The organism is Actinoallomurus vinaceus (assembly GCF_039542055.1).
Lineage (GTDB): Bacteria > Actinomycetota > Actinomycetes > Streptosporangiales > Streptosporangiaceae > Actinoallomurus > Actinoallomurus vinaceus.
Window position 1 is genome coordinate 229,612 of sequence record NZ_BAABHK010000009.1, and the last position, 55,121, is coordinate 284,732.

Sequence of the window (55,121 nt, forward strand, 5' to 3'; positions counted from 1 at the left end):
CGGCCTGGGCGCGCCGGTAGTCCGCGGGGCCCGTCGCGGCACCGGTCAGGGTGTATCCGCGCACCGCGCCGACCTCCGCCGAGATGGACGTGCTGAGCCGGCCGGACTGCAGCACGGCCGGGTCGGCGTGCCGGAGCAGCGCGGAGCGGGCCGAGGCGCCGTCCCGGACCGCCAGCCCGATGACGGTGCCGACGGCGACGACCGCGAGCAGCAGGATGACGATGCCGAGGCCGTACCAGTGGCCGACGCCGAACCTCGGCACGCCCTCCGCGTCGACCTTGAGCGTCGGCTGGCGCGGGCGGCGTATCGAGGGAGTGGTCACCGGGGGGCCTTTCCGGACAGCATGACCACGGCGAGGTCGTCGGTGAGCGCCTCGCCGTTGAGCGCCTCCACCTCGGTGACGAGATGGTCGATGAGCAGGTCGCCGGTGAGCCCCTGGGCGCGCGCGCCGGACGCCAGCTCGACCAGGCCCTCGGTGCCGAGGCGGTCGGGCCCGCCGCCGATGCGGCCCTCGATCAGCCCGTCGGTGTACAGCATGAGCGACCAGCGGCCGGTGAGCTCGACCTCCGCGGCCGGCCATTCGGAGCCGGGGAACAGCCCGAGGGCCGGGCCGTACGCGTCGTCGGGCAGTGGCGCGGCCGTGTCCTCGCCGAACAGCAGCGGTGCGGGATGGCCGGCCATGCGGAACCGCGCGCTCTGCCGGTCCGGCGCGATCGTGACCATGCTGAGCGTCGTGAAGATCTCCTCCGACCAGCGTTCGTGGCACAGGACCGTGTCGAGCGTGGTCAGCAGGTCCATGCCGGTGTGGCCGGCCAGCACGAGGGTGCGCCAGGCCATCCGCAGCCGGACGCCGAGGGAGGCCTCGTCCGGGCCGTGTCCGCAGACGTCGCCGATGACGAGGTGGACGGTGCCGTCGGCGGTCTGCACCGTGTCGTAGAAGTCGCCGCCGAGGAGGGCGCGCTCGCGGCCGGGGCGGTACCGCGTGTGGTGCTGCAGCTCCGGGTCGTCGATCAGCGGGACCGGCAGCAGCCCCAGCTCGATCCGGGCGTTCTCCTCGCTGCGCAGCTCGGCCTCCATGAGCTGCCGCTCGGAGTCCTCGGCGCGCTTGCGCTCCAGGGCGTACCGGATCGCGCGGGCCAGCAGCGGCCCGTCGACCTCATGCTTGATCAGGTAGTCCTCGGCGCCGGCGGCCACGGCGGCGACGCCCACCGCCGCGTCGCTGCGGCCGGTGAGGACGAGGACGGCCGAGCGCGGCGCCATGTCGAGCACCTCGCGCAGCAGGTCGAGCCCCTCGGCGTCGGGCAGCGACAGGTCGACCACGGCGCAGTGGACGCCCGCGTGCAGCCGCTCCCGGGCCTCGCGAAGCGTGCGCGCCTGGACGATGTGGGCGTCGGGCAGCTCCTCGCCGAGGAGCTCCTCGAAGAGGAAGGCGTCGCCCGCGTCGTCCTCGATCAGCAGGATCTCCAGCTTGCCGTCGCCGGGAACGACCGAGGTCGAGTGCTCGATTATCTCGCTCACGTCTCGTCGGGGGTCGGGGTGCCTGTCGCACCGTCGGAAGAATGGTGCCCGCTGTGGGGCGTCGGAGCAACGGTCAAGCGAGTGCTTCCTTCAAGAAGCGGATCTGAAGCAGCAGAAGGTTCTCGGCGACGACCTCCTGCGGCGTCATGTGCGTGACCCCGGACAGCGGCAGCACGCTGTGCGGCCGGCCCGCAGCCAGCAGGGCCGAGGACAGGCGCAGCGTGTGGGCGGCGACGACGTTGTCGTCGGCCAGCCCGTGGATGAGCAGCAGCGGCCGGGTGACGTCGGCCGGCTCCCCTTCGGACACCGCGCGCATCAGGTCGCACTTCTCGTACGGCTCGGGGTCCTCGCCGGGGTGGCCGAGGTAGCGCTCGGTGTAATGCGTGTCGTACAGCGTCCAGTCGGTGACCGGCGCGCCGGCGATCGCCGCGTGGAAGACGTCCGGCCGGCGCAGGACCGCGAGCGCGGCGAGGTATCCGCCGAACGACCAGCCCCGGATGCCCACCCGTGACAGGTCGAGGGGGAACCGCTCGGCCGCCGCGCGCAGCGCCGCGATCTGGTCGTCCAGCACCGGGTCCGCCATGTTCTTGTGGACGGCCCGCTCCCACGCGCCGCCCCGGCCCGGCGTGCCGCGCCCGTCCGCGACCACGACCGCGAACCCCTGGTCGGCGAGCCACTGCGGCTCGGCGAAGGCGCGGCGTGCGGCCATGACGCGCTGGGCGTGCGGCCCGCCGTACGGGTCCATCAGGACCGGCAGCGGCTCGTCCCCGGTGTACCCCGTCGGGAGCAGCACCGCGGTGCGCAGCTCCCGCTCGCCGGCGCGGATCAGGGTGACGCCGACGTCGAGGGACGGCTGCTCGGCGTGCGAGGCGATCCGGGCGACCGGCCGGCCGCCGCGCAGCACCGTCGTCTCCACGCCGAACCGGTCGAGCCGGCTGCCGGTGACGACGGTGGTGCCGCCGCGCCGCCGGGCGCCGAAGATGCCCGCGCCGTCGCTCACGCGGCTGAGACCGCCGGGGCCGTACGCCCAGACGTGGATCTCGGTCGGCTCCTCGGAGGCGGTGAACAGGACGGTGTCGCCGTCCACGTCGAGCACCGAGCGCACGTGCAGGTCGTCGGGGGTCACGCGTTCGCCGCCGACGATGAGGCCGCGCGCGTCGTGTCCGTCCTCGGCGGCCCACACCAGGTCGCCGTTCCCCGTACGGGCGGGCACGCCCGGCACGATGTCCAGCCAGACCGGGTCGGTGTCCTCGCGGACGAGCGTGGTCCGGCCGGTCGAGGGGTCCGCCTCGAGGATCCGCATCGTCTTCTGGTCGCGGGTCTGGACGACGAGCAGGACGCCGCGGGAGTCCCAGCGGGCGGTGACGAGGTACGGGAACGCCTCCCGGTCCCACTCGACCGCCTGCCGCCCGCCGTCGAGCCCGAGGACGGCGAGGGAGACGTCGGCGTTCGGCGTGCCGGCGGCCGGGTAGGCGACCTCGCGGGGCGCCGCCTCAGGGTGGGCGGGATCGGCGATGTGCCATCGCTGTACCGGCGACTCGTCGACGCGAGCGGTCAGGATGGCGGTGCCGTCGGGCGCCCACCAGTACCCGCGCATGCGCTGCATCTCCTCGGCGGCGATGAACTCCGCCAGGCCGTACGAGACGTGCTCGTCCTCCGGCTCGGCCAGCGCGCGGTCGGCGCCGGTGGCCACCTCGATCACACGCAGGGCGCGCCCGGAGACGTACGCGACGCGGGTCCCGCTCGGGTCGGGGCGCGGGTCGAAGACCGGGACGGCGGCGTCCAGGGGCCGGACGTCCGCGTCGAGGTCGGTGACGAACAGCCGTCCGGACAGCGCGAACGCGGCGAGCGAGAGCCGCTCGTCGGTGGCGTACGCGACCACGCCGCCCGCCTGCTCACGGGCGCGCTCGCGGCGGGCCCGCTCCTCGGCCGGCAGGTCCTCCTCGCCGGGCAGGTCGAGGACGCGCGGGTCGACGATGAGGCGCTCCTTCGCCTCCGCGCCGTCGCCGGGGACGTCGAGCGCCCACAGGCACGTGACCGGGTCGGTGCCCCCTCGTGAGCGGAGGAACACCACCCGTGAACCGTCGGGAGAGACCTGGAAACCGCGCGGGGCTCCGAGCGTGAACCGCCGTGTACGCGCACTCTGCCGGGGAAAGCTCGTCGTCATGCCTCGATCCTGCCAGGAGCGTGTGAATGCTCCGTGCAAGCCCGCCGGTCATGCGGAAGACTGTTCATGTTCCATGAACCGTTCCCCCAGGAGTGTTGATGCCCGACGCCCTTCCCCTGCAGCCCGGCGACCCTGACCGGTTGGGGTCGTTCGAGATCACGGGTCGCCTGGGTGAGGGCGGCCAGGGCACCGTCTACCTCGGCCGCTCCGCGTCCGGGGACCCGGTGGCCATCAAGCTGCTCCGCGGCGACCTCGCCCAGGACGACACCGCGCGCGGCCGGTTCCTGCGGGAGCTGGCCGCGGTCAAGCGCGTCGCCCGGTTCTGCACCGCGCAGGTGCTGGAGGCCGACGTCGACGGCGACCGGCCCTACATCGTCAGCGAGTACGTCCCCGGGCCCTCGCTGCATCAGCTCGTCACCCGTGAGTCCCCGCGCTCCGAGGCCGAGCTCGAGCGGCTGGCCATCGGCACGGTCACCGCGCTCGTGGCGATCCACCAGGCGGGGATCGTCCACCGTGATTTCAAGCCCCAGAACGTGCTGATCGGCCCCGACGGCCCCCGCGTCATCGACTTCGGCATCGCCAAGGCCCTCGACAACGCCGCGACGATGACCAACTCCACCATCGGCACCCCCGCCTACATGGCGCCCGAGCAGCTCGCCGGCCGGGAGATCACCCCGGCGGCGGACATCTTCGCCTGGGGTTCGACGATGGTGTACGCCGCCACCGGCACCGCGGCGTTCGGGCAGGACACCGTGATGGCGGTGATCAACCGCATCCTGAGCGAGCCGCCGGACCTCGGCGGCATGCAGGAGCCGCTGCGCGGCATCGTCGCCGGCTGCCTCGCCAAGGACCCGGCCGCGCGCCCGACCGCCCAGCAATTGCTGATGCGGCTGCTCGGCGAAGAGGGCGTCACACCGGCCGCTCCGATGGCCGGCGGCGGCCCGCAGACGGCGATCCTGGACCAGGGCGCCGCGTTCGCCGAGACGAGGATGGCCGGGGCGGCGCCGACCGCGCCGGTCACCCCGGCGGCCCCCACGGTCGCGGGGGCCGGTGCCTTCGGGGCGATGGGCGCCGCCGGCGGCCCGCCGACCACGCCGCACTACCCCGGGATGACGCATCCGGGCGGCGCGGAGCGCCGCGGGATGTCGCCGCGGGTGGTCCTGGCGGCGGTGGCCGGTCTGGTGCTGGCGGTGGGGATCGCCGCCATGATCGTCTGGGCGGCCGGGCACCGCGCCGACACCACCGGCGACCATGGACCGGGGCAGACCGTCGAGAGCTCCAGCGGGCCGTCGGAGGACACCGGTCAACCGGAACAGCCTGCGCCGACCACCACGCGGCACGAGCCGTCGCACACCCAGCGGCCGACGTCCCACCGGCCCACCGCCACCCATACGGTGACGAGCTCGCCCCCGGACGAGCCGAGCGGCGGCACGTCCCCGAGCGACAAGCCGACGGGCGGCTCGAAGCCCACCGGAGGCAGCACCGGAGGCGCCGGCGACGGCACGGGCGGGAAGGGGCCGACCGGTCAGGCGACCAACCCCGCCGGATAGCGTGTCCGGTCATGGCCGACCTGCGCATCCTGTTCGTGCACGCCCATCCGGACGACGAGTCGATCGAGACCGGGGCGACCATGGCGAAGTACGCCGCCGAGGGCGCCCACGTCTGCCTCGTCACGTGCACGCGCGGGGAGGAGGGCGAGGTCATCCCCGAGGAGCTGCGTCACCTGGAGGGCGACGCGCTCGGGGAGTACCGCGTCGGCGAGCTCGCGCGGGCGTGCGCCGCCCTCGGCGTGACGGACCACCGGTTCCTCGGCGGTCCGGGGCGCTGGCGCGACTCCGGGATGATGGGCGTGGCGTCCAACGACCACCCCCGGTGCTTCTGGCGGGCGGACGTCGACGAGGCCGCCGCCGAGCTCGTCGCGATCGTACGGGAGGTGCGCCCGCAGGTCGTCGTGACCTACGACGCCGACGGCTTCTACGGCCATCCGGACCACATCCAGGCGCATCGGGTCGCGTGGCGGGCGTTCGAGCGGGCCGGGGACCCGTCCTTCGGCGCCGGCGCGCCGTGGCGGCCCTCGCGGTTCTACGCCACCGCGGTGCCCCTGTCGGTGCTCGAGGACGGGGTGGGCCGGGGGCCGTTCACACGCGTCGAGTCCGTGTCCGACTACGGCTTCGGCGTGCCCGACGAGCAGGTGACCACGCGCGTCGACGCCCGTGACCACCTGCCGGCGAAGGTGGCCGCGATGCGGGCGCACCGTACGCAGCTCACCGTCGATCCGCCGTACTTCGCGCTGTCCAACGACATCGGGCAGCCGCTCCAGGGCGTCGAGTACTACACGCTGCTGGCCGGGGAACCGGGGCCGCCGGGCGAGGACGGCCGTGAGTCCGGTCTCGGCCAGCCGGTAGCCTGACCCGCTGTGGACGGATGGACGGGCCCTCACGCCCCTCAGGAGACGGGTGTCCCTGCCCTTCAGGGGCCGCCGCGCGAGCCGGGGCTGGTGACCGGCGTCGCGTACGGCGTGCTCGCCGTGCTGGGACTGCTCCTCGGCCTGGTGGGATCGTTCGAGTTCTCCTGGACCGCCGGGAGCGTTCCGGTGGCAGCCATCCTGCTGTCCCTCATCGAGTTCGGGGCCTTCCGCCTCGCGGGGTGGGGCATGGAGGGCAGGCTCGGCGTGGCCGCGATGGCCGTGCCGTGGCTGATCGTCGTCGTCATGCTGTCGAGCCGGCGCCCGGAGGGCGACCTCATCGTCACCGGCACCACCGGCGGGTACGTCTTCATCTTCGGCGGGGCGATCGCCGCCGTCGCCGCCGCGGTGGCCACCCGGCCGTCGCGGCCGTGGCTCCTGCACGGCGTGCCGCCGGCCCCCCAGCCGAGAAACTGACCGGACCGTGTACGCGCCTGCGCGGGCGCGTACACGGCCCTAGGGTCAGCCGGTGGTCGCCTCGACCGTCTCGGGAGAGCGCTCCGCGGTGTTGCCGCGGTGCCCGCGCATCACGAGGCAGGCGAGGGATCCGGCGAACACCAGGAGGATCGGCAGGGTCATCGTCGGCTTCATCGCGTCCACGAACCCGTGCGCGAATACGCTCTGGGCGGCGTGCGTGATCTGGTCGACGACCTGCTGGGGGAGGTTCCGCGGCAGGTGCTGGGCCGCGCCGGTCTGTCCCGCGCCCACCTCGAGACCGCTCTTGGCGGCCTTCTTGAACCCGTCGACGAACGGGCCCTGCGCCTGGCCGGGCAGCGCGCCCTTCCGCTTCTCGGCCTCCTCGCGGAGGTGGGAGGCGAGCTGGTTCTGCAGGATGGCGCCCGCCGCGGCGCTGCCGACCACGGAACCGACCTGCCGGATGGTGTTGTTGACGCCGGAGGCCGCGCCGGCCATCCGGGGGTCGACGCCGCGCATGGCCTCGGTGGCCATCGGCGCGAACACGCCGCCGATGCCGACACCGGCGACGATGAACCCGGGCAGGAAGGCCGTCCAGTGGGTGCCGGCGCCGGCGATCAGCACGATCCAGCCCATGCCGATCCCGTACAGCGCGAGGCCGGCCATGAGGATGAACTTGCCGCCGATCTTGTCGGACAGCCGTCCGGCGACCGGCGCGAGGAACATCGACACGACCGAGGACGGCGCCATCACCAGGCCCGCCTTGAGCGCGCTGAAGCCGAGCACCGACTGCATGTAGATCGTCAGCGGCAGGAACATGCCGATCATCCCGACCGACACGATGGCGCCGACGAAGTTCATGACCGTGAAGTTCCGGTCCCGGAACAGGACGAACGGGACCAGCGGCTCACGGTCCTGACGGCCGCGCTGCTGCACGATGAAGGCGACGAAGACGACGGCCGCCGCGGCGAACAGGGCCCAGATGACGCCGTTCCAGTCGTACCGCTGCCCTTCGGTGAGGGCGAAGACGAGGCAGAACAGCGCGACCGTGGCGATCAGCACGCCGGTGAGGTCGAGCCGGTGGGTGCGCTCGACGCGGACGCCGGGGATCACGGTGAACGCCAGGAACAGCACGATCACGCCGATGGGCAGGTTGACGAAGAAGATCCACCGCCAGTCGAAGGCGGTGACCAGGAGCCCGCCGAGGGTCGGTCCGGCGATGGTCGCGACGCCCGCGACGGCTCCCCAGATGCCCAGCGCGGCGCCCCGGCGTTCGGCCGGGAAGGTGGCGATGATGATCGCCATCGTCTGCGGCATGAGCATGGCCGCGCCCAGGCCCTGGACGGCGCGGGCGGCGATCAGCTCGGCGGGGTTCTGGGAGATTCCGCAGAGCAGGCTGGCGATGGTGAAGAGGGCCACCCCGCCGATGAACAGCGTCCGCTGGCCGCGCAGGTCGCCCAGTCGGCCCGAGGTGATGAGCAGGACCGCGAGGACGAGGACGTAGGCGTTGACCACCCACAGGACCTCGTCCAGCGACGCGTGCAGCTTGTCGATCATGCTGGGCATCGCGATGTTCACGATCGTGAGGTCCAGCAGTGTCATGAAGAACCCGAGACTGAGCGTCACGAGGATCGCCCAGGGGTTACCGTGCCATTTCTTCATTTGTCGTTGTTCTCCCCGTTTCGGCGGCCGGGGGCCGCCACGTCATCCGGCCGTTCTTGATGTCATCGCTCAGCGCACGGACGAACTCGAGCTCGGAGCGCATCCGGGCGTTGCAGAACTCGAGTTCGATCAGCTGCACGCGTTCGAGGCCCTGCTTCGTCAGGTTGGCGAGGACCGTGTCGTGCGCCGCCAGCTGCGCCTCGAGCCGGACGGCCCGGCGGTCGAGCAGCTGGGCGGCCTCCTCCGGCGGCAGCATCCCGAGGAACGACAGCGCCATGTCGAAGATCGGGTACTCCTGCGCGGGGTGGCGCAGGAACTCCCGGAGGCGGGAATAGGCCTCGTCGCGGCCCTGTTCAGTGATCGCGTAGACGGTCCGCTCCGGACGGCGGCCCTCCCGCGTGGTCTCGACGGGCTCGATCAGGCCCTGGCCGGCCAGCCGCTCCACCGTGTGATACAGCGACCCGTGCGCGACCTTGACCACCTGATCGATGGAGTAGTCCCGGATGCGCTGCTGCATCTCGTACGGGTGCATCGGCTCCTTGCCGAGCAGGCTGAGCACCGCGAGTGCGAGAGGCGTGAGCGGTCGTGACATAGGCCCTGTTTCTCATCCGTTCTGAATAATCCAGTTGGACTATAAGGCCGGGGTCTGACGGCTGCAATCCGATTTAGGGCTACAAAGGGGTAAAAGCTGAGGCCCGGACCCTGAGGGTCCGGGCCTCAGCGGACGGTCGGCCGGAAGGACCGTCACACCTCGGTGAGCACGGCCTCCAGCTGGTCGAGGGCCCAGTCGAGGTCCTCCTGGCTCACCACGAGCGGCGGCGCCAGCCGGAGCGTCGTCTCGTGCGTCTCCTTCGCCAGCACGCCGCGCTCCATGAGCTTCTCGCTGACCGGGCGGGCCTTGCCGTTCAGCTCGACGCCCGCCCACAGGCCGCGCCCGCGCACCTCGCGGACGTGGTCGGACGGCAGCTTGCCGAGGCGTGCGTGCAGGTGCGCCCCGAGCGTGCGGGACCGCTCCTGGAACTCCCCGGTCCTGAGCATGGCGATGACCTCGCGCGCCACCGCGCAGGCGAGCGGGTTGCCGCCGAACGTCGACCCGTGCTGGCCGGGCTTGAAGACGCCCAGGACGTCACGGTCCGCGACGACGGCCGAGACCGGCAGGATGCCGCCGCCCAGCGCCTTGCCGAGGATGTAGACGTCCGGCACGACGTTCTCGTGCTCGACGGCGAAGGTCGTGCCGGTGCGGCCCAGCCCCGACTGGATCTCATCGGCGATCATCAGCGAGCCCCGCGCCGTGCAGATCTCGCGCACCGCCGTCAGGAACCCGCTCGGCGGGACGTTCACGCCGGCCTCGCCCTGGATCGGCTCGATGAGCACGCCGACCGTGTTCTCGTCGACGGCGGCGCGCAGCGCCTCGGCGTCGCCGTACGGCACGGTGCGGAAGCCCGGAGTGAAGGGGCCGTAGGAGTTCCGGGCGTCCGGGTCGGTGGAGAAGCTGACGATCGTCGTCGTCCGGCCGTGGAAGTTGCCCTCGAACGTGACGATGTTCGCCTGGTCGGCGGGCACGCCCTTGATCTCGTAGCCCCACTTGCGGGCGGTCTTCAGCGCCGTCTCGACGGCCTCCGCGCCGCTGTTCATCGGCAGGACCATGTCCTTGCCGGCCAGCTCGGCCAGCTCGGCGACGAACGGCCCGAACTGGTCGTGGTCGAACGCCCGGCTGACCAGCGTGACGCGGTCGAGCTGCCGCCGCACGGCCTCGACCAGCCGCGGGTGGCGGTGCCCGAAGTTGACCGCGGAGTACGCCGAGAGCATGTCGAGATACCGCTTGCCCTCGACGTCCGTCACCCAGGCGCCCTCGGCCTCGGCGATGACGATCGGCAACGGATGGTAGTTGTGCGCGCTGTGCTCCTCCGACAGCGCCCGCAGCTCCTGCGTGTTCACCGGTGCTCCTTCTCGGACCCGCGGGGTCTCCCGAGTCCCATTGTTCCTGCTACGGGCGGAGTTCGAGGGTGCAGCACTTCGGGCCGCCCCCCGCCTTGCGCAGCTCGGTCATCTCGATCGGGATGACGTGGTAGCCGCGCTCCGTGAGCCGGGCGATCAGCGTGGTGGCGTCGTCCGGGACGATCACGTGACGTCCGTCGCTGACCGCGTTGAGGCCGAACGCGAGGGCGTCCTCTTCGGTGGCCTCGATCAGCTCGGGGAACAACGTCTTGAGCTTGATCAGGCCGTCCTCGTCGAAGGCGCCCGGGTAGTAGGCCGCCGTGAACGGGTCGATCACGCACAGCGCCGTGTCGAGGTGGTAGAAGCGCGGGTCGACGAGTCGCACGCTGACGACCGGCAGCCCGAAGGCGTCGTGCAGTTCGTTGTGCGCGACCGGGTCCGTACGGAAGCCGTGCCCCGCCACGATCGCGCGGTAGGCGAAGGCATAGTCGCCCTCGCCCTCGTTGACGTGCTCGGCCGCCCGGATGCGGCGGTAGCCGTGCTCCTCGAACCACGCACGGTGCGCGTCGGCCTCGGCGGCGCGCTCGGGGTGGCGGAACCTCGCGCCCAGCACCATGCCGCCCACGACGGTCGCGCCGTTCGCGGCGAACACCATGTCCGGCAGGCCCGGGACGGCCGGTAGCACGTGCACGGTGTGACCGAGTGAGACGTACGTCGCCCGCAGGCGCTCCCACTCGTGGCGGGCCCGGTCACGGTCGACCGGGGTTTTCGGGTCCATCCACGCGTTGATCGCGTACTGGACGTCGAAGTAGGTCGGCGGGCACATCAGGTAGGTCCGTGCCGGCTGCCCCGCCGAGATGCCCGCGCCGTCGCGGGCAAGGGTCTGCATCGTCATCGATGTGGTTCTCCTGGCAATGCGGGCCCGATAACGCGCCCAGTGGTTGGTGAGGCACCACCCGAAGCGTAAGGTCGGTATGTCTGCAACACCAATAACGGATATGCGCGTTGAAGGGTCTGATCATTGCGTCTTGACGACCTAGATCGGCAGATCGTTGCGTGTCTGCTGGAGAACGCCCGGGCGTCCTTCGCCCAGATCGGCGACCAGATCGGGCTGTCGGCGCCCGCGGTGAAGCGCCGGGTCGACCGGCTCCGGCACGACGGGGTGATCACGGGCTACGCCGCGGTCGTCGACCCCTCCGCGCTCGGCTGGACCACCGAGGCGTTCGTGGAGCTGTTCTGCGCTGGGCGGACGTCTCCCGACGAGATCTCCGCGAGCGTCCGCCGGCACCCCGAGGTGGTCGCCGCGTACACGATCACGGGGGAGGCCAACGCGCTGATCCACCTGCGGGCCCGCGACATCCAGGCCCTCGAGGAGGCCCTGGAGCGGCTGCGCAACGAACCGAACATCGTGCAGACCAAGACGTCCATCGTCCTGTCCCGCCTGATCGGCCGCCCGACCGACGGGCCGGACACCTGATTACCATTCGGTGGATGGGCTTCACGACGGCTGATCTGTTCGACGAGTACGGTCCGGAGCTGGCGAGCTGCGAGACGCAGTTCCGCTCGTACGGGGCGCGGGAGCGGTTCGCGGGGCCGCTGGCGACCGTCCGCTGCCTTGAGGACAACGCGCTGCTCAAGAAGGTCCTCGCCACCCCCGGGGAGGGCCGCGTGCTCGTCATCGACGGTGGCGGCTCGCTGCGCACCGCGCTGATGGGCGACATGATCGCCGGGTCGGCGGTCGCGAACGGATGGGCCGGCGTGGTGATCAACGGCGCGGTCCGCGATGTCGTCGCGCTCCGCGAGCTCGACCTCGGGATCAGGGCGCTGGGCTCGAACCCGCGCAAGAGCGCCAAGGACGGCACGGGCGAGGCCGACGTGCCGGTCGCCTTCGGCGGGGTGGAGTTCCGGCCCGGATCATGGCTGTACGCCGACGAGGACGGCATCGCCGTGGCGGCCCGCCGCCTGGGCTAGGGGTGGATCTTCGTCCGGCTGCTACGAACAAGATCCACCGCGCTAGGGAAGCCTCCCGAGCTGCTTCGTCAGCAACGCCGTCGCCTTCTTGGCGATCGGGTCCCCGGAGTCCTTCGGGCCGACGCGCTCCCAGTACATCGACACCAGGACGACGTTGCCGCGGCTCACGTAGTCGTACACGCGGTAGATCACGTTGATCACGCTGGACGACGGTGAGAACAGCGACTTCTCGACGCCGCGGACGTGCGACCAGCCGGGCGTCGTCTCGTCCGAGGCGCGCCAGGTGTCGTCGTGCGCGAGGGCGACGCGGTCCCCTGAGAGCGTCTTCTGCGGGACATGCTTCTTGGCCGGGCACTTGGTGACCTTGGCGTGGACGGTCGCGAACATGGCCGACGCGGCGGCCGCGTCCGGGTAGGTCAGCGCGATCTGCCCGAAGTTCGCACCGCCGTACCGGCTCGTGTTGAACTCCCGGGCCTTGACCTCCGGGCCTCCCGACGGCTTGATCGCCGAGAGCGAGCAGGACGGGACGGCGTGCTCCTTCAGGGCCGGTGTGCTCAGCGGCTGCTCGGCGACGTGCGGGTCGACGTCGCGGGTCGACAGGAGAGCCGCCGCCACGCGGCCCGGCGCGTAGCTCGGCGCCGGAGACGGGCTCGCCGGCGTCGTACGGGCGGACGGCCCGGCGGACTTCGCCGTCTTGTGGCCGCCTCCGCCGCACCCGGCGAGGAGGACGCCTGCGGCCAGCAGGGCTAGGGGTGTCCGGAGATCCACCGGACACCCCCTAGGACACACGGGCGTGGTCGGAACACCGGTCGCTCCTCCTCCGGGGCGGCGTGGATCAGCCGGGCTGGGACTTGGTCTGGACCTCGCCGACCGCGAGGGCGAGGTTTCCGGCGGGTCCGTTCATCCGCCCGAACACCCCGCCGGCGGTGTCGCACTCGGCGCCTTGGCAGGCCCAGGTGACGTAGTAGCTGATGGTCGCGGTGACCGTGTACTTGCCGCCCGGCTGACTCGCCGACGACTTGTCGTAGGTGTAGCCGCAGTCGGTGCCGCCGGGCGTGCCCGCAGTCGCCCCGTCGCAGGTCGCGCTCTTCCCGTCGCCCATGCTCCAGGTCACGATCGGCTGGGAGGCGGTGACCGTCACCTGCTGGCCCGGCACCGTGGCCTGTGCCGTCTTGTTCCCCACGTCGTCCACCCACAGGCCGGTCGTCATCCGGATGTACGTGCGCGGGCTCGGCGCCGTGCCGATCTTCGGGACGGGCAGCTGGAGGTTGTCGCGGGCGTCGTAGGCGACGTCGATCGTGGGGACGTGCGGTGCGGCCTGGGGCGCGGCGCCGCCCGGGGCGCAGACCACCTGGCCGCCCACGGTCGGGCAGCCGAGGCCGGGGCCGGTGTCGCCGCCCCCACCCCCGCCACCGCCGCCTCCGCCCCCGCCACCGGTGCCGCCTCCACCGCCGGGGACGGTGCCGCCGCTGTGGGCGCAGGCGTTGGGGAGGCACAGCGGTGCCGCGGACGCCGTCCCGGCCGCCAGGCCGACGACGCCGCCCGCGAGGAGGATCGGCAGAACGGCGATGGAGGATCGTCTGGTCAGCATTTCCTGCCCTCCGTCGCGTCGGAGATCTTGTAGGTGCCGTCGGTGTAGCGCATGATCGCCTGATAGAGGTGGCTGCCGTCGTGCCAGGCCGCGAGTCGCTTTCCGGTCTTGGCGGAGAAGCGGTACGACCCGAGGGTCCGCACACAGTCGAGGATCACGACGATCGAGTCGTCGCTGGAACTGCCCTGAACACGCGGATTCAGCACATTGTGAAATCGCCAGAAGACACCCTGTCGCCGGACCTTCGCGACGTCCTTGTCGATGATCGACAGAAGGGGGTCCATGGCGACCGCGTCGAGCCGGCTCGTGTCGTTCGCCTCGTACGCCTGCTCGTACATCAGCTGGTACTCGCGGTAGGCGGTGAGGGCGGACTGCGGGGTCCTGGGGAGCGGGCCGCCACCGGCCGCCGGAGAGCCCGCCGGACCCGCCGTGCCCGCCGTGCCGTCGGACTGCGGCGCGGAGCCGGGGGATGAGGACGTAGTGGGTGAATCCGCCTGGACCTGCCCGCTGGGATGGAAGCCGCCGGCCGCACGGCCTCCACAGGCTGTGAGCAGGCCCACCAGGGTCAGTGTGCCGACGCACAAGCGGAATCGCATCGTCAATTCCCGGGCATCGGGGCAAATTACCTCATGAGCTTACTGAGGCGGTAGGGGCAAGAAAAGAGGTTCCCAAGAACCGGTGGATCGGTCCGGGACTTATCCCGGATTAGAGACGACCGACCAGCCGGACCAGATCGAGCCCCAGAATCATGTCGAGCGCGACCGCGGTCTCGAATTTCGCCCCCGGTGGTACCGATTCGTCCGTGGCGAGCCGGGACAGCGTCGACAGTGCGGCGGGAGTGTCCAGGTCGTCGTCGAGGCGCGCGACCGCCTCGGCCACGTACGAACGGTCGAGCGGCCGTCCCGGCGACTCGGCCCAGCCGGCGACGCCGCGCCGCCACGTGGTGAGCGAGGCGTCGGCCCGGGTCAGGTCCGCCCGTGAGTGGGCGACGTCCGCCCGGTAGTGGGTCTCCAGCAGCGCCAGGCGTACGGCGAGCGGGTCCAGGCCGTCCCAGGGCGCCGGGTCCCAGCGTCCAACGGTCTCGCCGACGTGCACGTCGGCCGGTCCCGAGGGCAGCTGGGCGGGGCGGACCCCCAGGTCCGGCGCCCCGGGCACGGCGTTCCAGATCCCCACCGCGCGCACCCGGTGGTGTCCGGCGAGACGGCGGATCAGGTCGCCGACCACCTGGGCGCGCAGGTCGTCGGCGCAGGCCACCCGGAGGAGCCCGGGGCGGGCCGGGACGACCTCCGCGACGCGGCCGGTTCCGGAGTCGTACAGGCGCAGCATGCGGACGACAGTACCCATCTCCCGGCGACCCGACCGTCCCTCCAGAGTCGCCAGAGGGGATGTTCGGCTCTCCGGGGGGGTGCGCCTGCGGGCCGGAGGGCCGGAGACGCTCACCCTTCCGGGGAAACGCTCCGCCATGCGGAGCGCCGGCGCCTGTAGGGCGGAGGTGGAGACGCTTCCCCTTCCGAGGAGGCGCTCGGCTGTGCGGCACGGGTTGCGCCTGCGGAGCGGAGGCCCGGAGGCGCTCAGCCTTCCGGGGAGACGCTCAGGTGCGGCGCCGATGGTGCCTGCGTGGCGGGGTGCCCGTGCGGGGCCGGCGGCGGCTGCGGGGCGGGTGGCGGCTGAGGAGCGGGCGGTGCCTGCGGGGCCGGCGGCTGGACGAGTTCGTCCCCGCCGGGCTTGCGTACGGCGGCGAACCGGAGCCGTACGTAGTCGGCCATCCAGCCGGACTCGCGGCGCAGGGCGGGCGCGGCGAGCTCGTTCACCCGGTCGAGAAGCGGGCCCGCGAGCTCCGGGGGGACCTCGGCGATCAACTCCGGCGCGAAGAGCCGGACCCAGTCGGCGGCGCCGTCCGGGCACTCGGCCAGGCGGGTGGGCCGGTCGGAGTACTCCATGAGCCGGATCACGAAGCCGCCCTCCTCGAGCCGGGCGGCGTACTCGGCCGGGGTGGGGAAGTACCAGGGCAGCTCGGGCTCGGGCAGGCCGAAGACGCGCCACGCCGTCTGCACGGCGGCGATCAGCTCGGCGCAGTTGCCCGCCCCGCCCATCTCGGCGACGAACCGCCCGCCCGGCCGGAGGGCGGCGTGCACGCTGGAGATGACCGCCGAGGGGGCACGGGACATCCAGTGCAGCGCCGAGTTGGAGAAGACCGCGTCGTACCGCTCACTGATCGTGAAGTCGTGCGCGTCGCCCACGGCGAACGACAGGTGAGGGTGCTCGGATCGCGCCGCGTTGACCATCTCGACCGATTCGTCGATGCCGAGGACCTCCGCGCCGCGCGCGGCGATCTCGACGGTCATCGTGCCGGTCCCGCAGCCCAGGTCGATGATGCGCTCGTCGGGCTGAGGATCGAGCAGGTCGAGCAGCGGCGCGCCGTGCGCGGAGACGTACCCGAACGCGGTGTCGTACGTCGCCACGGCCCATTGCATGAGCCGAAACATATAGGACAAAGCTCGCAGGTGCCGTAACGTCTCGAATCCTGGATCGTTAGTAGTGACTCGTGTCACGTCCGGGTCAGGATCCTTCTCCTCGGGAAGTGGGTTATCCACAGACCGGGGCGGAGGGCTTACGGCGCCCGAGCGCGCCGGGTCAGGCTTGCCGGGAGACCGATTCCCGGAGGCTTTCGTGATCGACCTGACGATTCCCGAGTCCGTGACGGCCCCCTTCGTGGTCGCCACCGCGCATCCGCTCGACGACCCGGCGGCCGCCGCGCGCGGCCGGGTGCGACTGCCGTTAGCGGCCGAGCTGCTCGGCTCGTCGCTCCTGCGGTTCCGCAGCCGCCCCGCGGCCGAGTCCGGCTACGCCGACCTGCTCGGAAGCGCCGCCTGGGCGCGTCCGGAGCAGGCGCACCTCCTCGACAAGGCCCGGCATCACATCGTCATCACCGGGCACGCCCCGCCCGTCTCCCAGCCCGAGCACGCGCAGGCGGCCCGCGAGGTCGCCCGGGTCGTCGCCGAGGCCTGCGACGGCGTCGTCTACGACGCCTGGTCCCACCAGGTGCTGCCGCACGCCTTCCGGTTCGGTGCCGAGCATCCCGAGTTCTGCCTGGCCGACGACTGGCTCGCGACCTTCATCACCGGCGAGGAGGACGGCGACGGGGGCGGCGGAGAGGGCGGCGACGGGGGCGGCGATCTGCGCCTCGTGACCGCCGGGCTGCACCGCTTCGGCCTTCCCGAGCTGGAGGCCGCCGGCGTCCCCGGCGGCAATCTGTTCGCGGCCGTCACGCTGCTGCGCTGCCTGGCCGTGGGGCTCCTCGACGAGCACTGGGCGTGGCTGGCCTGCAACCCCGGCGCGCGGTGCCGCCGCATCCCCGCCGAGACGCGGGTGGACGGTGCCGACGTGTGGCGCTACTGGGCGGCCGAGCCGGCCGGCGCCGCCGGTGCGCCCGTGCGCGTCCGACTGCGGCCCGCCCCGCCCGAGGGCGCCGACGCCCTGCCCTATCTCGTCGCCGGGCCGCCCGCCGGTTTCGACGCCCCCGCCGCCCTGTGGTGGAACGACGTCGTCGACCTGGCCATGCCGTACGTCCCCGAGGCGCCACGCCGCACCGCCGCCTGAGCCGCGGAGCGCGCGCCCGTCCACCACGAACACCAGGAGGCGGTCATGTCCCCCTTCGTGCTGTCCGTTCCCGAGGTCGTCACCTCGCACTATGTGATCGCGACCAGCGAGCCGCCGGCCGACCCCTACGCGGTCGTCCCGTGGCGCGTGCCCGAGCCGTTCCGCAAACCGGCCATCGAGGCGCTCAAGACCCCGCGCCTCGGCATCTTCACCATCGACGCCGGCGAGGCGACCTGGCGTCTCGACGACGTCCTGGCCTGCGAGGAGGATCGGCGGCGCATCCGCGAGTCCTCCCACCAGATCCTGCTCGTGCACCAGGCGCTGACCGTGGAGCAGCCGCACCGCGAGCAGGTCGCGCGCGCCGTGGCGCGGGCCCTCGCCGACGCCACGGGCGGCGTCCTCATCGACCCGCAGGCCCGGCAGGTCCTCCTCCGCGACGGCCTGGCCCGCGCCGAGCGCGGCTGGTTCCGCATGGGCGACCAGTGGTTCGGCACCCGCTACGACGTCGACGAGGCGGCGCGCCGCCTGCATCCGCCCGGCGGTGACCCCACCGCCTGCGGGTGCCTGCGCATCACCCTCCTCGGACTGCGGCGGTTCGGGCTGCCGGACCTCGCGATCGACAAGGTCGCCTGCGCCCAGGACCTGCCCGCGCTCAACCTCCTGCGCGCGGTCGCGTCCCGGCTGCTGACCGACCAGTGGCGGTGGTGCCGGGAGCGCCCGGCACGGCCCACGCGCCGGCTCGACGACCATCCGAAGATCGAGCCCGACGACTTCTGGGCCTTCTGGGGCGCCACGCCCTACCTGGACGGCCGCCCGGTCATCACGCGACTCGTGACGAGCTCGGCCACGACGCTGGAGGTGGCCCCGCCCGACGGCTACGCCGGCACCGTGGCCGACTGGAGCCGGGAGGTCCTCGCTCCGGCGATGCCACCCGTGGTCGGCTGCCCCGCCGACGAGGACTCGGCCCACGCCCGCTCCGCCGGCGGCGGCGCATGACGGCCGGCGGGGTGGACCGCCCAGCGGGGCGGACCGCTCGCCGACGAGGACTCGGTCCGCCACGCGCTCCGCCGGGGCGGCGGGTGACGCCGGCGGGTGGACCGGTCCGCCGGGCCGAGCGTTCTAGAATCCGATTCTGTATTCGTTCGCGGGCACGAGGAGCAGCAGTGACGTACACCGAGATCGACTACACCGTGGCCGACGGGATCGCCACCATCACGCTCGATCGGCCCGAGCGGCTCAACGCCTTCACGCTCGTGATGCGCGGCGAGCTGATCGACGCCTTCGACCGCGCCGACGCGGACGACGCCGTGCGGGCGGTCGTCGTCACCGGCCGGGGCCGGGCCTTCTGCGCCGGCGCCGACCTCGAGCGCGGCGGTTCGACCTTCGACTACAAGGCCGCCAAGGAGATGTTCGGCGGCGAGGACACCTTCGAGGACGGCGCGCCCCGCGACGGCGGAGGCACCGTCGCCCTGCGGATCGCCCGGTCCCTCAAGCCGGTCATCGGGGCGATCAACGGGCCGGCGGTGGGCGTGGGCGTCACGATGACCCTTCCGATGGACATCCGGCTCGCCGCCGACGGTGCGAGGTTCGGCTTCGTGTTCGCCCGGCGCGGCATCGTCACCGAGGCCGCGTCGAGCTGGTTCCTGCCGCGGATCGTCGGCATCTCCCAGGCCATGGAGTGGGCCGCGACGGGCCGGGTCTTCGGCGCCGAGGAGGCGCTCCGCGGGCGGCTCGTGTCCGCCGTGCATCCCGCGGACGAACTCCTGGACGCGGCCTACGCCCTGGCCGGGGAGATCGCGGCCAACACCTCGGCGGTGGCCGTCGCGGCCGTGCGGCGGCTGATGTGGTCCGGCCTGGGCCTGTCCTCACCGTGGGACGCGCACCGGGCCGACTCCCGCCTGATGTACACGCTCGGGTCCGCACCGGACGCGGCCGAGGGAGTGACGTCGTTCTTGGAGAAACGCCCGGCGGACTTCCCGATGAAGGTCAGCCAGGACCTGCCCGCGGAGGTCCCCGACTGGCCGGCCCGGTGACCGGCCACCAGCCGCTGCGAGCCCGGTCCGCCGTTCCCTGACCGGCGCGAATGAGCGCGGCTCGGGCGAGGGCCCGTGCCTGGGCTTCCGGCGGCCGGCTCACCGGTCGTTACCTGGCCGGGGCCGACTCGTCCGACGGCGTCGGCGGGTGCCGGAGTCGTCGAAGTGCTCGGTGCGCAGCCCGCAGTCCGGCAGGCGCGACGTGCCACCCGCCCCGGCGGCAGGGCCGTACGGCGTGCCTCGGATGGGCGTGCCGTTGATGGTGAAGACGATCGCCGCCGTCGGCACGTCAGTCGACAGGCTCGGCGGTCGGCGAGGTCATGCCTGCCGGACGGTCAGGGGCCCGATCGCGGTATCCCGAAACATGATCAACGTGTGGTTATAGTCACTCCACGTTGTCCGCCTTCGCGCGCTCTCCGGGAGAGTCCATGCCTGTCGCCCCGCCCGACCTGTCCGCGTATTTCACGGACGGCAGAAGCTACCGGGACACGGGCACCACGATCGTGGGCGATCCGTACGACTTCCTCCAGAAGATCACGGTCGAGTACCTGGGCGAGCTGTCGATGCCGAGCGGGCGGGTCCTCGTCTGCGATCCGATGCTCGTCGGCTCCGACCTGCCGGCCCTCGCCGAACACATCGAGCCCGGCCGCCATCCGGTCTCGGTGGCGAGGCTGACCACGGCGATGGCCGATCACCCCGAGGGCACCTGGAGCGAGATCGCCGCCATGCGGATCGTCGTCCGTGACACCCCTGCGGTCGCCTGGGAACCGGCGCTGCTGGAGGGGCAGGAGGACCCCGAGGTGCTCTACGGCTACCCGGTCGACACCGGCTTGGCCTGCTTCGTGGACATGGGTGCCAACACCGCCTTCGCGCAGCAGGACGACCCGTGGGAGAACCTGACCGAAGTGTCCCGCGGCTGGGACGTCGTACCGGCCGTCGTCACCGATCCGGCCACCGGCCACGCCATCGCGGTCACCCACTCGGGCGCGGGTGACGGCCTCTATCCGACCTGGATCGGCCGCGACGCCGACGACGAGGTCACCTGCGTCGTGACGACGTTCATGCACGACATCAAGTGAGCATCCCGCGAGCGCCGCTGATCCGCTGAACCGCGTGACCGGCGGGCGGGTCAGGTTCGGGGCGCGCGGCGCGGGGGCGGCGGGGGGACGGTCTTGCCCGCCACCAGCTCGGCCTCGGGCACCGAGACGATCGAGCCGTCCCGGCGGCGTACGGTCAGCCGGCCGTCCGCCCATCCTTGGAGCTCACCGACGACGTCGCTGTACGATCCGCTGGCAAGGCGGCGTCGGAGCGACACGCGACGTCCGATGTCGGACGGAGCGATCGAAATGACATACCGGGCGGAGAAACGCGGTCCGATGTGACGCCCCCCATGGTGAAAGCGCTGACTGACAGCAGCAATACTAGGTAATGACACCGCTGCGAGCGTGGCGATGGCCACAGACGTTGAGGAGTAGGACGTGACCTACGTCATCGCGCAGCCTTGCGTGGACGTGCTCGACAAGGCATGCATCGAGGAATGCCCCGTCGACTGCATCTACGAGGGCAAGCGCATGCTCTACATCCACCCGGACGAGTGCGTCGACTGCGGCGCCTGCGAGCCGGTGTGCCCGGTTGAGGCGATCTTCTATGAAGACGACACGCCGGATCAGTGGAAGGACTTCTACAAGGCGAACGTGGAATTCTTCGACGATCTGGGCTCGCCGGGAGGGGCGTCCAAGGTCGGCAAGATCGACAAGGACCACCCGGTCGTTGCGGCTCTGCCGCCGCAGGGCGAGGACGCCTGAGCCCACGCGCCCGGCGCCTTCCGGACGCGTGAGTTCAGCACAGGCCGAGGCGCGCCGTCTGCCCGTCAGTGGCAGGCGGCGCGCGGACGTTCGAACGAACGCGCTGCGGCGAGCGGAGCGTCCGGCCGGCCGGTGTTGTTCTGCGCGCCTCCGGCACGACGAAGGCCGGACACGGAGCGAGTGAGAAGCGTGAGCGAGCGATGGGTGGGGGACAGATGATCAAGACGCTGCCGGACTTTCCCTGGGACCTGCTGGCCCCGTACAAGGAGCAGGCGCGGCAGCACGCCGGCGGCATCGTCGACCTGTCGGTCGGCACGCCGGTCGACCCCACGCCCGAGATCGTCCGGCGGGCGCTGGTGGACGCGGCCGACGCGCCGGGTTACCCCGCGACGTACGGCACCCCCGAACTGCGCGACGCCGTTGCGGGCTGGCTGACCCGCCGGCTCGGCGTCGAGGCCGACCCGGCCGCGATCCTGCCGGTCATCGGCACCAAGGAGGCCGTCGCCTGGCTGCCCACGCTGCTCGGCGCGGGCCCCGGCGACACCGTGGCCTTCCCCGAACTCGCCTACCCGACGTACGACGTCGGCGCGCGGCTGGCCGGCGCGACGTCCCGGGCCGTCGACGGGCTCCTCTCCCTGGGCCCGGAGACGCCGAAGATCGTCTGGATCAACTCGCCGTCGAACCCCACCGGCAAGGTGCTGCCGGCCGAGCATCTGCGCAAGGTCGTGGCATGGGCGCGGACGCGCGGCGCCATCGTCATCAGCGACGAGTGCTACATCGAGCTCGGCTGGGACGCCGAGCCGGTGTCCGTCCTGCGCCCGGACGTCTGCGACGGAGACCACGGCGGCCTGCTCGCCCTGCATTCACTGTCCAAGCGTTCCAACCTCGCCGGGTACCGCGCCGGCCTCATCACCGGCGACCCCTCCTTGGTCGCCGCGCTCCTGGAGGTCCGCAAGCACGCGGGCATGATCGTGCCCGCGCCGGTCCAGGCCGCGATGACGGCCGCCTACGGCGACGACGCGCACGTCGAGGAGCAGCGCGCCCGCTACGCCCGCCGGCGCGCCGTCCTCCGTACGGCCCTGGAGTCGTACGGCTTCCGCATCGACCACTCCGAGGCGGGCCTGTACCTCTGGGCGACCCGCGACGAGCCCTGCTGGGACACCGTGAAGGCGATGGCCGAGCTGGGCGTGCTCGTCGCCCCGGGCGAGTTCTACGGCGAGGCGGGCGCTCGGCACGTGCGTGTCGCCATGACCGCCACCGACGAGCGCGTCGACGCCGCCGTCGCCCGGCTGACCGCCTGACCCACCCCGCGCGTGCCCCCGGTCGCGCCCCGCCTTCGCCGGGGAGCATCCCGTGGCGGCGGTGGCGGGCGTCGGCAGGGCGGCGCGGGAGTGTTCCGCCCGCAGGCGCGGCGCCGCGGCGAGTCCTTCCAGCCGGAAGCCGGGAGGCATCCGTACGTCCACGATCGCCACGTCGGGTGGGTCGGCCCGGACCGCGGTGAGCATGGCGGTCGCGTCGCCCACCGCGGCCGAGACGGTGATCCCGGCGTCCTCGAGCAGCCGGGTGAGACCACGCCGGAAGAGCATGCCGTCCTCGGCGAGCATCACGCGCATGGGCTGAGGTCAGACCGCCGTGATCATGCGTTGCTCTCGACGGCCGGTTCGGCGGTCTTCTCCGGTTCGGGGCGGGGTTTCGGGCGGAGCACCGAGAAGGCCAGCACGGCGGCGGCGATGCCGCCGAACACCCCGACGATGGAGGTGGCGGACATCGCGTCGACGAACGCGTCCTTCGCGGTCCGGGCCAGCGTCGCGTCGCCGCGTGCCGCCGCGATGGCGAGGGCCTCGCCGATCGAGTGCCGCGCCGGGCCCGTGACGCTCTTGGGCATGGCGGAGGTGTAGGCCGCCGTGAGAACGCTGCCCAGGATGGCCACGCTGAGCGCCTGGCCGACCTGCTGGACGGTGTCGTTGACGGCCGAGCCGACTCCGGCCCGCTCGGGAGGCAGCGCGCCCAGCAGCGTGCCGTAGGCGGCAGGTCCCGCGGTCCCGCTGCCCGCGCCGATGACCACGAGGGCGATGGAGAGCTTCAGGTAACCGTCGCCCGGAGCGATCGAGTAGAGCACCCCGAAGCCCGCAGCCAGGAAGATGAGCCCGGCGGCGAGCGCGACCCGGGCGCCGAACCGCTTGTCGACCACCACGCCGATGCCGTTGAAGGCCATCGCGGTGATGACGAGCGGGATCAGCGCGGTCCCCGCCTTCATCGGCCCGTACCCCAGCACGAACTGCAGGTACTGCGTGAGCGCCAGCAGCACGCCGCCGGCGGAGAACGACAGCAGGACGATCGACAGGCTGGCGCCGCTGAAGTTCCGGTCGCGGAACAGGGCCAGCGGCAGCATCGGCTCCGGGCAGCGCCGCTCCCACAGCGCGAAGGCGACGAGCGCCACGACGGCGACGGCGAACCCGCCGAGCGTCTGGGCGGAGGACGAGCCGTCCTTGGCCGAGTTGATGACCCCCCACACCAGGGCGGTGATGCCGACCATGGACAGGAGGGCGCCGACGAGGTCGGGGCGGACCGCGGGCCCACGGGACTCGGGGATGATCAGCAGCGCGGCGACGATGCCGAGTGCGGCGATCGGCACGTTGAGCAGGAAGACCGAGCCCCACCAGAAGTGCTGCAGCATGAAGCCGCCGAGGGTGGGGCCGCCGACCGCGCCGAGCATGAGGACCGAGCTCCAGATGGCGATGGCCTTCTTGCGCTCCGTGTCGTCGAAGACGGTGGTGAGGATGGACAGCGTGCCCGGCATCAGGAACGCGCCGCCGATTCCCATGGCGGCGCGGGCGGCGATGAGCTGACCGGGGCTGCTCGCGAAGGAGGCGACGAGGGACGCGCCTCCGAACAGGACCAGCCCGATGATCAGTCCGCGGCGCCGGCCGTGCCGGTCGGACAGGCTGCCCGCGGTGAGTAGCAGCCCGGCGAAGACCAGGATGTACGCGTCGATGATCCACTGGATGTCGGAGCTGCTCGCGTGGATGTTCCGGATCAGCGACGGGATGGCGACGTTGAGCACCGTGTTGTCGATGACGAGGACGAGCAGGCTCAGGCACAGCACGCCGAGGATCCACCAGCGGCGCGGATGAGAGGTCGACATGAGCGTCCGTTCGTACGGTGTGCGATTTTCTCGAACACCGTACCATCGGTGTCGAACGGTGTACGAGAAATCTCGCACACTGTGCGAGCGCCGGTAGGCTGGCATGGCAGGCCACTCCGGTAAAGGACGTCGAATGTCGTCGAACGCTGATCCCATGGCGAACTCCGTCTGGACGCGGCCGCCGCGCTCACGCGGCGCCCAGCCGACGCTGAGCCGCGACCAGATCGTGCGCGCCGCCATCGAGCTGCTCGACGAGAAGGGGCTCGACGGCCTGAGCATGCGCCGTCTCGGCAGCCGGCTGGCCGCCGGTGCCACCTCGCTCTACTGGTACGTCGCTACCAAGGACGAACTGCTCGAGCTGGTCGTCGACGAGATCATGGGGGAGATCGAGGTCCCGGAGGTCGAGGCGGCGGACTGGCGGACCGCGGCCGCCGCCATAGCGCATGGAATGCGGGGGATGATCCTCCGCCATCCCTGGGTCACCGGCCTGTTCGGTGTCCGCCCGAACATGGGCCCCAACGCGATGCGCATGAGCGATCGAGTCGTCGGGATGCTGACGGCCGCGGGCTTCACGGGCGTACCGGTCGCCTACGCCAGCTCGCTGCTGCTCTCCCACGCCATCGGCTCCGCCACGACGGAGGCGGCGTGGCGGAGGTCGATCGCCCCGTCGGGCAAGACCGCCGACGAGGTGATCGACGAGATGCGGCCGTACATCGACGAGGTCGCCGCCCAATACCCGAACTACGGCGCGTGGTGGCAGGAGAACAGGACGATCAACGTCAATGAGATGCAGGACGACAACTTCGCCTTCGGGGTGGAGCGGCTCCTCGACGGCCTGCAGTCCTGGCTCGATCGGCGTGACGCCGGGGATCGGCACGACGCCGGCCGGCCGTGAGCCACGGCGCGCCCCCTATCGGCCGATCGCGGCTCTCAACGGCCGGGAGTGACCGGTATGTAAGTGATAAATTACTCGAGAGCCGGTCGGTTCGAACCGAGGGAGGCCGAGAGTGCGGCGCGAGATCTTCACCGATGAGCACGAGGCCTTCCGCGACATGGTGCGGTCGTTCATCAGCAAGGAGATCGAGCCGTTCCACGCGCAGTGGGAGAAGGACGGCGTCGTCTCCCGCGACGTGTGGCTGGCCGCCGGCCGGCAGGGGCTGCTCGGCATCGACATCCCCGAGGAGTACGGCGGCGGAGGCGACCCCGACTACCGCTACTACGTCGTGTTCAACGAGGAGCTGGCCCGCGCGGGGATCCACGGCCCCGGCTTCGCGGTGCACAACGACATCAACGGCGCGTACCTCAACCGGCTGGCCACCGACGAGCAGAAGCGGCGGTGGCTCCCCGGCTACTGCTCCGGCGAGATCATCACCGCGATCGCCATGACCGAGCCGGCCGCCGGGTCCGACCTCCAGGGCATCCGCACCACCGCCGTACGCGACGGCGACCACTACGTCCTCAACGGGCAGAAGACGTTCATCTCCAACGGCGTCCTGTCCGACCTGGTCATCGTGGTCGCGCGGACCGATCCGGAGGCCGGGCACCAGGGCATCAGCCTCCTCGTCGTCGAACGCGGCATGAAGGGCTTCGAGCGCGGCCGCAACCTCGACAAGATCGGCATGCACGCCCAGGACACCGCCGAGCTGTACTTCGAGGACGTCCGCGTGCCCCGGGAGAACCTCCTCGGCGAGGAGGGACAGGGGTTCGTCCACCTCATGCAGAACCTCCCGAGGGAGCGCGTGTCGATCGGCGTGACGGCCCTGGCGGGTGCGGAGAAGGCGTTCGAGCAGACCCTGGAGTACTGCAAGACCCGGGAGGCGTTCGGCCGCCCGATCGGCCGCTTCCAGCACAACCGGTTCACCCTGGCCGAGATGAAGACCGAGCTGACGGTGGCCCGCTCCTTCACCGACCGGTGCATCACCGAGCACGTCGCCGACCGCCTCGGCACCGAGGAGGCCTCGATGCTCAAGTGGTGGAACACCGAGCTGTGCAACCGGGTCATCGACCGCTGCCTGCAGCTGCACGGCGGTTACGGCTACATGACCGAGTACCCGATCGCCAAGGCGTACCTCGACTCCCGCATCCAGACCATCTTCGGCGGCACCACCGAGATCATGAAAGAGATCATCGGCCGCGGCCTCGGCGTCTAGCTCTGACCTGCACCGCCTCTGCCCGCGGCGGACGCGCCGGCGTCCTGTTGGAGCCGGGCCAGTCCGACTCGGGACTTGATGCCGAGTTTGGTGAAGACGTGGCGGAGGTGGCTGTTGACGGTGTGGGGGGAGAGGAAGAGCTGTTCGGCGACTTCGCGGTTGGTGAGGCCTTCGGCGACGAGTCGTGCTACCGAGGCTTCGGCGGCGGTCATGGCGGCCCAGCCGTGGGTGGCGGGTTCGCGGACGACGAGGCGGCGGTGGATGCCGAGGTCGCGTAGCCGGCTGCGGACTCGGCGAGCGTCCCAGGCGGCTCCGAGGTCGGTGTAGCGGGTGAGGGCCTGGCCGAGGAGGGCCGTCCCGGTCTCGTGGTCGGCCGTGAGCCGGCTGCTGCCGAGGGCTTCGGTCGCCATGGCCCGCTCCAGCGGCCGACGGCACTGTTCGAACCCGTCCATGGCGGCGCGGAGGTCGTCCTGGTCGTCGGCGAGCAGGCCGTGGACGTAGGCCCGGGTCGCCTCGATGGCCTGTGACGGGGGGTTGATCAGCACTCGGTTTCGAGTGTTGCCGAGGGCGAGCTCGGCGAGCGTGGTGTCGCCCGTCGCGACGGCGATTCCGGCCAGCATCATCTCGTCGGTGACGTCCTGCGGGAAGCGGGGGAGCACCGGGGGACCGTCGAGGTGGGTCAGCCAGTGGCGTGCGGCCGCCATGTCGCTGTCGCCGACGGAGGTCAGCGCGAGCATCCAGGCGGCGTGGCGCTGGTTGGCCGGGGTTCCGTGTTCGAGCATCACCTTGGCGATCTCGGCGGCGCGGCGCAGCTGGCGGGTGTCGCCCATGTGCATGGCCGCCCGTGCCATGGCGCACAGGCCGGCGCCGTCCAGCGCGGCCACGGCGCGGGTGCCGTCCTCGAGTTCGAAGCGGCCTTCGAGGATGGCCGCGGCCTCGGAGATGCGCCCGAATCGCAGGCACAGCCGCGCCTGCCAGACTTCGTACATTTCGTAGGTGAAGCCCTGGCGGTCGCGCTGGGCGGCCGTCACTCCTTCCCTGGCGATGGTGAATGCCTCGTCCTCGCGGTCGAAGTGGGAGTGCATCTCGCCGCAGTACATCTGGAGCATCCGGATCAGGGTGCTGTTCTCACCCGCGGCCAGGCCTTCGCGGGCGGTGTTGGTGAACAGCTCGAACGACTCGGCGAACCGTTCCTCGGCGTAGGCGATCCCGGCCTCGGTGACGTTGAGGATGAGGGACGCGCGGGGGTCTCCGGTCACCGCGAGGGCGGCGCGCGCCTCGGGGGCGGCGAGCCGTGCCTCCTTGAGCCGTCCGGTGACCAGCAGGTTGTAGGCCAGGGACGCCAGGTGCGCGGCCCGCATCGGCGGCGAGATGCCCGGCAGGTTCAGGGCCTTGCGGATGGTGGCGACGCGGACGTCGGCGGAGATGGCGAACATGTTCGCGATGCCGAGCCGGACCTGGGCCTCCTGTTCGACGGGCAGGGTGTCGCGTAGCGCCACGTCGGTGAACTCGACGGCTTCGGTGGAGTTCCCGGCCGCGTGCAGGGCCACGGCGGTGACGCTGACGATCTCGCCGCGCAGTGGGTGCTGGCGGGGTGCGAGGTCGAGCGCTCGCCGGCCGAAGTCGGCGGCGGAGGCCGCGTCGGTGGCGACGACGGTTCTGGCGGCCTGCAACAGGGTCGAGATGGCGACTTCGTCGCCTGGTTCGGCGCTGCCGGCGAGTTGGTGCGCGACCTCGACCGGGAGGGCGCCGCGTTCCAGCAGTACCCCGGCGGCCTGGCGGTCGAGGGCGCTGCGTGCGCTGGCCGGGACGCTGCGGCGTACCGCGTCCCGGGTGATGTCGTGCCAGAAGGCGAGCTTGGTGTCGCGTTCGACGAACAGGTCGGCGTCCAGCAGTTCGCCGACCGGCGCCAGCAGGTCGGAGGTCGGGCAGTCGAGCAGCTGGGCCAGGTCGGTGAAGGAGAAGCGCCGTCCCAGGGAGGCCGCGACGATGACCGCCTCCCGCGCTGAGGGCGACAGGAGCGCGATGCGTTCTCGCATCTTGTGGGAGACGCGGCGGGGGAGCCGGGTTTCGCGGACGTCGGCGAGGCCACCGGTGATCTCGACACGCTCCTCTTCGTGCAGGCCCAGGAGGGTCTCGACGAGGAGGAAGGGGTTGCCGTCGGCCTTGTCGGCCAGGGCGCGGATGTTGTGGCCCGGCTCGGCGCCGAGGATGTCCGTGCTGATGTCGGTGACCGCCTCGGCCGGCAGTGGTTCGAGGGTGACCTTGCACAGGTCCCGGCCTTCGAGGTAGTCCAGGGTGCGGGCGATCGGGCTCGACTCGGGCGCCGGCCGGGCGGCGATGATCCAGGCGATCGGGATGTCCCGGAGCCGCAGCGGCAGCTCGCGCAGCGCCGCGGCGGTGCCGGCGTCGACCCACTGTGCGTCGTCGACGCACACGGCGAGCGGCGAGTGGAGGGCGGCCTTCTCCAGGATCGCTTCCAGATCCCGGAGCAGCCAGAACCGCTGGTCGGGCTGCGGCGGCGCGGAGGGGAGCTCGTCGCGGGACAGCAGCGGTTCGTGTCCGTCGAAGAGTGCCGACAGCAGCGTGGACATCTCGACGGCGCTGTCGTTGGGCTCGGCCGTGACGCCTCCGGCCCGGATGCCGAGCCGGTCGGCGACGGCCTGGGCCTCGGCCAGCAGCCGGGTCTTGCCGATGCCGGCTCCGCCGGTGACGACCATGGCGCTGCCGGTGCCGTCGGCCACCCGCCGAAGCTCGTGCTCGATGAGCCGGAGTTCTGGTGACCGGCCCCGGAATTCGCAGGGCCACCAGCGTTCTCTGTTCATCGGTGGCCTCCTTCCGGCGCCGCAGATCAGCGTAATAGGTGCTTACGGGTAATCACCAGCGGGTGATGGCGCCCTTAGCTATGGCTCGATCGAGTGATTCGGGCCGGCACGCCGTTGACCGAAGCTCTGAGGCGTAGGCCGACACAAGCCACGGCGGCGTGGGGAGACGGAACGATGGACAGCCCGATGAGGACCTCAGCGAGCAAGGCGTCCCCGGTTCCCGCGGCACGGCTGACCGTGCCGACCGGAGCGGCTCGGCGTGCTGGAGTCGCCACGGAGGTTCTCCGCGGCCGGGCTCAGCAGATGACGACGGTGCTGCACAGGCTCCGCGCGACCGCTCGCGGCGGGCACGGACAGGTCCTGATCGTCACCGGCGAGCCGGGCATGGGCAAGTCGGCGCTGGCCCGCGCGATCGCCGCGGAGGCTGTGACGCTGCGGTTCCGGACCGGCAGCGCCAACGCCGACAACGTGGGGCGGCTCTCCCCAGGGGCACCCCTGCTGATGGCGCTGCGTCACGGTCCTCAGCCGCTGCTCAGCGGCGACGAACTGATCGACCTGGCCGTGCAGGTCGACGAACCGCTGGTGCTCTTGGAGGCGATCAGCGACCGGCTGGAGGCCGCCGCGGCCGCCGGGCCCGTCCTGCTGACCATCGACGATCTGGAGCGGACCGACCAGCTCACCCGGTTCCTGCTGCGAACCCTGCCGTTTCGCCTGGCCGCTCTCCCGATCGTCTGGCTGCTCGTAGGGCGCGTGGCGCCGGACGGTGTCCTCGACGATCTCGGCACCCTCAGCGGCTCCCGGTCCGGTCAGATCGCGGTCGAGCGGATGGAGCTTCCGCCGCTGACGGCCGACGCGGTCCTGGACATCGGCAGGGATCGGCTTGGCGAACGGTTCGGTGACGCGGCCGAGATTCTGGCCCAGGCGGACGGCAACCCGTTCCTCGCCGTCCAGATCATCGACGCTGTGAACAGCGTGCGCGCCGGGCACCACGAGGGCCCCGAACAGTCCGTACGGCTGTCGGTGCCGCGGCGGGTCGCCCACGGGGTCCACCACACCCTCGTCCGCCTCAGCCCGCGGGCCGTCGACCTGGTCAGGGTGCTGGCCGTCCTCGGCCGGCCGGCGGCTTCTCGGGACGCGGAGGCCCTGATCGGCGCCTCCCCGGCGGAGACCGCCACGATCCTGGACGAGGCGGTCGAGGCGGGGGTGCTCGACCGCCGAGACGGCAGGATCGCCTTCCGCTATCGCCTGGTACGCGACGCCGTCTACCTCGACCTGGACGAACCCACCCGGCGCGCACTGCACCGCCACTGCGCTCGGCATCTTGCGGCCGGAGGCGCCGGGGCCGCGGTGATCGCCGCACACGCCCGGGAGGGCATCGAACCCGGCGAGACGGAGTGCGCGGCGATCATCATGCGGGCCGCCACCGATCTCGTCGCACCGACCCCGCACACCGCCGGGGAGCTGGCGGTGACCGCGCTCCGCGCGCTGCGGCCCACCGACCGGTCGTATCCGGAGTTGGGGGAGCGGTGCGTGCGCGTTCTCGGCCTGGTCCAGCGCTGTGACGACGCGATCGAGGTCGGCGACCTGGTCCTGGCCCACCTCGACGACGGGGAGTCGGTGTCGCGCGTCGAGCTCGGGCTGGCCCGCGCGTTGTGGTTGGCCGGTCGCTGGGAGGAGGCGTCGGCGCGGTGCGCTTCGGTACTGGCCAGGAGCGATCTGACCGGGCCGATGCGGATTCGGCTCAACGCGCTGCAGGCGCTGGTCGACTCCCGGCTGCGCGGTGCCGCCGTGACGCGCCCGCGGGCCGAGGCCGCCTTGGCCGAAGCTCGGCGGCTCGGCGACCACGAGGCGCGGATCACCGCACTGCACGCGCTCGCCGAGATCACCCGCAATGGGGCCGATCACGCCGCCTCCCTGGCGTACTTCCGCCAATTGCGCGCCGAGAACCAGCCGGAGTTCTTCGCCCAGGAGATCATGGCGCTGCAGCACCTGGACCGCTACCGCGACGCCGAGGCGCTGCTGAAGCAGGCCTGGAGCGAGTCGGTGGACCAGCCCGCTTCGGCCCGCCCGGCGCTGCTGTACGCCCAGATCTGGCAGGGCTTCAACCTGGGCCGCCTGGACGACGCCGAGGCGGGGGCGCGGACGCTGCTGACCCTGGCCCGAGAGCTCGGCTCCCGGATGTGCGAGCTGGAGGCCGCCTCGATCGTGAGCATGGTCGCGATCTACCGGGCCCGGCCGGAGGACGCCCGGCGCGAGCTCGCCCTCGACGGGAACGGGCCGGCCGCCGCCGACGAGGCTCACGCGCCGCCTCTGCTGCTGGCCCGGGGCTGGCTGACCGCCGCCACCGGGGAGCCGGCCGCGGCGGTCCGGCTGCTGACACCCCTGGTCCGCGCGGCCTCCGACGAGCGCGACGCCTGGCCCTGGAAACCGGGATGGCTGCCGGTGCTGACCACGATCGGCGTCGCCGCCGACGACCCGGAGTTCCTTCACGAGGTCCTGGCCCTGGCCGAGACCGGCGCGGCCCGCAACCCCGGCGTGGCGAGTTTCGAGGGCATCGCGCTCCACATCAGGGGACTCGTCGAGCGGGATCCCGCCCTGCTCCAGCGCGCGGTCGACGTCTTGGCCGCCGGCCCCCGCTCGCTCCTGGCGGCCTGGGCACGAGAGGGACTGGGCACCCACCTGCTGGCGGCGGACGGACGCACCCGCGGGATCACTCAGCTGGACCTGGCCTGGGAGGCCTACCAGCAGGCCGGTGCCCTGGCTCCGATGCTGCGCGTACAGAAGGTACTGCGGAAGGCCGGGGTCCGCCGCGCCCGCTGGGCCGTCACCGAGCCTGCCCCGACGCTCGGCTGGGCGGCGCTGACCGAGGCCGAACGCACCGTCGCCCGCCTGATGGGCAGCGGGTACTCCAACAAGCAGATCGCCGCCGAACTGCAGGTCTCCACCAACACTGTCGGCACCCACGCCCGATCAATCTTCACCAAGCTCGACGTACGCTCCCGAGCCCAGCTCAGCAACCAGTACCACGAACAGATCACCGGAGCATGAGCACGCGACCGGCATGGCGGCTCAAGGCCGCTCATCCGCGCCGGCCGCCTCGGAGCAGGTCCATGTGACCAGAGTGCAGGCGCCTCATGCCGGCGAACGTACCGAGGAGAGGTCTCACCTGTTCGGGTGAGCGATCGGACGCGGCGATCGTGTGACGGTAACGAGTGATCGGACCCGTCACGCCCCCGCTCATGACCACGACCGCGATGACCCGCGACGCCCGGAATAGCGGCGGCGGGCCCAACGAGGCCCGCTGCCACCGGACACACGATCACCTCAACGGAGCAGACCAATGGAGTACCTGAAAGCCGAGACCTCCACCGTCGAGGGCTCGAACGGAGTCACCTATGCGTACCGGCGCCTGGGCCCGCAGGGCGGCCGTCCACTCGTCCTCCTGCAGCACTTCCGCGGGAACCTCGACAACTGGGACCCGGAGCTCGTCGACGCGCTGGCCGCCTCGCGGGACGTCATCACCTTCGACAACGTGGGCGTGGCCGCGACGACGGGGTCCACCCCCGGCACCTTCGCCGAGATGGCCGACGGGGCGATCCTGTTCACCGAGGCGCTCGGCCTCGACCGGATCGACCTGCTCGGGTTCTCCATCGGCAGCTTCGTCGCCCAGGAGATCGCACTCGCCCGGCCGTCGCTGGTGGCGAAGGTGGTCCTCGCCTCCACCGCACCCCAAGGAGCGCCGGGCATGCACGGCTGGGCGCCCGACGTCATGACCGCGGTCGGCGAACCGACGACCGGACCAGAAGGGTTCCTGCGGGTCTTCTTCGCCGACTCGCCGACCAGCAGGGCCGCCGGTCGGCAGGCCATGGGCCGGATCTACGGGCGGACCGAAGGACAGGACGAGCCGACCGACTGGCGGACCCGCAACGCACAGTACGACGCGGTCCTGAAGTGGGGAACGCCGAACTTCGGGCTCCTGCAACGGCTCGCCGCGATCGAGCAACCGGTGTTCATCGCCAACGGCGACAGCGACCCGATGATCCTTCCCTGGTACTCGTACCTCACCGCGAGCCTGATCCCCGACGCGTCCGTCAAGATCTACCCGGACTCGGCCCACGGCTTCCTGTACCAGCACGCCAAGGCCTTCGCCGCCGACGTCCACGAGTTCCTGGACGCCTAGAACAGGTGAGCATCCGGGCCTCGGGGCGCTGACGGCAGGCTCCGAGGCCCGGCGAGCGACGGCAACGGCCGCCGATGTACCACTCGCCTCAGGCGGCTTTCGTGAGGGTCTCGAACTCCTCGTCCGACAGCCGTACCGAGGCGGCCGCGACGTTCTCCTCGAGGTGGGCGACCGTTGAGGTTCCGGGGATGGGGAGGATCACCGGGGATCGGCGGAGCAGCCAGGCGAGCGCGAGTTGGGAGGGCGTCGCGCCGTGGGACTTGCCGATGGCGGCCAGCGGGCCGTGGGGGTCGGCGAGGCGGCCGGTCGCGATGGGGAACCAGGGGATGAAGGCGAGGCCCGCTGCCTGGCAGTACTCCAGGACGTCCTCGGAGTCGCGGTCGGCGAGGTTGTAGCGGTTCTGGACCGACGCGATCTCCGCGAGCCGGCGGGCCTGCTCGAGTTCGGCCACTGATACCTGGGACAGGCCGATGTGCCGGATCTTTCCCTCCTGCTGAAGCAGGCTCAGCTCGCCGAGCGACTCCTCGACGGGGACCTGCGGGTCGATGCGGTGCAACTGGTACAGGTCGATGCGGTCGAGGCCGAGGTTGCGCAGGCTCTGCTCGGTCTGCCGCCGCAGGTACTCCGGCCGGCCGTTGGGGACCCACTGGCTCGGCCCGGGCCTGATGAAGCCGCCCTTGGTGGCGATGACCAGGTCGTCGGGGTAGGGGTGCAGGGCCGTCCTGATCAGTCGCTCGCTGACGTTCGGGCCGTAGGAGTCGGCGGTGTCGATGAAGGTCACCCCGAGGTCGACGAGGCGACGCAGGACCCGGATCGCTTCGCCGGGGTCGCGGGGTTCGCCCCAGACGCCGGGCCCGGTGATGCGCATCGCGCCGTAGCCGAGGCGGTGCACCGGCAGGTCACCGCCGAGGAGGAAGGCGCCGGAGGCCGCTGCGGGAGAGTGTGGGTCGGTCATTTTTTCAAAGTCCCATGTGAGGACCCGCACGCTTCCTCACCTATTCATGCGAGATACACGGCCGAGCGTGATCCGCAGAATGGGGCCCGTGAGAGCGACGAGGGCCCCTGCCCTTCGAGACCAGCGAGCCAGGAGTGTTCTGCGTCGGCGACGTACGCAGCGGTAGCGTGAAACGCGTAGCCACCGCCGTCGACGAGGGCTCCGCTGCGGTACGGCTCGTCTTCGAACGACGCCGGATCGACGAGGCCGAGATCCTCTGACGACCTCCGCGCCACTTAAATCCGCCCGCGCAGATCGCCGCCGGCGAAGACCACTAGCGACCAGAAGCCACGACGAAGGAGGAGATATGCCCGTCTCGAGAGCACACGCCACATGGAACGGTGACATCCCCAGCGGATCCGGCACCTTCACCGCAGGGGACAGCATCACCGGCGGCGTCACCTACAAGTCCCGGTTCGAGGGCGGCCCGGGATCCAATCCGGAGCAGCTCATCGGAGCCGCCCACGCCACCTGCTTCTCGATGGCCCTCGCCAACGCCCTGGCCGGGGCGGGTTTCCCGCCAGAGTCGATCGACACCGACGCCTCGGTGACCCTGCGCCCGATCGACGGCGTCCCGACCATCATGAAGATCGAGCTCGTCACGAGGGCGCGGGTTCCCGGGATCGACGAGGCCGCGTTCGGTGAACTCGCCGCATCGGCCAAGGCGAACTGCCCGGTGAGCCGGGCGCTCGTGGGCGTCCCTGAGATCAGCCTGCAGGCGACCCTCGTCGGCGAGTGAGGGCGGGCTGGACGTCACCGACCATGGCGAGCGAATATGCGCTCCGGATCCCCCTCGAACGGCACGTCATCAACACCGAGCGGCCGTTCGCCGCCGTCGTCGAGGAGATCCGCGAACACCTCGGCCGCTCCGAGCCGGGCGACGGGCATGGGTTGGTGTTGATGAGCGATGGACTCCGCGTTCGACGGGCCAACGGTACGCCGGTGCCGGCCAGGCTCGTCGGTCTTGGCGAGCTCGACGTCGGCCTCGGACCGGCTGGGCGGCCCGAGGCCGGGCGGATGCTGAGACTCCTGGTCGACATGCCCGCCGCCACGGGAGAACTGGTCCGTTTCCTGCCGGACGCCGGAGTGAGCTGTCCTGCGACGATCCTTGTGCGGGAGACAGGAGACGGTGGCGCCCGGCTCGTCTACGACTCCGTCGCCAGCTCGGTCTCGATCTACCAGGAAGAGGAGTCCCTGTCCGTCGCCCGGCGTCTCGACACGGAGGTTCTGGCCCTGCTCCGTCACGTCGCGGACCGTGAGTGACCGACGCTGTGGCCCGGTCCCGATAGCTGGACCCACCCGACACCGGCACCCGTCCGGGCCGGGGAGCCACGGGACTGTTCAGGGGAGCTAAGCGGTCAACGCGTCGACCACTTCGATGTCGGTTGAACGGCGTCAGGAAGGTTCGCTGCTCGCTGGTCTCGACGGTGACCCTGGCGTGCGTCAGCGGGTGTTCGCGCGTCTTCGTGTCCCAGACCACGCCGTCGAAGGCGACGTCGGCCGTGATGTACGCGACGCGGCGCCATCGGTCCCGGCCGCCGTGGGCCTTGAGGCTGATCTGCAGGAACCGTCGTACACCGGCCTTCTCAGCGGCGTCGGCGAGCAACACCGAGGCGCCCCGGTCGACGGTGTCCTTGCGGAGCGCGCCGCTGTTCGGACCCGCCCCCGCGGCGAAAACGGCCGCGTCCGCGCTATCAAGGGCCGCCGCCACCGCGTCGACGTCGGCCGACTCCAGGTCGAGGACCACCGCCTCGGCTCCCGCCGCTTCCACATCTGCGGCCTGCTCCGGTTCGCGGATCAGCCCCAGGACCGTGTGGCCCGCCGCTGTCAGCTCACGTTCCAGCAGCAGAGCGGTCTTTCCGTGCCCGCCCGCGACGACGATTCGCATGTGTCCGCCCCTTCCTGACGAGTCGCGTTCCCCTGTGGGGGGGGATCTGATCAGCTCGTGCATCGACGGCGACATCACGCGAACAGGTGAGGAGGGCTGCGTCGACAAGGCCGCATCACCCATCCGGGTGGTGCGCCCGCTGTAGAAGTCGTGGTCCCCTCCTCGTCGTGACAACCACCCACATGATCGTCCTCCGATGTGCCGGCCGCCCCGCGGTAGAAGCCCGGTGACGCGTCTCCCTCGCCGGAGGGCGACGCGTCACCGGGCTCCTCGCCGCGTCAGCCGACCGTGAGGACCGCGTTGCCGCGGATCCTGCGGGCGCGCAGGTCGGTGATGACGTCGGCGGTGCGGCTCCAGTCGAGCACCGTGCCGATCTCGGGGTGCAGGCGGCCGCCGGCGACCAGCCTGACGAGCGCGGCCAGGTCCCGGCCGTAGGTCGCGTCGGACACCGTGTAGTCGAAGTGCCTGATGGCACCCTGGCCGGGGCCTTTGAAGAAGTCGAAGAAGTCGAGCGTCACGGGCGTACGGCTGGCCTGGCCGAACCAGACCAGCAGACCGCCCGGGGCCAGGCGCGCGAGTGCCGCGGGCAGGCTGTCGCCTCCGACCGACTCCAGCACGACGTCGTACGGGCCCGTCGCTTCGTTCACCGAGGTCAGCAGGTCCGTCGCGCCGAGCTCCAGCAGCCGGGCGCCGCGCTCCCGGGTGGCGCTGACGACCGTGACCTCGGCGCCGGACGCGGCCGCGAGCTCGGTGACGTAATGGCCGACGCCGCCGCTGGCGCCGGTGAGGAGCACGCGCCGGCCGGCGAGCGGGCCCGCCGCACGGAGCAGCCGCAGCGCGGTGATCCCGGCCAGCGGCAGCGCCGCCGCGGTCACCGCGTCCACGCTGTCGGGCAGTTCGGCGACGCTCGACGTCGGCACGGCGACCCGCTCGGCCCAGCCGTAGGCCGGTGGATGCGCCACCACGCGGGTGCCGGCCGCGGGCCCGGTGCCGTCCGCCGCGGCGCGCACGACGGTGCCGGCGACGTCCTTGCCCGGGCGCCAGCCCGGCCAGCGGCGGTCGAGTGCGCCGTCGAGCTGGAACGTCTCGCCGCGGTTGACGGAGTACGCCTCCACGGCGACCACGAGTTCGTCGGCGGCGGGCTCAGGCTCGGTGGCCTCACCGAGGATGACCGGCTTGTCGGCGGCTGAACCGGGAAGCATCGCCTTCATCAGGAGCCTCTTTCGGGGTGTACGGGAATGGACGAACGGGCGGGCCGACAGGTCAGCCGAAAACCACGTTCTTCGCGTGCAGGGTGTCGAAGTACTCGCGGACCGCCGCGATCCTGCCGTCGCGGACGGTGAAGATCGCCAGGCAGTGCTGGTCGTAGCGCCCGCCGGACCTGCTCAGCGCACGGGTGTTCCACTCGGCCAGCACCTGGTCGCCCTCGGCGATCACACCCGTGAACTCCAGCTCCATGGATTCCGGCACCAGCCGGGACACCATCGCCGGCACGAACTCGCCGAGGATCTCGTCCGGCCCGGTCCACGTCCGGGACAACGGCAGGTCGCCCGCCAGCGTCCAGGTCGCCTCGGGGGCGAAGAAACGGCGGAGGACCGCGAAGTCGCCGTCGGTGAGGGCGTTCATGTAATCGAGGACGACGGCCTTGCTCTGCGTCGTGACGTCGTCGGCATTCAGCGTGGAGGTCATTTCCTGCGCCTTTCTCGGGGAGTCCCTTTCTGACGTCTCGAACCTAGGCGGCGCCGGTCTGCGAAGGGAAAGACCTGTTGTTTCTCGGCTTAGAACGGTGCGGCATAAGTGCAGCTCGGAACCCCGGTATGATGCCTCGCGTGCCAGATCTTCACCGCCTTCGCTGCTTTCTGGCCGTCGCGCGGGAACGCAACTTCACCCGTGCCGCCGAGCAGTTGCACATCGCCCAGCCCGCGCTGAGCCGCCACGTCCGGCAACTCGAGCAGGAATTGGGCGTGCGGCTGCTGGACCGGACCACGCAGTACGTCGAGCCCACCGAGGCCGGCCGGATGCTGATGGAGCGCGGGGCGGCCCTGTGCGAGGAGGCCGACCGGCTGTGGCGCGATGTGCGCGCCTACGCCGACGGCGAGCACGGCACCCTCACCATCGGCTACAGCGCCAGCCTCGGCTACGAGACCGCCCCCGAGCTGCTCGCGGCCCTGGCCGAACGGCACCCCGCCATCACGGTCGACACCCGGCTGCTGTCCACGGCCGACATCGTCGGCGGCGTCGCCGACGGGACCCTCGACGCGGGCCTGGTGCGCTGCCCGCCGCCCCTACCCGACCTGGTGCGCACCACCCTCAGACTCGAACCGCAGGGCGTGCTCATGCACGCCGAACACCCTTTCGCCGACCGTCGCGCGGTGGCCACCGCCGACCTCGGCGAGGAGACCCTGCTCGTGCACGCCCGGGAGGCCAACCCCGGCCACCACGACGCGATCATGGAGATCCTCCGAAGCGCCGGCGTGTCTCCACGGCTACAACCGCGCCGGCTGTCGTTCGACGCCGCGCACACCCCGGTGGCCCAGAACAAGGCCGTGTCCATCGTCGGGCAGTCCGCCGCCGGCAGCCTGCCGGCCCACCTGGTCTGGCGCCCGCTGACCCCGGCCACCACCGTCGAGATCCACCTGCTCACCCGCGGCAGCGGCACCACCCCCACCGTCGCCCGGCTGCTGCGGACGGCGTCCGCCACGGCCCGCGCCCACGGCTGGCTCCGTACGGCCGACGCGGCCGGCCTCAGCGGATGACGACCCGGCCGGCGGGCGCCTCCTTGTCCTGCGTCCAGCCATCGTGTCCCTGCTCCGCCCGCCAGTGCTTACCGGCGTAGCGCACCTCGCGGAGCCCGAACGGCTGGGCGTGCGCGACCATCCAGGTCGCCATGGTCCAGCCCGCACGGGCGTTCGCCGCGGTGATCCCGTCGCCGGTGTCCTTGCGCTTCAGCGCCTTGTCCAGGGCGTCCAGAGCCTGCCGCGGGTCGTCCTGCTTCTTGCGCTTGTTCGGGGGATACCAGCACCGCACGGCGCCGGGCACGCGCCCGGTATAGGCCGCGGCCATGATCCGCGCGTCCTCCTCGTGCCGGGCGTACGCCTTGCCGTCCGCACTGCGCTGGACCTTCTGGGCCGCCTCGTGGACGGGCAGGCCGCTGTAGTCCTTGATCTTGACGAGGGCGCTGAAGAACCGGTTCGCGGCGTACACCGGGTCCTTCAGCTGGTTGACCGTCCCCCACCCCTGCGACGGACGCTGCTGGAAGAGACCGACCGAGTCGCGGTCGCCGCTCTCGAGATTGCGCAGGTGCGACTCCTGCAGCGCCGTCGCGTACGCGATGACCACGGCGTCTTCGGGGAGCTTCTTGCGCAGTGCCACGGCGGCGATGGTCGCGGCGTTGCCGGCCTGGTCGAGGTCGAGCGGCATGACCCCCGCGTTCGTACGGGCCTCGCAGTTGGTGCCGTGGAGGTAGGGGCGGAAGTGGACGTACAGCGCGACGGCGCCGCCGACGATGACGAGCGTGGTGACCAATCCGATGATGGCCAGCCGCAGCCGCCCCGCACTCCTCCGACTCACGGCACGAAGGTACCCGCTCCGCACACCCTGCCGGACATCCGACGCCGCGGCCGCCGCTATCCTCACCGGCATGACCGACACGTTCACCAGCCCGATCTCAAGCGTCATCGATGAGCTGTGGGAGCGCCGGGCCGACCTGAGCCCTGAGGACACCGACGCCCGTTCCGCCATCGTGGCCGCCGTCGATCTGATCGACGCCGGGCAGGCACGTGTGGCGCTCGTCGACGAGGCCACCGACGAGGTGATCGTCGACGAGCGCGCGAAGCGGGCGATTCTGCTCAGCTTCAAGGTGCTGGGCATGGTCCAGGCGCAGGTGGGCGACTTCCACTACCACGACCGGATCCCGCTGAAGACCCGCCTCGACGGCGTGCGCGTCGTGCCGGGCGCGATCGCCCGCTGGGGCTCCTACCTCGCGCCGGGCGTCGTCCTGATGCCGTCCTTCACCAACATCGGCGCCTACGTCGACTCCGGCACGATGGTCGACACCTGGGCGACGGTCGGGTCCTGCGCGCAGGTCGGCAAGAACGTCCACCTGTCCGGCGGCGTCGGCATCGGCGGCGTGCTCGAGCCGCCGAACGCCAAGCCCGTCATCATCGGCGACGAGGCCATGATCGGCAGCCGCTCGATGATCGTCGAGGGCGCCCGCGTGGGCACGGGCGCGGTCGTCGGTTCCGGCACGAACCTCTCCGCCTCGATGCCGGTCATCGACGTGGAGACGGGGAAGGAGCTCGGCCGCGGCCGGATCCCCGACTGGTGTGTCGCCGTCGGAGGCACGCGCCTGAAGGAGTTCCCCGGCGGCACCTTCGGGATGCCCGCCGTCCTGGTGATCAAGCGCCTCGAGCCGGGCGTGCGGCACGACAAGTCGCAGCTCAACGACGTCCTCCGCGACCACGGCCTGAGCGCCTGACACACCCGTACGGGGGCGCCCACGGCTCTGCGCGACCGAGGCGTGAACGCCTGACGGTTCTCTGCGGGGCGCTCACCGGGCCGCGCCCGCCGTATGGCTCGGGTGCCTCGACGGGCTGACGTGAACATGCGCGGCGCCGGAGCCTTGCCCCGGCGCCGCGCCGTCATGCCGTCATGCGATCAGGTGTTGTCGGCCAGGGCCAGCAGGCGCGCGGAGTCTCCGTTGAAGGTGTCCTGGTCGCCAGGGAACGTGCCGCTGTCGGCGTACTGCCAGATGGTGTAGAAGCTCCAGCCCGCCGGCAGCGTGCCCGCGGAGCTGGAGTACTTCGCGATCCACAGCGGGCTGTTCGTGGCGAACGTGGTGTCGGTGTTACCGGTGCAGCTGGTCCACCAGCTCAGGCTGGTGTAGATGACCGCCCAGCGGCCGGTCTTGGCGTGGTACTCGTTGATGAACGCGTGGATCCAGCTGCGCATGGAAGCCTGGCTGAGGCCGTAGCAGGACGCCCCGTACGGGTTGTACTCCATGTCCACCGCGCCGGGCAGCGTTTGGTGGTCCGCCGACCAGCCGCCGCCGTGGGCGGCGAAGTAGTCGGCCTGCGCGGCGCCGCTCGAGTTGTCCGGCAGCGCGAAGTGGTAGGCGCCGCGGATGAGTCCCACGTTGTACGACCCGACGTACTGCTGGGAGAAGTAGGGGTTCTGGTACGACGTGCCCTCGGTGGCCTTGACGTAGGCGAACTTGGCGCCGTTGCTCTTGACCGTGCTCCAGGTGACGTTGCCCTGGTGGCTGGAGACGTCCAGGCCGGGCAGACCCGACACGAGCGGGGAGACGGTGCCGGACCCGCTGCCGGCGAGGCTGTACCCGGCGTGGTCCTTGTCGGGGTGGGTGATCGGGTTCGGCGACGCGCCGGCCGCGGGACCGGCGGCCAGGACGCCTCCGGCAAGGGAGAGCGCGGCGAACGCCGTGCTCAGCCGGCGGATGATGCGGTTGCGGGGGGACGGGGCCACGGTTCCTCCTGGGGTCGTGTGGCGGGACGGGAGGGTGGACGGAGTGGCCACCCCTGGGGCCGGGGCATGCCACGTGCAAGGGCACGGTGACTGTGGGCGGGCGGGGTCGGGAGGCGGCGGTGTGGCCGTGACACGGTCGGCAACGGCCCGTGAGCGGCGGGGGTCGGGTGACGGTGGTCGGCCGTGTGGGGCCGGATCACGTTGACGGTGTGTTGGCCGTCAGGGGCGGGGTTCGGTGGCGCCGACGGCGGGGCCGTGGTCGCCCAGGGTGCGCGGGCCGGGCAGGCCGGAGCGCGTGACGGAGCCGGTGCGCGCGGCGGACGCCAGGCCGAGCTTGCCCGCGACCTCCGACCGGAGCTGGGGCAGTTGGGCGTAGAGCGCGTCGCCGGGGCACTGGGTGGTGGAGTTGTAGTCGCGGTGGCCGACGATCGCGGTGGCCGGGGACAGCCCGTACAGGTCGCAGAGCCAGGCGAGGGTCTGGACGAGGGCGTTCCACAGGGCGGTGGGCGGGAGTTCGGTGGTGTACGTGCCCTCGTTCTCGATGCCGAGGGTGTGGCCGTTCTCGTTGGCGCACTGGGCGCCGAAGACGTTCTTGCGCTGCCCGATGGCCTCGAGCGTGCGGTTCCGGCCCTCCATGACGTAGCCGCCGCGGCTGATGGTCAGCTGCTGCCCGGTGTCGCTCCAGCCGTTGGTGTCCATGTGGAGGTCCTGGCAGTCGCGGGACAGCTGGAAGGCGTGCGCGAGGGAGTAGTCGGTGGAGTTGGGGAAGGCCATGTGGTGCACGATCAGGTGGTCGGGCGCCTTGATGATCGTGGCCGGCGAGGTGGGCGGACGCGCGTCCCACTCGGCGCGCGTGTAGACGCGCGGTGCGGTGACGGCCCGCGCGGGGCGGGGCCGGGCCAGGTCGGCGGCGCCGATGAGAGCGGCGCCGCCCGCGATGGCGGCCGCCCGCGTGAGCAGGTCGCGACGGCCGAGGGCACCGTGCCCGGCGGTCGCCGGTGCGAGCGGCCGGGGCTCGGTCGCACCGGGTGCGGCAGTCGCCGGTGCGAGCGGGTAGGGCGCGGTCGCGTACGCGAGTGAGTCGGGCTCGGTGGCGCCCATCGGTTGGGGCTCGGTGGCTTCGGGCGTGGCGGTCGCCGGGGTGAGCGGGTCGGGTTCGGCGGTGCCGGGCGGGTCGGGCTCGGTGGCTCCGGGCGCGGCGGTCGCAGAGGTGAGCGGGTCGGGCTCGGTGGTCCCGGGCGGGGCGGTCGCCGGTGCGGGCGGGTGGCGGTGGGGGGTGCCGGGTGTGGCGGAGGCTTGGGTGGTCGGGGTGTGACGGTCGGGGACGGGGCTGTCGGATGTGAAGGCCGCCCCTGGGGTGAGGCGGCCGGCGGGGGGTTCCGGCATGGGGGGAGCTCCTTCCGCGGGGTTGAAGGGAACGCCGCTCCCATATATGTAAATATCCAACCAAGCGGCCATCGAATAGGTGGAAAATTCCCCTAAGATCAGCCGCTTTCTTGGCAGATCGCCACATCCGTGCAGCTGACATGCCGTCGGCGCGCGCCTCCGGCGGCAGGTCGGCTGGCCGGATCCGGGCATCGCTGGCGTAGGCTCATGCGGCATGCGGCTTGATCTGACCCAGGACGTCGCCTCCCTGACCGCGGCGATCGTCGACATCGAATCGGTGAGCGGCAACGAGAAGGAGCTCGCCGACGCGGTCGAGGAGGCGCTGCGCGCCCTGCCCCACCTGTCCGTCGAACGCGACGGCGACACGGTGATCGCGCGCACGTCGCAGGGCCGGGACGAGCGGGTGGTGATCGCTGGGCACCTCGACACGGTCCCGATCAACCACAACCTCCCCTCGCGGGTCGAAGGGGAGCGCCTGTACGGCTGCGGGACCGGCGACATGAAGGCCGGCGTCGCCGTGCAGCTCAAGCTGGCCACCATCCCCGAGACGACCCGGGACGTCACCTACTTCTTCTACGAGTGCGAAGAGGTCGAGGAGGCCCGGAACGGCCTCAGGCGCATCGGGCAGACCCGCCCCGAGCTGCTGCAGGCCGACTTCGCGGTCCTCATGGAGCCGTCGGGCGGCATCGTGGAAGGCGGCTGTCAGGGCACCATCCGCGTAGAGGTCAAGGTCCCGGGCGAGCGGGCGCACAGCGCGCGGTCGTGGATGGGGTCGAACGCCATCCACCACGCCGGTGCGGTCCTCGACGTCCTGCGGGCGTACGAGCCGAGGCGTCCCGTCGTCGACGGCCTGGAGTTCCACGAGGGCCTCAACGCGGTGTTCATCCGAGGCGGCGTCGCGGGCAACGTGATCCCCGACGAGTGCGTCGTCACGATCAACTACCGGTTCGCGCCCGACAAGTCCCTGGGCGACGCGGAGAAGCACCTGCGCGAGCTGTTCGACGGCTACGAGGTGACCGTGGTCGACGGCGCTCCCGGTGCCCGGCCGGGCCTGACGCATCCGGTCGCGGCCGCGTTCGCCGCGGCGACCGGCGGCGAGGCGCGCGCCAAACTCGGCTGGACGGACGTGGCGAGGTTCTCCGAGCTGGGCATTCCGGCCGTCAACTACGGCCCCGGCGAGCCCAGCCTGTCGCACACGCGTGACGAGTACGTGGAGATTCCGCGTATCTTCGCCAGCGAGGAGCGAATGCGGGCCTGGCTCACGACGTGAGCCGTGCCCGGCCCTTGACTCGGGATCGACGCGGGAGGGCGACCTCATGACCCAGATGGCCCAGGCACTGGCCGACGGACTGACGATCGCGGAGGCGGCCGAGCAAACCGGCGTCTCCGCGCACACCCTGCGCTACTACGAGCGCATCGGCGCGTTCCGGGAGCCGCCGGAGCGCGACTCCAGCGGGCACCGCCGCTACACCGAGCGCGACCTGTCCTGGATCACGCTGCTCACCCGGCTGCGCGCGACCGGGATGCCTATCGCGACGATGCTCCGCTACGCCGAACTGGCCCGCGAGGGCAACGGAACGGCCGCCGACCGCAAGGCCCTCCTCGTCGCGCACCGCGCCGAGGTGGCCGCGCGCATCGACGAACTGCAAGAGGACCTCGAGCTCATCGACCACAAGATCAATGTCTATGAGGAGATCGAGCGCACCCGCTTCGGCCGGTGACAGGTCCGGATGACCGATGACGGAGGACCGAGACCCACGACCGGCGACCGGCGATCCGTCCGTACGGCCGGCGACCCGTCCGTATGGTCGGTGCCGAGTCCGTGCGGTCAGTGATCCGTCCGTACGACCGGCGATCGGCCCGTACGGTCGATGCCCGGTCCGTACGGTCGGCGACCCGTCCGTACGGTCGGTGGAACCGCATGGACGTCCGGCGCCCTCGCCGAGGGCGCCGGACGGCTCCGTACGGGCTTCAGGCGCCGACCTGGGTCGGCAGCGGTTCCCCCTCCGAGAACGTCCCGGTGCGCCGGATGACGTGCCAGCCCAGCCGGGCTCCCAGGATCGCCGTGACAAGCGACTGGATGACCACCAGGTACATCAGCTGCCGGTAGACGATCTGCTGGAAGGGCATCACCCACAGCGTGGTGAGGCGCTCGCCGTCGAGTCGTAGCGCGTACATCGCGGCCGCCGCCTGGGCCACCGTGAACAGCACCCACGACCCCGCGACGGTCAGCGGGTTCAGGACGAACATGCCGTAGATGGCGAAGACGTCGACCACGGGTGCGAGGCACGGCAGGGCGACCTGGAAGAGCGCGAGGTACGGCAGGCAGCGGCGGCCGAACCGGCCGGAGCGGCCGCCCTCGACCATGGCGCGTTTGTGCTTCCACATCGACTGCAGGGTGCCGTAGCACCAGCGGTACCGCTGCCTCCACAGCTGCCGCAGCGACGACGGCGCCTCCGTCCAGGCCAGAGCGGTCTCTTCGTACACGACGCGCCAGCCCGCCCGGCAGATCGCCATGGTGAGGTCGGTGTCCTCGGCGAGGGTCTCGGTGCTGAGCCCGCCGACCGACGCGAGGGCCTGCCGCCGGAAGGCGCCGATCGCGCCGGGCACGGTGGGCATGCACTCCAGCACGTCGAACATCCGCCGGTCGAGGTTGAACCCGATGACGTACTCCAGGTGCTGCCAGCGGCCGATGAGGCCCTTGCGGTTGGCCACCTTGGTGTTGCCGCTGACCGCTCCGACCCGCGGGTCGACCAGCGGCCGTACGAGGTTGTTGATCGTGTCGCGCTGGAAGACGGTGTCGCCGTCGACGAGGACGAGGATGTCGTGGCTCGCCTGCGCGATGCCCGTGTTCAGGGCGGCCGGCTTGCCGCCGTTGGGCCGGCAGATGAGCCGGACGTTCGCGAACTCCCGCTGCAGCCGGTCGCCGATGACGGGCGTGTCATCGGTGGACCCGTCGTCGACGATCAGCACCTCGATCGGCGACGGGTAGGTGGTGTTCACGAGGGAGCGCACCGTCGCCGCCAGGCCGACCTCCTCGTTGTACGCCGGAACGATCACCGACACCGGTGGCGGGGCGCCCCCGACGGTGAGCCATGGCGAGGGCCCGCGGCGGGGTCGGCGCCGGACCCGCCGGACATGGACGTGCGCGAACAGCGGGAGGGCCAGCAGCCGCAGCGTGGTCAGCGCGCCCGCGATCCCGAAGAGGATCCCGAACCAGCCGGCCCACAGGTCGGACCAGCGCTGCGCGGCGGTCAGGGCCGTTCCGGTCACCTTGTCGAAGGTCGAGGCGGGCACGTCGGCGGACGGCAGCCGCGTCGCCTGGCTCAGCGTCGTGAACCGGTACCCCTCGGCCGACAGCCGGGTCAGCAGCGCGTCCAGGGCCTGTACCGTCTGGGCCCGGTCGCCTCCCGAGTCGTGCATCATCACGACGGCGCCGGCGCCCTTCTTGGGCGTGGCGGCCTCGATGATCTTCTCCACGCCCGGCCGCCGCCAGTCCTCGGTGTCCAGGTCGGTGAGCGCCACGACGTAGCCCTGGCCCCCGGCCTCCAGGGCCGCCCGGTACTCCGGCGCGGACAGGCCGTCCGGCACGGAGGAGTACGGCATCCGGATGAGCCGGGTGTTGACGCCGGCCGCACCGGCGAGCGCCCGCTGGGTCAGATCGAGTTCGAAGCGGATGCGCCAGGGCGAGGCGCTCGCCATGTCGATATGGGTGTAGGTGTGCGAGCCGATCTCGTTGCCCTCGCGGATCGCCCGGTGGACGATGCCGGGGTGGTCGGCGACACGCGCTCCGATGACGAAGAACGTCGCGTGGGCGCCGTGGCGTCGCAGCACGTCGAGGAGCTGCGGGGTCCAGCGGGGATCGGGACCGTCGTCGAAGGTGAGCGCGATGGTGCGACGGGGCGTCCGGATGCTCTCCGGTTTGCCGCCCGACAGGTTCACGACCGGACCGCCGTTCGCCACCGCGGGCGGTGCCGAACCGCTCTTCTCGTAGTTGTGCTGCGTCGACTCCCCGACAACACCGTGCGCGTAACCGGTCAGCAGGAGCCCCGCGACGAGGGTGACGGCGCCGAGGAAGAGCAGGATCCAGTGGCCGCGCGGATCACGCCGGCGGTCCTTGCGCGGCATCAGGGCTTCTTCGGGTTGGGGCTCTTGGTCCGGCCGTAGCCGTGTCCCTTCCCGTGGGCCGTGGTGGTGGACGTCGGCGTCACCGGCGGCGTGGTCGCTCCGGTGGTCGGCGTGGTGGAGCCCGGGGTGCCCGAGTGGGTGCCCGCGGGCGCGCGGGACGCGCCGGTCGTCGGCGCCGGGCCGCTCGGCGCCGTGCCGGCGGCGGAGCTCCGGTTCGGAAGCGGGTTGCGTCCTCCGCTGCGAGGCATGAGCCCGTCCTCGGCGGGGCCGCGGCCCGACGTCGAGTGCTTCGTCTCGGGCCACGGGGTGAGCGGCACCCGCGTCCCGGTGGCCAGCCCGATCCCCACGAGCGCGAGATAGGCGGCGACGATGCACCCGAGCGCGATCCCCGCGCGGCGCGCGATCCGTGCCCGGCGCCCCGTCGCGTCGACGAAAACGGGTTCCGGCTCAAGCACGTCAGTCGCTTGGCTCACGGCCGAAGTCTAGAGCCCAACAAAACGACAAACGGTACAAATGGGTTCGTTGACCGCTAACAGTTGTGGTGTCTGATTGCTCAAAACCGCTTGCGGCGATGGCTAACGTTGGGCCATGCAACCTGACGAGACGCCGCGCCGGAGGCGGCAGGGCCCCGTAACGCTGCGGGGCAAGGCGATCCCCTCGACGACGACCGACCAGCGACTGCTCGACTCCCGCGGTCCGTCCGACTGGGTGCACACCGACCCCTGGCGGGTGCTGCGCATCCAGGCGGAGTTCGTGGAGGGCTTCGGCCTGCTGTCCGAGCTGGGGCGCGCGGTGAGCATCTTCGGCTCCGCCCGCACCAAGCCGGGCTCGGAGGAGTACGAGCTGGCCGAGCGGATCGGCGCCCTGCTCGTCGAGGCCGGCTACGCCGTCATCACCGGCGGCGGTCCGGGGATCATGGAGGCGGGGAACAAGGGGGCCGACGAGGCCGGCGGCGTCTCGGTCGGACTCGGCATCGAGCTGCCGTTCGAGCAGGGGCTGAACGACCACATCGACATCGGCCTGGAGTTCCGCTACTTCTTCGTCCGCAAGACGATGTTCGTCAAGTACTCGCAGGCGTTCGTCGTGCTCCCCGGCGGATTCGGCACGCTCGACGAGCTGTTCGAGGCGATCACCCTCGTGCAGACCAGGAAGATCACACGCTTCCCGATCGTGCTCGTCGGCACCGAGTTCTGGGGCGGCCTCGTCGACTGGATCAAGAACCAGATGCTGCCCTCGGGGAAGGTCTCCCCGGAGGACATCGACCTGATCCACCTCACCGACGACCCGGAGGACGTCGTCGAGGTCATCAGGCGGGCCCACGAGACCCAGGAGCGCGAGCTGGAGGAGCGCGCGGCCCAGAAGGCCGACGCGCGCGCCGGAGGGAACGGAAGCTGATGCGGATCTGCGTCTTCTGCTCGTCCAGCGGCCGCATCGACCGCGGCTACGTCGAGCTGGCCGCCGAGGCCGGCGCCGAACTCGCCCGGCGGGGGCACACGCTCGTCAGCGGCGGCGCCACCGTGTCCTGCATGGGGGCCGTCGCCCGCGCCGCGCGCGAGGGCGGCGCGCACACCGTCGGCGTCATCCCGCAGGCCCTCGTCGAGGTCGAGATCGCCGACGACGACTCCACCGAGCTGGTCGTGACGGAGGACATGCGGTCTCGCAAGGGCGAGATGGACCGCCGCTCCGACGCGTTCCTGGTCCTGCCCGGCGGGCTCGGCACCCTCGAGGAGCTCTTCGAGGTCTGGACCGCGCGCGTGCTGGGCCTGCACGAGAAGCCCATCGCGATCCTCGACCCCCACGGCCTGTACGACCCGCTCCGCGAGCTGATGAAGCACCTGCTGAACGAGGGCTTCGCCCGGCCCCGCATCTTCGACGCGATCGGCTGGACCACCACCGTCGAGGAGGCGTTCGACCACCTGGAGCGCTCGCCGGTCCGCCTGCAGCCGACCGCCGAGGACTACATCGAGGCCGAGCCCTGAGCGACCGGTCCGGCGTCAGGCGAGGCCGCGGCGTGAGATGGCGGGCGGACGGGTTCCGATGATCGACGCGACCATGTCGAGGACCTGCCGGGTCGCGTCGAGGTCGGCCGTGCGGAAGACGCGCGCGCCGGTCCAGGCGAACACCGAGACGACGGCGGGATCGGCCTCGTCCACCAGGACGGCGTGACCGGCCCCGGCGAGGCGCTCGGCCACGTACGGGTCCGTGGCGCGGACCAGCACCCCGTCCGGCCGTACCCCCGCCGCCCGCTCCGGCGCCGAGCACAGGAGCGCCGCCCCGGTCGCCGCGGCGACGCCGGCGAAGGCGTCCCCGATCAGCAGGTCGGCCCCGGCCCGTACACAGGCGGCGGCCTGCTCCTCCGACGACGGCGCCACCGCGATCGCCCGCCCGTCCGCCCGGGCCGTGCGGACGGCCTCCGGGTCGGCGGTGACCTCGGCGATGTCGGCGCCGCCGACCAGGCCGATCGTCATGATCGCGAATTGCCCGGGGCGAAGGATCCGGGTCCCGAGGCGCAGGTCCATATCCCGATCGTGGCACACGCGGCCGTGTGCAAGTCCGTCCGAGCAGGTTGACGCACCGTGCGGCATGGTTGTGGCACGATCGACATATGCTCGTCACCATCACCGTGGCCCTCGCCGCTCTGGCCGTCCTGGCGGCGATCGTCGTCGTGGCCGTCGGTGGCGGCGGGGAGCTGTCCGTAGAGCACCCCGACCACCCGCCACTGGCGCTGCCGGGCCGGCGTTCCGCCGGCGGCACCGACGCCGCGCTGCTCCGCCTGCCGATGGGTCTGTGGGGCTACCACAAGCAGATCACCGACGAGGCGCTGGAGCGCTTCGCCCATGAGCTGACCGAGCGCGACACGCGCATTGCCGTGCTCGAGCAGGAGCTCGCGGAGGCGCGGCAGCACCTGTACGAGCCGCCGGAGCAGTCGTCGTGGCGGCCGTCCGTCCCGTCGGCCTCCCCGGCGCCGGACGCGCTGACCACCACGCACCACGACTTCGACCCGGCGGACTCGCTCGTCACGCGCGAAGGCGACCTGCCGTCCCTGCCCCAGCGCGTGGCCGAGCCGCCCCTGCCTCAGCGCGCGGACGAGCCGCCCGGGGAGCGGGCCATCGAGCCGCCGCAGACCATCGCCGACAAGATCGTCTTCGATCCTGCGGCCACCATCGCCGATCACGAGCAGGACCACGAAGACGCCGGCACGGATCACCGGCCGGGCGAGGGCGGCACGTGGCGGGAGCGGGACGAGTGAGGACGAGTACGGTCGCCGTGCACGCCTCCGCCGACGTCGCCGCCCCGGCGGAGCGGGTCTGGGAGGTCCTCGTCGACTGGCCCCGGCACTCCGAGTGGGTGCCGTTCACCCATGCGGAGGGCGGCGCGGGCGACGGCGCGAGCCTGGAGGCGTGGACCGGGGTCGGCCCGATCGGTTTCCTCGACACCATGGTGATCAGCGAGTGGCGGCCGCCGCACCGGGTCCGGGTGCGGCACACCGGGGCGCTGGTCCACGGGGAGGGCCGGTTCGACCTGCTCGACCTGCCGGAGGGCCGGTGCCGGGTGACCTGGGCGGAGCTGATCCACCTGCCGCTCGGGCCGGTCGGCCGGGTCGGCTGGTTCGCGGTCGGGCCGATGGCCCGGCTCATGTTGCGGACGTCGCTGCACCGCCTCGCTACCATGTTCGAATGACTGTGATCGGCCCGGACGGGCTGGCGCGGTGCCCATGGGGGGTCTCCGCGCCCGACTACATCGCCTACCACGACGACGAGTGGGGCCGCCCGGTCCGCGACGACCAGGGCCTGTACGAGCGGCTGTGCCTGGAGGCGTTCCAGTCCGGCCTGTCGTGGCTGACGATCCTGCGCAAGCGCGAGGGGTTCCGGCGGGCGTTCGACGACTTCGACCCGGAGAAGGTCGCGGAGTACGGCCCGGCCGACGTCGAGCGGCTGATGGCCGACGCCTCGATCGTCCGGAACCGCCGGAAGATCGACGCGACGATCGCGAACGCCCGGGCGTCGCTCGACCTGCCCGACGGCCTCGCCGCGCTGGTCTGGGCCCACGCCGACCCGGACGCCCCGGCCCCCAAGACGGTCACCGACGTGCCCGCCATCACCCCCGGCTCCACGGCGCTCGCCAAGAAGCTCAAGAAGAGCGGGTTCCGGCACGTCGGCCCGACGACCGTCTACGCCCTCATGCAGGCCTGCGGCCTGGTCGACGACCACCTGGTGGACTGCCACCGCCGCGGCGCCTACCGCTGAGCGTCACTCCGCCTTGGCGGCCTCCAGCACCGGCACCCCGGCGGCGCGGCGGGCGGGCAGCGCCGACGTCGCCCACGTCACCGCGGCCGCGCCGCCGACGACCACCGCGAGCAGCCACCACGGCAGGTGCACCCGGATGTACGAGCTGCCGGTGGCGACGTGCAGCAGCGCGACGGTGCCGACGGAGGTCGCCACGCCGAGCAGCACCCCCAGCAGCACGACGGTCGCGGCCTCCCAGCGGACGATCGACCGGATCTGCCGCACGGTCGTCCCGACCGCGCCGAGCATGCCGAACTCCCGGATCCGCTCGAAGACGCTGAGTGACATCGTCGTGGCCATCCCGAACAGCGAGATCACCAGTGACATCCCGATGAACCCGTAGATCACCCGCAGGCCCTTCTCCATGGACGCGACGGCGATCCGGACGTAGCCCGCCGGGTCGTACACCCGCGCCACCGGGACGTCCGCGACGGCCGCGGTGAGGTCCCGCGCGAACGCGGTGCCCCGGACCAGCACGGCCGACGTGCTCGCGCCCGGATCCAGCATCGCCATCGTGGCCGGGGCGACGAGCGCCTGGTCGGCGAACAGGTGCGAGGGGTCGCGGTACCGGCCGGCCACGGTGAGCGTCACGTTCCCGCGCGCCCCGTGTACGACGATCCGGCGGCCCGGCCGCAGGCCGTACGCCTTCACCAGCGGCGACGCCACGCCGATCTCGCCGGGACGCAGCGCGGGCAGGTGCCCGCCGAAGCGCAGCACCGGCCGTACGTCCGACACGCCGGTCACGTCGAGGAAGACCGGATCGCCGGGATCGCCGTCGGAGACCTTCGTCTTCGGCGACACGAGCTGCACCTCGGTCCGGGTCAGCGCGACCGCCGAGGTCACACCCGGTACGCGCGCGACGCGCGACGTCGTGTCACCGGGCAGTGGCGCCGCCCCGTTCGAGGTCCGCCCGCTACTCGCGATCACGTGGTCGGCGGCGAGCGTCTCCCGGCCGGCCTCGTTGGCGCGCTGGTGGATGGAGGTGATCAGCAGACCGGTCGCGGCGACGAGCGCCACGCCGAGCATGAGCGAGGCGGCGGCCGAGGAGACCCGGCGGGGGCTGCGGGTGATCGTGGCGCGGGCGAGCCGGCCCGACTCGCCGCTGATGAGCATGCCGAGCCGCCCGACCAGGCCGCCGAGCGGCCCGACGAAGAAGGGCGCGAGCACCGCCAGCCCGGACACGCACACCATCGCGCCCATGAGGATGAGCACCGCGATCGGGATGGTCCGGTCGATGCCGACGGACGTGGGGTCGTTCGCGACCGCGAAGACCGGGCCGAAGAACATCCATGACGCCCCGAAGATCGCGAGGGCGCCGACGAGCCGGGGCCAGATCCGGCCCCTCGCCTCCGCGGTGGAGGACCGCAGCGCCTCGATCGGCGCGATCCGCGCGGCCCGGCGGGCCGGCCGCCAGGCGGCCAGCTGCGTGGTCACGACGCCCGCCGCGAACGGGAAGACCAGCGCGACCCAGCCGACCTGGACCTCGCCGGCGGAGATGTCGAAGCCGTCCTGGGCGAACAGCCGCGTGAGGACGTCCGACACGCCGTACCCGGCCAGGAGCCCGCCCGCCGAGGCGACGACCCCCAGGACCAGCGCCTCGAGGCGGACCAGCCGCCTGATCTGCCGGGGACGGGCCCCGATCGCCGACAGCAGGGCCAGCCGCCGGGTGCGCTGGCGGACCAGCGTGCCGAAGGCGTTCGCGACCACGAACAGCCCGGTGAACACCGCGACCGACGCGAGCATGCCGATCACCCCGCCGATGGACGCCCCCGCGCCCTGCAGCTCGGCCGACTGCCGGTGCCGTACGTCGGAGGCCTTCCGGACGACGGCCGGGCGCATCACCGGGACCAGCCGGTCGCGCAGCGTCGCGGCCGTGACACCCGGCGCGGCCTTCACCCACAGCCCCTGCCACGTGCCCGCCCGCAGCCCGGCGGCGCGGTGCACGGCGGCGGGCGTGCCGAGGATCAGGTCGCCGGAGGCCACCGCGCCCCGGCCCCGTACGGTGACGACGCCGACGACCCGCACGCGCTGCGTGGAGTTCGGCAGCAGCAGCGTCGTGGCCGAGCCGGCGTGGAGCCCGCCGGCGCTCGCGACGTGCCGGACGACGGCCACCTCGTCGTCGGCGGCCGGCGCCCGCCCGGACACCAGGTGATAGGCGCTCAGGCGGGCGTCGGGGATCCACGGGCGGAGCGCGGTCGCCGCGCCCGCCGGCGGCGTCACCGGTTTCCCGCGCGCGCCGACGACCGTGACCGGCACGGCCGCGTCACCCGCGACCGCCGCCACGCCGGGCACCGAGGCGATCGCGCCGGGCCGTACCTCGCCCTGCGGAACGCTGAACACGTCATCCGGGTCGGTGCCGCGCGGCTGCACGAGCACGTCGACCCTGGCGTACTCGCTGGCGTCCGACCCGGACACCGCCGCCTCCGCCCGCAGCGCGAACTGCAGCGACCCCGACATCAGCCCCACGGAGAACAGCACCGCGAGCATCGTCGCGGTCAGCCGGGCCCAGTCCTGCGCGAACGACCGGCGGGCGATCAGCCACATGCTCAGGCCTCCATCCGGCGCATCACGTCGTGCACCCCGTCGATCGTCGGCCCGGCCAGCTCGTACACGATCCGGCCGTCCGCGAGGAACAGCACCCGGTCGGCGTACGACGCGGCGAGCGGGTCGTGCGTCACCATCACGACCGTCTGGCCGTATGTGTCCACCGCCCCGCGCAGGAAGCGCAGCACCTCCGCGCCGGCGGAGGAGTCGAGGTTGCCGGTCGGCTCGTCGGCGAACACCACCTCCGGCCGGGTCAGCAGCGCCCGCGCGACCGCGACCCGCTGCTGCTGGCCCCCGGACAGCTCGGCCGGCCGGTGCCCGAGACGGTCGCGCAGCCCGAGCGCGTCCACGAGGGCCCGGAACCACTCCCGGTCCGCCCGCCGCCCGGCCATCCGCGCGGTCAGCCGGATGTTCTCCTCGGCGGTCAGCATCGGCAGCAGGTTGAACGCCTGGAAGACGAAGCCCAGCTTCTCCCCGCGCAGCCTCGTGAGGCGCGTCCGCGACAGCCGCGTGATGTCCACCCCGTCGATCACGACCGAGCCCGACGTCACGGTGTCCAGCCCGGCGAGGCAGTGCAGGAACGTCGACTTGCCCGACCCCGAGGGCCCCATGATCGCGGTGAACTGCCCGCGCGCGAACGAGGCCGAGACGCCGCGCAGCGCGGCCACCGTGTTCTCTCCGGAGCCGTACGTCTTCACGAGTGAGTCCGCCTGAGCCACCGGCGCCAGGGCGGTCGTCTGTGTCATGCCCCAACCCAAGCGCGTACGGGCCGGAGGCACATTGGCGCGATCCGGAGAGCCGGAGTAGGGCTGCCCCTACCCGGCCGGGTCTACCGCATCTCGGCGTCCGGCCGTAGTGATCCGCGAGCTCGCCGCCGGTTGGCTGACATGGACCCCGCCCCCGACGCAGGAGCACCGCATGACGACCACCGTCTCCGCCGGCCGCACGGCG

General features: G+C 72.0%; 54 protein-coding genes and 2 pseudogenes (2 of these 56 only partly in view). 27 read left to right on the forward strand and 29 right to left on the reverse strand.

What is annotated here, in order from left to right; translation table 11 throughout:
* The 3 genes from ABEA24_RS29945 to ABEA24_RS29955 form a co-directional block, all read right to left on the reverse strand.
* A protein-coding gene (locus ABEA24_RS29945) for a sensor histidine kinase (protein WP_345434513.1) crosses the window boundary here: on the reverse strand, positions 1–322 show its 5' end (the start). Its footprint begins 1,274 nt before the window's first position; the window shows 322 of its 1,596 coding nt (coding positions 1–322); the start codon lies at positions 320–322; the stop codon falls past the left edge of the window.
* Positions 319–1,518, reverse strand: coding sequence for a PP2C family protein-serine/threonine phosphatase (locus ABEA24_RS29950; protein ID WP_345434514.1), 1,200 nt, complete (start codon positions 1,516–1,518; stop codon positions 319–321). Before ABEA24_RS29950 ends, ABEA24_RS29945 begins: the two co-directional genes overlap by 4 nt.
* Positions 1,519–1,591: 73 nt before the next feature.
* Positions 1,592–3,685 carry a S9 family peptidase gene (locus ABEA24_RS29955; RefSeq protein WP_345434515.1) on the reverse strand — a complete coding sequence of 698 codons (2,094 nt, stop codon included), beginning with the start codon at positions 3,683–3,685 and terminating at the stop codon, positions 1,592–1,594.
* Between the two features lie 98 nt (positions 3,686–3,783).
* Here ABEA24_RS29955 and ABEA24_RS29960 point away from each other — a divergent pair, with 98 nt between their 5' ends.
* The 3 genes from ABEA24_RS29960 to ABEA24_RS29970 are packed head-to-tail and all read left to right on the forward strand — an operon-like array spanning position 3,784 to position 6,566.
* Positions 3,784–5,235, forward strand: a complete 1,452-nt coding sequence (locus ABEA24_RS29960; protein ID WP_345434516.1) for a serine/threonine-protein kinase — start codon at positions 3,784–3,786, stop codon at positions 5,233–5,235.
* A gap of 11 nt (positions 5,236–5,246) precedes the next feature.
* Positions 5,247–6,095, forward strand: coding sequence for an N-acetyl-1-D-myo-inositol-2-amino-2-deoxy-alpha-D-glucopyranoside deacetylase (mshB, locus tag ABEA24_RS29965; RefSeq protein ID WP_345434517.1), 849 nt, complete (start codon positions 5,247–5,249; stop codon positions 6,093–6,095).
* A gap of 6 nt (positions 6,096–6,101) precedes the next feature.
* On the forward strand, positions 6,102–6,566 hold the full coding sequence (locus ABEA24_RS29970; RefSeq protein ID WP_345434518.1) for a DUF6113 family protein: 465 nt from the start codon (positions 6,102–6,104) through the stop codon (positions 6,564–6,566).
* Positions 6,567–6,611: 45 nt separating this feature from the next.
* Here ABEA24_RS29970 and ABEA24_RS29975 read toward each other — a convergent pair whose 3' ends face one another.
* The 4 genes from ABEA24_RS29975 to ddaH all read right to left on the reverse strand — a co-directional run bounded on the left by ABEA24_RS29975 (position 6,612) and on the right by ddaH (position 11,058).
* Positions 6,612–8,225, reverse strand: coding sequence for a DHA2 family efflux MFS transporter permease subunit (locus tag ABEA24_RS29975; RefSeq protein ID WP_345434519.1), 1,614 nt, complete (start codon positions 8,223–8,225; stop codon positions 6,612–6,614).
* Positions 8,206–8,817 carry a PadR family transcriptional regulator gene (locus ABEA24_RS29980; protein WP_345434520.1) on the reverse strand — a complete coding sequence of 204 codons (612 nt, stop codon included), beginning with the start codon at positions 8,815–8,817 and terminating at the stop codon, positions 8,206–8,208. The genes ABEA24_RS29975 and ABEA24_RS29980 overlap by 20 nt, the downstream gene beginning before the upstream one ends.
* Positions 8,818–8,969: 152 nt before the next feature.
* The gene (gene rocD / locus ABEA24_RS29985) at positions 8,970–10,163 is read right to left on the reverse strand and encodes an ornithine--oxo-acid transaminase (RefSeq protein WP_345434521.1); all 1,194 of its coding nucleotides are present in this window, start codon (positions 10,161–10,163) and stop codon (positions 8,970–8,972) included.
* A 49-nt stretch (positions 10,164–10,212) separates the two neighbouring features.
* A complete protein-coding gene (gene ddaH / locus ABEA24_RS29990; protein ID WP_345434522.1) occupies positions 10,213–11,058 on the reverse strand; it encodes a dimethylargininase in 846 nt (281 codons plus the stop codon).
* A 126-nt stretch (positions 11,059–11,184) separates the two neighbouring features.
* On the opposite strand from ddaH, the gene ABEA24_RS29995 reads away from it, so the two are divergent.
* Positions 11,185–11,640 carry an Lrp/AsnC family transcriptional regulator gene (locus ABEA24_RS29995; RefSeq protein WP_345434523.1) on the forward strand — a complete coding sequence of 152 codons (456 nt, stop codon included), beginning with the start codon at positions 11,185–11,187 and terminating at the stop codon, positions 11,638–11,640.
* A gap of 14 nt (positions 11,641–11,654) precedes the next feature.
* Positions 11,655–12,134 (forward strand): ribonuclease E activity regulator RraA, encoded by a 480-nt coding sequence (gene rraA, locus ABEA24_RS30000; RefSeq protein ID WP_345434524.1) that lies wholly within the window; start codon positions 11,655–11,657, stop codon positions 12,132–12,134.
* Positions 12,135–12,176: 42 nt separating this feature from the next.
* Here the strand turns inward: rraA and ABEA24_RS30005 are convergent, their stop codons facing one another.
* From ABEA24_RS30005 to ABEA24_RS30025, 5 genes are all read right to left on the reverse strand, one after another.
* Entirely contained in the window at positions 12,177–12,902 is a 726-nt protein-coding gene (locus ABEA24_RS30005; RefSeq protein ID WP_345434525.1) for a hypothetical protein, read from the reverse strand.
* Between the two features lie 67 nt (positions 12,903–12,969).
* Positions 12,970–13,725: a hypothetical protein gene (locus ABEA24_RS30010; protein ID WP_345434526.1), complete on the reverse strand. Its 756-nt coding sequence runs from the start codon at positions 13,723–13,725 to the stop codon at positions 12,970–12,972.
* Positions 13,719–14,321, reverse strand: coding sequence for a hypothetical protein (locus ABEA24_RS30015; protein WP_345434527.1), 603 nt, complete (start codon positions 14,319–14,321; stop codon positions 13,719–13,721). The genes ABEA24_RS30010 and ABEA24_RS30015 overlap by 7 nt, the downstream gene beginning before the upstream one ends.
* Before the next feature lie 109 nt (positions 14,322–14,430).
* The gene (locus ABEA24_RS30020) at positions 14,431–15,051 is read right to left on the reverse strand and encodes a hypothetical protein (RefSeq protein ID WP_345434528.1); all 621 of its coding nucleotides are present in this window, start codon (positions 15,049–15,051) and stop codon (positions 14,431–14,433) included.
* Between the two features lie 245 nt (positions 15,052–15,296).
* On the reverse strand, positions 15,297–16,199 hold the full coding sequence (locus tag ABEA24_RS30025; protein WP_345434529.1) for a class I SAM-dependent methyltransferase: 903 nt from the start codon (positions 16,197–16,199) through the stop codon (positions 15,297–15,299).
* Between the two features lie 196 nt (positions 16,200–16,395).
* Between ABEA24_RS30025 and ABEA24_RS30030 the strand changes: the two genes are divergently transcribed.
* The 3 genes from ABEA24_RS30030 (at position 16,396) to ABEA24_RS30040 (ending at position 19,358) form a co-directional block, all read left to right on the forward strand.
* Positions 16,396–17,325, forward strand: coding sequence for a hypothetical protein (locus tag ABEA24_RS30030; protein WP_345434530.1), 930 nt, complete (start codon positions 16,396–16,398; stop codon positions 17,323–17,325).
* Between the two features lie 45 nt (positions 17,326–17,370).
* The gene (locus tag ABEA24_RS30035) at positions 17,371–18,321 is read left to right on the forward strand and encodes a hypothetical protein (RefSeq protein WP_345434531.1); all 951 of its coding nucleotides are present in this window, start codon (positions 17,371–17,373) and stop codon (positions 18,319–18,321) included.
* Positions 18,322–18,488: 167 nt separating this feature from the next.
* Positions 18,489–19,358 carry an enoyl-CoA hydratase-related protein gene (locus tag ABEA24_RS30040; protein ID WP_345434532.1) on the forward strand — a complete coding sequence of 290 codons (870 nt, stop codon included), beginning with the start codon at positions 18,489–18,491 and terminating at the stop codon, positions 19,356–19,358.
* 99 nt (positions 19,359–19,457) lie between these two features.
* On the opposite strand, the gene ABEA24_RS30045 is transcribed toward ABEA24_RS30040, so the two are convergent.
* Positions 19,458–19,646 (reverse strand): hypothetical protein, encoded by a 189-nt coding sequence (locus ABEA24_RS30045; protein ID WP_345434533.1) that lies wholly within the window; start codon positions 19,644–19,646, stop codon positions 19,458–19,460.
* A 140-nt stretch (positions 19,647–19,786) separates the two neighbouring features.
* Between ABEA24_RS30045 and ABEA24_RS30050 the strand changes: the two genes are divergently transcribed.
* Positions 19,787–20,437: a DUF4241 domain-containing protein gene (locus ABEA24_RS30050; RefSeq protein ID WP_345434534.1), complete on the forward strand. Its 651-nt coding sequence runs from the start codon at positions 19,787–19,789 to the stop codon at positions 20,435–20,437.
* Between the two features lie 50 nt (positions 20,438–20,487).
* Here ABEA24_RS30050 and ABEA24_RS53730 read toward each other — a convergent pair whose 3' ends face one another.
* The gene (locus ABEA24_RS53730) at positions 20,488–20,817 is read right to left on the reverse strand and encodes a putative acetyltransferase (RefSeq protein ID WP_425551247.1); all 330 of its coding nucleotides are present in this window, start codon (positions 20,815–20,817) and stop codon (positions 20,488–20,490) included.
* A 19-nt stretch (positions 20,818–20,836) separates the two neighbouring features.
* Here ABEA24_RS53730 and fdxA point away from each other — a divergent pair, with 19 nt between their 5' ends.
* Positions 20,837–21,163 carry a ferredoxin gene (fdxA, locus tag ABEA24_RS30060; protein WP_345434536.1) on the forward strand — a complete coding sequence of 109 codons (327 nt, stop codon included), beginning with the start codon at positions 20,837–20,839 and terminating at the stop codon, positions 21,161–21,163.
* 215 nt (positions 21,164–21,378) lie between these two features.
* Positions 21,379–22,464, forward strand: a complete 1,086-nt coding sequence (gene dapC / locus ABEA24_RS30065; protein WP_425551248.1) for a succinyldiaminopimelate transaminase — start codon at positions 21,379–21,381, stop codon at positions 22,462–22,464.
* A gap of 147 nt (positions 22,465–22,611) precedes the next feature.
* Here dapC and ABEA24_RS30070 read toward each other — a convergent pair.
* Positions 22,612–22,776 (reverse strand): annotated as a pseudogene (locus tag ABEA24_RS30070) (response regulator); the annotation flags it as partial.
* 23 nt (positions 22,777–22,799) lie between these two features.
* On the reverse strand, positions 22,800–24,308 hold the full coding sequence (locus tag ABEA24_RS30075) for an MFS transporter (protein ID WP_345434537.1): 1,509 nt from the start codon (positions 24,306–24,308) through the stop codon (positions 22,800–22,802).
* A 154-nt stretch (positions 24,309–24,462) separates the two neighbouring features.
* Here ABEA24_RS30075 and ABEA24_RS30080 point away from each other — a divergent pair, with 154 nt between their 5' ends.
* A complete protein-coding gene (locus ABEA24_RS30080; protein WP_345434538.1) occupies positions 24,463–25,203 on the forward strand; it encodes a TetR/AcrR family transcriptional regulator in 741 nt (246 codons plus the stop codon).
* Positions 25,204–25,315: 112 nt separating this feature from the next.
* Positions 25,316–26,458 carry an acyl-CoA dehydrogenase family protein gene (locus ABEA24_RS30085; RefSeq protein ID WP_345434539.1) on the forward strand — a complete coding sequence of 381 codons (1,143 nt, stop codon included), beginning with the start codon at positions 25,316–25,318 and terminating at the stop codon, positions 26,456–26,458.
* On the opposite strand, the gene ABEA24_RS30090 is transcribed toward ABEA24_RS30085, so the two are convergent.
* Positions 26,455–29,283 carry a helix-turn-helix transcriptional regulator gene (locus tag ABEA24_RS30090; protein WP_345434540.1) on the reverse strand — a complete coding sequence of 943 codons (2,829 nt, stop codon included), beginning with the start codon at positions 29,281–29,283 and terminating at the stop codon, positions 26,455–26,457. The genes ABEA24_RS30085 and ABEA24_RS30090 overlap by 4 nt on opposite strands.
* Before the next feature lie 186 nt (positions 29,284–29,469).
* Here ABEA24_RS30090 and ABEA24_RS30095 point away from each other — a divergent pair, with 186 nt between their 5' ends.
* Together ABEA24_RS30095 and ABEA24_RS30100 are read left to right on the forward strand one after the other, a co-directional pair.
* Positions 29,470–32,331, forward strand: coding sequence for a helix-turn-helix transcriptional regulator (locus ABEA24_RS30095; RefSeq protein ID WP_345434541.1), 2,862 nt, complete (start codon positions 29,470–29,472; stop codon positions 32,329–32,331).
* A 292-nt stretch (positions 32,332–32,623) separates the two neighbouring features.
* Positions 32,624–33,463, forward strand: coding sequence for an alpha/beta fold hydrolase (locus ABEA24_RS30100; RefSeq protein WP_345434542.1), 840 nt, complete (start codon positions 32,624–32,626; stop codon positions 33,461–33,463).
* A gap of 88 nt (positions 33,464–33,551) precedes the next feature.
* On the opposite strand, the gene ABEA24_RS30105 is transcribed toward ABEA24_RS30100, so the two are convergent.
* Entirely contained in the window at positions 33,552–34,418 is an 867-nt protein-coding gene (locus ABEA24_RS30105; RefSeq protein WP_345434543.1) for an aldo/keto reductase, read from the reverse strand.
* Between the two features lie 346 nt (positions 34,419–34,764).
* Here ABEA24_RS30105 and ABEA24_RS30110 point away from each other — a divergent pair, with 346 nt between their 5' ends.
* Together ABEA24_RS30110 and ABEA24_RS30115 are read left to right on the forward strand one after the other, a co-directional pair.
* Positions 34,765–35,196, forward strand: a complete 432-nt coding sequence (locus ABEA24_RS30110; protein ID WP_345434544.1) for an OsmC family peroxiredoxin — start codon at positions 34,765–34,767, stop codon at positions 35,194–35,196.
* Between the two features lie 23 nt (positions 35,197–35,219).
* Complete coding sequence (locus ABEA24_RS30115) at positions 35,220–35,720, forward strand: hypothetical protein (RefSeq protein ID WP_345434817.1); 501 nt, start codon at positions 35,220–35,222, stop codon at positions 35,718–35,720.
* A gap of 346 nt (positions 35,721–36,066) precedes the next feature.
* Here the strand turns inward: ABEA24_RS30115 and ABEA24_RS30120 are convergent.
* The 3 genes and pseudogenes from ABEA24_RS30120 to ABEA24_RS30130 all read right to left on the reverse strand — a co-directional run.
* Positions 36,067–36,468, reverse strand: a pseudogene (locus tag ABEA24_RS30120) (NAD(P)H-binding protein); the annotation flags it as partial.
* A gap of 155 nt (positions 36,469–36,623) precedes the next feature.
* Entirely contained in the window at positions 36,624–37,556 is a 933-nt protein-coding gene (locus tag ABEA24_RS30125) for a zinc-binding dehydrogenase (RefSeq protein ID WP_345434545.1), read from the reverse strand.
* Positions 37,557–37,608: 52 nt separating this feature from the next.
* Entirely contained in the window at positions 37,609–38,034 is a 426-nt protein-coding gene (locus tag ABEA24_RS30130) for a nuclear transport factor 2 family protein (RefSeq protein WP_345434546.1), read from the reverse strand.
* Positions 38,035–38,174: 140 nt separating this feature from the next.
* On the opposite strand from ABEA24_RS30130, the gene ABEA24_RS30135 reads away from it, so the two are divergent.
* Entirely contained in the window at positions 38,175–39,101 is a 927-nt protein-coding gene (locus ABEA24_RS30135; protein WP_345434547.1) for a LysR family transcriptional regulator, read from the forward strand.
* On the opposite strand, the gene ABEA24_RS30140 is transcribed toward ABEA24_RS30135, so the two are convergent.
* Entirely contained in the window at positions 39,091–39,915 is an 825-nt protein-coding gene (locus ABEA24_RS30140) for a hypothetical protein (protein WP_345434548.1), read from the reverse strand. The genes ABEA24_RS30135 and ABEA24_RS30140 overlap by 11 nt on opposite strands.
* Positions 39,916–39,985: 70 nt before the next feature.
* Here ABEA24_RS30140 and ABEA24_RS30145 point away from each other — a divergent pair, with 70 nt between their 5' ends.
* Entirely contained in the window at positions 39,986–40,822 is an 837-nt protein-coding gene (locus ABEA24_RS30145; RefSeq protein ID WP_345434549.1) for a 2,3,4,5-tetrahydropyridine-2,6-dicarboxylate N-succinyltransferase, read from the forward strand.
* A gap of 179 nt (positions 40,823–41,001) precedes the next feature.
* Here ABEA24_RS30145 and ABEA24_RS30150 read toward each other — a convergent pair whose 3' ends face one another.
* Entirely contained in the window at positions 41,002–41,826 is an 825-nt protein-coding gene (locus tag ABEA24_RS30150) for a lysozyme (RefSeq protein ID WP_345434550.1), read from the reverse strand.
* Positions 41,827–42,045: 219 nt separating this feature from the next.
* A complete protein-coding gene (locus ABEA24_RS30155) occupies positions 42,046–43,212 on the reverse strand; it encodes a peptidoglycan recognition protein family protein (protein WP_345434551.1) in 1,167 nt (388 codons plus the stop codon).
* 214 nt (positions 43,213–43,426) lie between these two features.
* On the opposite strand from ABEA24_RS30155, the gene dapE reads away from it, so the two are divergent.
* Both dapE and ABEA24_RS30165 read left to right on the forward strand, forming a co-directional pair.
* The gene (gene dapE, locus ABEA24_RS30160; RefSeq protein ID WP_345434552.1) at positions 43,427–44,482 is read left to right on the forward strand and encodes a succinyl-diaminopimelate desuccinylase; all 1,056 of its coding nucleotides are present in this window, start codon (positions 43,427–43,429) and stop codon (positions 44,480–44,482) included.
* Between the two features lie 46 nt (positions 44,483–44,528).
* On the forward strand, positions 44,529–44,933 hold the full coding sequence (locus ABEA24_RS30165; RefSeq protein WP_345434553.1) for a MerR family transcriptional regulator: 405 nt from the start codon (positions 44,529–44,531) through the stop codon (positions 44,931–44,933).
* Positions 44,934–45,183: 250 nt separating this feature from the next.
* Here the strand turns inward: ABEA24_RS30165 and ABEA24_RS30170 are convergent, their stop codons facing one another.
* Together ABEA24_RS30170 and ABEA24_RS30175 are read right to left on the reverse strand one after the other, a co-directional pair.
* On the reverse strand, positions 45,184–47,340 hold the full coding sequence (locus ABEA24_RS30170; RefSeq protein ID WP_345434554.1) for a bifunctional polysaccharide deacetylase/glycosyltransferase family 2 protein: 2,157 nt from the start codon (positions 47,338–47,340) through the stop codon (positions 45,184–45,186).
* A complete protein-coding gene (locus ABEA24_RS30175; protein ID WP_345434555.1) occupies positions 47,340–47,813 on the reverse strand; it encodes a hypothetical protein in 474 nt (157 codons plus the stop codon). Before ABEA24_RS30175 ends, ABEA24_RS30170 begins: the two co-directional genes overlap by 1 nt.
* 115 nt (positions 47,814–47,928) lie before the next feature.
* Here ABEA24_RS30175 and ABEA24_RS30180 point away from each other — a divergent pair, with 115 nt between their 5' ends.
* The gene (locus ABEA24_RS30180; protein WP_345434556.1) at positions 47,929–48,735 is read left to right on the forward strand and encodes an LOG family protein; all 807 of its coding nucleotides are present in this window, start codon (positions 47,929–47,931) and stop codon (positions 48,733–48,735) included.
* Positions 48,735–49,319, forward strand: coding sequence for an LOG family protein (locus ABEA24_RS30185; RefSeq protein WP_345434557.1), 585 nt, complete (start codon positions 48,735–48,737; stop codon positions 49,317–49,319). Before ABEA24_RS30180 ends, ABEA24_RS30185 begins: the two co-directional genes overlap by 1 nt.
* Before the next feature lie 15 nt (positions 49,320–49,334).
* Here ABEA24_RS30185 and ABEA24_RS30190 read toward each other — a convergent pair whose 3' ends face one another.
* Entirely contained in the window at positions 49,335–49,859 is a 525-nt protein-coding gene (locus ABEA24_RS30190; RefSeq protein ID WP_345434558.1) for a hypothetical protein, read from the reverse strand.
* A gap of 86 nt (positions 49,860–49,945) precedes the next feature.
* On the opposite strand from ABEA24_RS30190, the gene ABEA24_RS30195 reads away from it, so the two are divergent.
* Genes ABEA24_RS30195 through ABEA24_RS30205 form a run of 3 tightly spaced genes read left to right on the forward strand, consistent with a single transcriptional unit; the run spans position 49,946 to position 51,587 of the window.
* Entirely contained in the window at positions 49,946–50,590 is a 645-nt protein-coding gene (locus ABEA24_RS30195) for a hypothetical protein (RefSeq protein ID WP_345434559.1), read from the forward strand.
* Positions 50,587–51,021 carry an SRPBCC family protein gene (locus ABEA24_RS30200; protein ID WP_345434560.1) on the forward strand — a complete coding sequence of 145 codons (435 nt, stop codon included), beginning with the start codon at positions 50,587–50,589 and terminating at the stop codon, positions 51,019–51,021. The genes ABEA24_RS30195 and ABEA24_RS30200 overlap by 4 nt, the downstream gene beginning before the upstream one ends.
* Positions 51,018–51,587 (forward strand): DNA-3-methyladenine glycosylase I, encoded by a 570-nt coding sequence (locus tag ABEA24_RS30205; protein ID WP_345434561.1) that lies wholly within the window; start codon positions 51,018–51,020, stop codon positions 51,585–51,587. Before ABEA24_RS30200 ends, ABEA24_RS30205 begins: the two co-directional genes overlap by 4 nt.
* A 3-nt stretch (positions 51,588–51,590) precedes the next feature.
* Here the strand turns inward: ABEA24_RS30205 and ABEA24_RS30210 are convergent, their stop codons facing one another.
* Together ABEA24_RS30210 and ABEA24_RS30215 are read right to left on the reverse strand one after the other, a co-directional pair.
* The gene (locus tag ABEA24_RS30210; RefSeq protein WP_345434562.1) at positions 51,591–54,170 is read right to left on the reverse strand and encodes an FtsX-like permease family protein; all 2,580 of its coding nucleotides are present in this window, start codon (positions 54,168–54,170) and stop codon (positions 51,591–51,593) included.
* A gap of 2 nt (positions 54,171–54,172) precedes the next feature.
* The gene (locus ABEA24_RS30215) at positions 54,173–54,916 is read right to left on the reverse strand and encodes an ABC transporter ATP-binding protein (RefSeq protein ID WP_345434563.1); all 744 of its coding nucleotides are present in this window, start codon (positions 54,914–54,916) and stop codon (positions 54,173–54,175) included.
* 172 nt (positions 54,917–55,088) lie between these two features.
* Between ABEA24_RS30215 and ABEA24_RS30220 the strand changes: the two genes are divergently transcribed.
* A protein-coding gene (locus ABEA24_RS30220) for a glycosyltransferase 87 family protein (protein WP_345434564.1) crosses the window boundary here: on the forward strand, positions 55,089–55,121 show its 5' portion. 1,185 nt of this gene lie beyond the right edge of the window; only the first 33 of its 1,218 coding nucleotides appear in the window; the start codon lies at positions 55,089–55,091; its stop codon lies beyond the right edge, outside the window.

Excerpts from the sequence above, each read along its gene's own strand:
- ABEA24_RS30185 (WP_345434557.1), top strand. The coding sequence starts at position 48,735 with ATGCGGATCTGCGTCTTCTGCTCGTCCAGCGGCCGCATCGACCGCGGC.
- ABEA24_RS30110 (WP_345434544.1), top strand. The coding sequence starts at position 34,765 with ATGCCCGTCTCGAGAGCACACGCCACATGGAACGGTGACATCCCCAGC.
- ABEA24_RS30165 (WP_345434553.1), top strand. The coding sequence starts at position 44,529 with ATGACCCAGATGGCCCAGGCACTGGCCGACGGACTGACGATCGCGGAG.
- mshB (WP_345434517.1), top strand. The coding sequence starts at position 5,247 with ATGGCCGACCTGCGCATCCTGTTCGTGCACGCCCATCCGGACGACGAG.
- ABEA24_RS30215 (WP_345434563.1), bottom strand. The coding sequence starts at position 54,916 with ATGACACAGACGACCGCCCTGGCGCCGGTGGCTCAGGCGGACTCACTC.
- ABEA24_RS30205 (WP_345434561.1), top strand. The coding sequence starts at position 51,018 with ATGACTGTGATCGGCCCGGACGGGCTGGCGCGGTGCCCATGGGGGGTC.
- ABEA24_RS30025 (WP_345434529.1), bottom strand. The coding sequence starts at position 16,199 with ATGCAATGGGCCGTGGCGACGTACGACACCGCGTTCGGGTACGTCTCC.
- ABEA24_RS30170 (WP_345434554.1), bottom strand. The coding sequence starts at position 47,340 with ATGCCGCGCAAGGACCGCCGGCGTGATCCGCGCGGCCACTGGATCCTG.
- ABEA24_RS30095 (WP_345434541.1), top strand. The coding sequence starts at position 29,470 with ATGAGGACCTCAGCGAGCAAGGCGTCCCCGGTTCCCGCGGCACGGCTG.
- ABEA24_RS30125 (WP_345434545.1), bottom strand. The coding sequence starts at position 37,556 with ATGAAGGCGATGCTTCCCGGTTCAGCCGCCGACAAGCCGGTCATCCTC.
- ABEA24_RS30190 (WP_345434558.1), bottom strand. The coding sequence starts at position 49,859 with ATGGACCTGCGCCTCGGGACCCGGATCCTTCGCCCCGGGCAATTCGCG.
- ABEA24_RS30015 (WP_345434527.1), bottom strand. The coding sequence starts at position 14,321 with ATGCGATTCCGCTTGTGCGTCGGCACACTGACCCTGGTGGGCCTGCTC.
- rraA (WP_345434524.1), top strand. The coding sequence starts at position 11,655 with ATGGGCTTCACGACGGCTGATCTGTTCGACGAGTACGGTCCGGAGCTG.
- dapC (WP_425551248.1), top strand. The coding sequence starts at position 21,379 with ATGATCAAGACGCTGCCGGACTTTCCCTGGGACCTGCTGGCCCCGTAC.
- dapE (WP_345434552.1), top strand. The coding sequence starts at position 43,427 with ATGCGGCTTGATCTGACCCAGGACGTCGCCTCCCTGACCGCGGCGATC.
- ABEA24_RS29975 (WP_345434519.1), bottom strand. The coding sequence starts at position 8,225 with ATGAAGAAATGGCACGGTAACCCCTGGGCGATCCTCGTGACGCTCAGT.
- ABEA24_RS30010 (WP_345434526.1), bottom strand. The coding sequence starts at position 13,725 with ATGCTGACCAGACGATCCTCCATCGCCGTTCTGCCGATCCTCCTCGCG.
- ABEA24_RS30090 (WP_345434540.1), bottom strand. The coding sequence starts at position 29,283 with ATGAACAGAGAACGCTGGTGGCCCTGCGAATTCCGGGGCCGGTCACCA.
- ABEA24_RS30145 (WP_345434549.1), top strand. The coding sequence starts at position 39,986 with ATGACCGACACGTTCACCAGCCCGATCTCAAGCGTCATCGATGAGCTG.
- ABEA24_RS30020 (WP_345434528.1), bottom strand. The coding sequence starts at position 15,051 with ATGCTGCGCCTGTACGACTCCGGAACCGGCCGCGTCGCGGAGGTCGTC.
- ABEA24_RS30115 (WP_345434817.1), top strand. The coding sequence starts at position 35,220 with ATGGCGAGCGAATATGCGCTCCGGATCCCCCTCGAACGGCACGTCATC.
- ABEA24_RS29955 (WP_345434515.1), bottom strand. The coding sequence starts at position 3,685 with ATGACGACGAGCTTTCCCCGGCAGAGTGCGCGTACACGGCGGTTCACG.
- ABEA24_RS30105 (WP_345434543.1), bottom strand. The coding sequence starts at position 34,418 with ATGACCGACCCACACTCTCCCGCAGCGGCCTCCGGCGCCTTCCTCCTC.
- ABEA24_RS30080 (WP_345434538.1), top strand. The coding sequence starts at position 24,463 with ATGGCGAACTCCGTCTGGACGCGGCCGCCGCGCTCACGCGGCGCCCAG.
- ABEA24_RS30195 (WP_345434559.1), top strand. The coding sequence starts at position 49,946 with ATGCTCGTCACCATCACCGTGGCCCTCGCCGCTCTGGCCGTCCTGGCG.
- ABEA24_RS30130 (WP_345434546.1), bottom strand. The coding sequence starts at position 38,034 with ATGACCTCCACGCTGAATGCCGACGACGTCACGACGCAGAGCAAGGCC.
- ABEA24_RS29960 (WP_345434516.1), top strand. The coding sequence starts at position 3,784 with ATGCCCGACGCCCTTCCCCTGCAGCCCGGCGACCCTGACCGGTTGGGG.
- ABEA24_RS30100 (WP_345434542.1), top strand. The coding sequence starts at position 32,624 with ATGGAGTACCTGAAAGCCGAGACCTCCACCGTCGAGGGCTCGAACGGA.
- ABEA24_RS30210 (WP_345434562.1), bottom strand. The coding sequence starts at position 54,170 with ATGTGGCTGATCGCCCGCCGGTCGTTCGCGCAGGACTGGGCCCGGCTG.
- ddaH (WP_345434522.1), bottom strand. The coding sequence starts at position 11,058 with ATGACGATGCAGACCCTTGCCCGCGACGGCGCGGGCATCTCGGCGGGG.
- ABEA24_RS30075 (WP_345434537.1), bottom strand. The coding sequence starts at position 24,308 with ATGTCGACCTCTCATCCGCGCCGCTGGTGGATCCTCGGCGTGCTGTGC.
- ABEA24_RS30035 (WP_345434531.1), top strand. The coding sequence starts at position 17,371 with ATGTCCCCCTTCGTGCTGTCCGTTCCCGAGGTCGTCACCTCGCACTAT.
- ABEA24_RS30155 (WP_345434551.1), bottom strand. The coding sequence starts at position 43,212 with ATGCCGGAACCCCCCGCCGGCCGCCTCACCCCAGGGGCGGCCTTCACA.
- ABEA24_RS30050 (WP_345434534.1), top strand. The coding sequence starts at position 19,787 with ATGCCTGTCGCCCCGCCCGACCTGTCCGCGTATTTCACGGACGGCAGA.
- ABEA24_RS29980 (WP_345434520.1), bottom strand. The coding sequence starts at position 8,817 with ATGTCACGACCGCTCACGCCTCTCGCACTCGCGGTGCTCAGCCTGCTC.
- ABEA24_RS30180 (WP_345434556.1), top strand. The coding sequence starts at position 47,929 with ATGCAACCTGACGAGACGCCGCGCCGGAGGCGGCAGGGCCCCGTAACG.